The 42,624-nt window shown below is 37.8% G+C and carries 40 protein-coding genes and 1 tRNA gene (1 of these 41 cut by a window edge); 24 read left to right on the top strand and 17 right to left on the bottom strand.

Annotation, left to right across the window (positions count from 1 at the left end; all coding sequences use genetic code 11):
• Together BLP52_RS10320 and BLP52_RS10315 are read left to right on the top strand one after the other, a co-directional pair.
• Positions 1–331 (top strand): transposase (locus BLP52_RS10320; RefSeq protein WP_091710411.1); only part of this gene is annotated, 331 nt, incomplete at its 5' end.
• A 94-nt stretch (positions 332–425) separates the two neighbouring features.
• Positions 426–785 (top strand): SpoIIAA family protein, encoded by a 360-nt coding sequence (locus BLP52_RS10315; RefSeq protein WP_091710382.1) that lies wholly within the window; start codon positions 426–428, stop codon positions 783–785.
• 30 nt (positions 786–815) lie between these two features.
• Here the strand turns inward: BLP52_RS10315 and BLP52_RS10310 are convergent, their stop codons facing one another.
• Complete coding sequence (locus tag BLP52_RS10310) at positions 816–1,520, bottom strand: hypothetical protein (RefSeq protein WP_091710381.1); 705 nt, start codon at positions 1,518–1,520, stop codon at positions 816–818.
• 155 nt (positions 1,521–1,675) lie between these two features.
• Here BLP52_RS10310 and BLP52_RS10305 point away from each other — a divergent pair, with 155 nt between their 5' ends.
• The gene (locus BLP52_RS10305; protein ID WP_154717850.1) at positions 1,676–2,047 is read left to right on the top strand and encodes a hypothetical protein; all 372 of its coding nucleotides are present in this window, start codon (positions 1,676–1,678) and stop codon (positions 2,045–2,047) included.
• Here the strand turns inward: BLP52_RS10305 and BLP52_RS10300 are convergent.
• On the bottom strand, positions 2,040–2,777 hold the full coding sequence (locus BLP52_RS10300) for an SIMPL domain-containing protein (protein WP_091710379.1): 738 nt from the start codon (positions 2,775–2,777) through the stop codon (positions 2,040–2,042). The two genes, BLP52_RS10305 and BLP52_RS10300, sit on opposite strands and share 8 nt — an antisense overlap.
• Before the next feature lie 150 nt (positions 2,778–2,927).
• On the opposite strand from BLP52_RS10300, the gene BLP52_RS10295 reads away from it, so the two are divergent.
• Together BLP52_RS10295 and BLP52_RS10290 are read left to right on the top strand one after the other, a co-directional pair.
• The gene (locus tag BLP52_RS10295; RefSeq protein WP_091710378.1) at positions 2,928–4,367 is read left to right on the top strand and encodes a ribulose-bisphosphate carboxylase; all 1,440 of its coding nucleotides are present in this window, start codon (positions 2,928–2,930) and stop codon (positions 4,365–4,367) included.
• 28 nt (positions 4,368–4,395) lie between these two features.
• Positions 4,396–5,175, top strand: a complete 780-nt coding sequence (locus BLP52_RS10290) for a CPBP family glutamic-type intramembrane protease (protein ID WP_091710377.1) — start codon at positions 4,396–4,398, stop codon at positions 5,173–5,175.
• A gap of 511 nt (positions 5,176–5,686) precedes the next feature.
• Here BLP52_RS10290 and BLP52_RS10285 read toward each other — a convergent pair.
• A complete protein-coding gene (locus BLP52_RS10285) occupies positions 5,687–6,112 on the bottom strand; it encodes an FKBP-type peptidyl-prolyl cis-trans isomerase (protein ID WP_091710376.1) in 426 nt (141 codons plus the stop codon).
• 199 nt (positions 6,113–6,311) lie between these two features.
• On the opposite strand from BLP52_RS10285, the gene BLP52_RS10280 reads away from it, so the two are divergent.
• Positions 6,312–7,769 (top strand): MFS transporter, encoded by a 1,458-nt coding sequence (locus BLP52_RS10280; protein ID WP_091710410.1) that lies wholly within the window; start codon positions 6,312–6,314, stop codon positions 7,767–7,769.
• Between the two features lie 17 nt (positions 7,770–7,786).
• On the opposite strand, the gene BLP52_RS10275 is transcribed toward BLP52_RS10280, so the two are convergent.
• Positions 7,787–10,126: a nitric oxide reductase activation protein NorD gene (locus BLP52_RS10275; RefSeq protein WP_091710375.1), complete on the bottom strand. Its 2,340-nt coding sequence runs from the start codon at positions 10,124–10,126 to the stop codon at positions 7,787–7,789.
• Between the two features lie 225 nt (positions 10,127–10,351).
• Here BLP52_RS10275 and BLP52_RS10270 point away from each other — a divergent pair, with 225 nt between their 5' ends.
• Positions 10,352–11,071 carry a hypothetical protein gene (locus tag BLP52_RS10270; protein WP_091710374.1) on the top strand — a complete coding sequence of 240 codons (720 nt, stop codon included), beginning with the start codon at positions 10,352–10,354 and terminating at the stop codon, positions 11,069–11,071.
• A gap of 167 nt (positions 11,072–11,238) precedes the next feature.
• Positions 11,239–11,916 carry a DUF4145 domain-containing protein gene (locus tag BLP52_RS10265; protein ID WP_202905776.1) on the top strand — a complete coding sequence of 226 codons (678 nt, stop codon included), beginning with the start codon at positions 11,239–11,241 and terminating at the stop codon, positions 11,914–11,916.
• 47 nt (positions 11,917–11,963) lie between these two features.
• Here the strand turns inward: BLP52_RS10265 and BLP52_RS14435 are convergent, their stop codons facing one another.
• A complete protein-coding gene (locus BLP52_RS14435) occupies positions 11,964–12,110 on the bottom strand; it encodes a hypothetical protein (protein ID WP_154717849.1) in 147 nt (48 codons plus the stop codon).
• A 163-nt stretch (positions 12,111–12,273) separates the two neighbouring features.
• Here BLP52_RS14435 and BLP52_RS10260 point away from each other — a divergent pair, with 163 nt between their 5' ends.
• On the top strand, positions 12,274–15,003 hold the full coding sequence (locus tag BLP52_RS10260) for a UPF0182 family membrane protein (RefSeq protein ID WP_202905775.1): 2,730 nt from the start codon (positions 12,274–12,276) through the stop codon (positions 15,001–15,003).
• 158 nt (positions 15,004–15,161) lie between these two features.
• Here BLP52_RS10260 and BLP52_RS10255 read toward each other — a convergent pair.
• From BLP52_RS10255 to BLP52_RS10245, 3 genes are all read right to left on the bottom strand, one after another.
• Positions 15,162–15,234 (bottom strand) — tRNA-Gln (locus BLP52_RS10255).
• 57 nt (positions 15,235–15,291) lie between these two features.
• Positions 15,292–15,696, bottom strand: a complete 405-nt coding sequence (locus BLP52_RS10250; protein WP_091710372.1) for a hypothetical protein — start codon at positions 15,694–15,696, stop codon at positions 15,292–15,294.
• A gap of 33 nt (positions 15,697–15,729) precedes the next feature.
• On the bottom strand, positions 15,730–16,053 hold the full coding sequence (locus BLP52_RS10245) for a DUF2551 domain-containing protein (protein WP_091710371.1): 324 nt from the start codon (positions 16,051–16,053) through the stop codon (positions 15,730–15,732).
• Between the two features lie 157 nt (positions 16,054–16,210).
• On the opposite strand from BLP52_RS10245, the gene BLP52_RS10240 reads away from it, so the two are divergent.
• From BLP52_RS10240 to BLP52_RS10205, 8 genes are all read left to right on the top strand, one after another.
• Positions 16,211–16,660, top strand: a complete 450-nt coding sequence (locus BLP52_RS10240) for a hypothetical protein (protein WP_091710370.1) — start codon at positions 16,211–16,213, stop codon at positions 16,658–16,660.
• Positions 16,661–21,599: 4,939 nt separating this feature from the next.
• Complete coding sequence (locus BLP52_RS10235) at positions 21,600–22,760, top strand: MFS transporter (RefSeq protein WP_091710369.1); 1,161 nt, start codon at positions 21,600–21,602, stop codon at positions 22,758–22,760.
• Between the two features lie 64 nt (positions 22,761–22,824).
• Positions 22,825–24,306 (top strand): sulfatase-like hydrolase/transferase, encoded by a 1,482-nt coding sequence (locus BLP52_RS10230; RefSeq protein ID WP_091710368.1) that lies wholly within the window; start codon positions 22,825–22,827, stop codon positions 24,304–24,306.
• A 70-nt stretch (positions 24,307–24,376) separates the two neighbouring features.
• Positions 24,377–25,174, top strand: coding sequence for a metallophosphoesterase (locus BLP52_RS10225; protein WP_091710367.1), 798 nt, complete (start codon positions 24,377–24,379; stop codon positions 25,172–25,174).
• Positions 25,175–25,263: 89 nt separating this feature from the next.
• Positions 25,264–25,488, top strand: a complete 225-nt coding sequence (locus BLP52_RS10220; RefSeq protein ID WP_091710366.1) for a sulfurtransferase TusA family protein — start codon at positions 25,264–25,266, stop codon at positions 25,486–25,488.
• 26 nt (positions 25,489–25,514) lie between these two features.
• Entirely contained in the window at positions 25,515–25,934 is a 420-nt protein-coding gene (locus BLP52_RS10215; RefSeq protein WP_091710365.1) for a DsrE/DsrF/DrsH-like family protein, read from the top strand.
• Between the two features lie 39 nt (positions 25,935–25,973).
• Positions 25,974–27,146 carry a cysteine desulfurase family protein gene (locus BLP52_RS10210; protein ID WP_091710364.1) on the top strand — a complete coding sequence of 391 codons (1,173 nt, stop codon included), beginning with the start codon at positions 25,974–25,976 and terminating at the stop codon, positions 27,144–27,146.
• 9 nt (positions 27,147–27,155) lie between these two features.
• A complete protein-coding gene (locus BLP52_RS10205) occupies positions 27,156–27,791 on the top strand; it encodes an iron-sulfur cluster assembly scaffold protein (RefSeq protein ID WP_091710363.1) in 636 nt (211 codons plus the stop codon).
• Between the two features lie 30 nt (positions 27,792–27,821).
• On the opposite strand, the gene BLP52_RS10200 is transcribed toward BLP52_RS10205, so the two are convergent.
• Positions 27,822–28,295: a hydrolase gene (locus BLP52_RS10200; protein ID WP_091710362.1), complete on the bottom strand. Its 474-nt coding sequence runs from the start codon at positions 28,293–28,295 to the stop codon at positions 27,822–27,824.
• Positions 28,296–28,463: 168 nt separating this feature from the next.
• Between BLP52_RS10200 and BLP52_RS10195 the strand changes: the two genes are divergently transcribed.
• The 3 genes from BLP52_RS10195 (at position 28,464) to BLP52_RS10185 (ending at position 30,636) form a co-directional block, all read left to right on the top strand.
• Positions 28,464–29,000 carry a DUF2284 domain-containing protein gene (locus BLP52_RS10195; RefSeq protein ID WP_091710361.1) on the top strand — a complete coding sequence of 179 codons (537 nt, stop codon included), beginning with the start codon at positions 28,464–28,466 and terminating at the stop codon, positions 28,998–29,000.
• A gap of 72 nt (positions 29,001–29,072) precedes the next feature.
• Positions 29,073–29,891: a ribonuclease III family protein gene (locus BLP52_RS10190; protein WP_091710360.1), complete on the top strand. Its 819-nt coding sequence runs from the start codon at positions 29,073–29,075 to the stop codon at positions 29,889–29,891.
• A gap of 196 nt (positions 29,892–30,087) precedes the next feature.
• Complete coding sequence (locus BLP52_RS10185) at positions 30,088–30,636, top strand: LbetaH domain-containing protein (protein WP_091710359.1); 549 nt, start codon at positions 30,088–30,090, stop codon at positions 30,634–30,636.
• Positions 30,637–30,829: 193 nt separating this feature from the next.
• Here the strand turns inward: BLP52_RS10185 and BLP52_RS14430 are convergent, their stop codons facing one another.
• Together BLP52_RS14430 and BLP52_RS10175 are read right to left on the bottom strand one after the other, a co-directional pair.
• Entirely contained in the window at positions 30,830–31,054 is a 225-nt protein-coding gene (locus BLP52_RS14430) for a hypothetical protein (RefSeq protein ID WP_154717848.1), read from the bottom strand.
• Positions 31,055–31,663: 609 nt separating this feature from the next.
• Complete coding sequence (locus BLP52_RS10175) at positions 31,664–32,092, bottom strand: NTF2-like N-terminal transpeptidase domain-containing protein (protein WP_091710357.1); 429 nt, start codon at positions 32,090–32,092, stop codon at positions 31,664–31,666.
• A gap of 110 nt (positions 32,093–32,202) precedes the next feature.
• Between BLP52_RS10175 and BLP52_RS10170 the strand changes: the two genes are divergently transcribed.
• Positions 32,203–32,430 (top strand): MarR family transcriptional regulator, encoded by a 228-nt coding sequence (locus BLP52_RS10170; RefSeq protein ID WP_091710356.1) that lies wholly within the window; start codon positions 32,203–32,205, stop codon positions 32,428–32,430.
• Positions 32,431–32,544: 114 nt separating this feature from the next.
• Here BLP52_RS10170 and BLP52_RS10165 read toward each other — a convergent pair whose 3' ends face one another.
• Together BLP52_RS10165 and BLP52_RS10160 are read right to left on the bottom strand one after the other, a co-directional pair.
• A complete protein-coding gene (locus BLP52_RS10165) occupies positions 32,545–34,269 on the bottom strand; it encodes a thiamine pyrophosphate-binding protein (RefSeq protein ID WP_091710355.1) in 1,725 nt (574 codons plus the stop codon).
• 235 nt (positions 34,270–34,504) lie between these two features.
• Positions 34,505–35,023 (bottom strand): DUF4386 domain-containing protein, encoded by a 519-nt coding sequence (locus BLP52_RS10160; RefSeq protein ID WP_091710354.1) that lies wholly within the window; start codon positions 35,021–35,023, stop codon positions 34,505–34,507.
• 304 nt (positions 35,024–35,327) lie between these two features.
• Here BLP52_RS10160 and BLP52_RS10155 point away from each other — a divergent pair, with 304 nt between their 5' ends.
• Positions 35,328–36,605 (top strand): pentapeptide repeat-containing protein, encoded by a 1,278-nt coding sequence (locus BLP52_RS10155; RefSeq protein ID WP_154717847.1) that lies wholly within the window; start codon positions 35,328–35,330, stop codon positions 36,603–36,605.
• Between the two features lie 78 nt (positions 36,606–36,683).
• Positions 36,684–38,186 carry a Fic family protein gene (locus BLP52_RS10150; protein WP_091710352.1) on the top strand — a complete coding sequence of 501 codons (1,503 nt, stop codon included), beginning with the start codon at positions 36,684–36,686 and terminating at the stop codon, positions 38,184–38,186.
• 44 nt (positions 38,187–38,230) lie between these two features.
• Here the strand turns inward: BLP52_RS10150 and rsgA are convergent, their stop codons facing one another.
• The 4 genes from rsgA to BLP52_RS14810 form a co-directional block, all read right to left on the bottom strand.
• Positions 38,231–39,334 (bottom strand): ribosome small subunit-dependent GTPase A, encoded by a 1,104-nt coding sequence (gene rsgA, locus BLP52_RS10145; protein ID WP_091710351.1) that lies wholly within the window; start codon positions 39,332–39,334, stop codon positions 38,231–38,233.
• A gap of 540 nt (positions 39,335–39,874) precedes the next feature.
• Positions 39,875–41,122 carry a hypothetical protein gene (locus tag BLP52_RS10140; protein WP_202905774.1) on the bottom strand — a complete coding sequence of 416 codons (1,248 nt, stop codon included), beginning with the start codon at positions 41,120–41,122 and terminating at the stop codon, positions 39,875–39,877.
• Complete coding sequence (locus BLP52_RS14600; protein ID WP_202905773.1) at positions 41,103–41,279, bottom strand: hypothetical protein; 177 nt, start codon at positions 41,277–41,279, stop codon at positions 41,103–41,105. The genes BLP52_RS10140 and BLP52_RS14600 overlap by 20 nt, the downstream gene beginning before the upstream one ends.
• Before the next feature lie 323 nt (positions 41,280–41,602).
• Entirely contained in the window at positions 41,603–41,737 is a 135-nt protein-coding gene (locus BLP52_RS14810; RefSeq protein WP_274377648.1) for a hypothetical protein, read from the bottom strand.
• A 434-nt stretch (positions 41,738–42,171) separates the two neighbouring features.
• Between BLP52_RS14810 and BLP52_RS10135 the strand changes: the two genes are divergently transcribed.
• Positions 42,172–42,624, top strand: partial view of an AAA family ATPase gene (locus BLP52_RS10135; RefSeq protein WP_091710350.1) — the start only. It continues 534 nt past the right edge of the window; 453 of the gene's 987 nt are visible here — the first part of the coding sequence; the start codon lies at positions 42,172–42,174; its stop codon lies beyond the right edge, outside the window.

Here is a 42,624-nt window from a genome sequence, read left to right as displayed (position 1 = left end):
TGACAGAAGACCAAGAACCAGACCATTGGAAGTGCTTGCGGATTCTGCTTATGATGAGATACAAATCAGGAAATATCTGAGACGCAGAGCGATCAAAAGTAATATTCCTGTTAATATCAGGAATAGGAAATATCCTAAAAGAGGAAGACCTACAAGACTTGAATATGAGTCATATCGGAAAAGAGGGACAATTGAACGATTCTTTGCATGGTTGAAAATGGGATTCAGGAAAATAGCAAGTCGATATGAAAGGCTTAATGTTGTTTTCAAAGGACTACTGGATATTGCATGTTTTCTACTATGCTGGAAAAAGTTTCAAGAGGCGTTTTGAGATAGGTTCAATACAAAAATCCAATGTTCTTATATAATATAGCCTCTTCAATTTTATTGAAGGAAATTGTCTAGTTTGGAATGGGGTGATTTAAATGATAGAACTAATAAAAGACATGCCTGAAAATGTCATTGCTGTCCGAATGAGTGGAAAGGTAACAGGGGATGATTATTATGAAGTACTGGTTCCTGCAATAGAGGGCAAAGTAAAGAAACATGAGAAGGTTCGTTTACTTTACCAGGTGGATACGGATATAAAAATCACTCTCGATGCAATGTTTGATGACCTGAAACTTGGCGTGTATAACTACAACTCCTTTGAAAAGTTCGCACTTGTTTCGGATGTGGGCTGGATGGCAGATGCCGTTAGAATGTTTAAACATATAATTCCAGGTACAGTGAAAACCTATAGTAATTATGAATTTCCGGAAGCTAAGGCTTGGATAAGCGAATAATTTTCATCTTAAGGCAGGAATTTTATCAGCTTATGGAATTGATGCCAATTCAAATGTTTTATTCACAAGTACCTGTTGGCTGAAAGGCATTGTAAGTAAAACGCCTACCGTATAAATTAGAAAATTGAAGACAGCTGGCCATCCAATAAATAGACCTGCATAATATGGAAGGACACCAATAAGAGAAACGATACCTACTAAAAGACTTATCATCACACTTGAGATCATATTTTGCCGGACTATTTTAGTACTTTCTAAAATAGCTTCTGTTATATCATATTCTTTAATTACATAAAGGGGAAGCATATATAGCATAAAAAAGACCGGAATTAAAACAATAGAAATGACTATTAGAAAAATCACAGTTACAATTGCAATACTTACTGATTCTGAGAGAGTAATACCTGCTGCAGATGCTAAAGCAAAAGTGATGAAACCTACAATAATAAGCAGAATTAATGCACAGATAAAGAGCAAAACGATAATCATTACAAAAAGCATGTATTTCCAGCTACGCGCAAAATTACCGGATCTGAAGCCATCAAAAATATCATTTACATTGATTTTTTCCTGTCTTGTGCCTTTTACAAGCATGGATATGTATCCATAAAGAAGAGGAGGAGCTGTGACTACCAGCGTTGATCCTATAGAAAGAATGATCGTTGCTATTCCATAAGCAACAAAATTTCTCAGAACCGTTTTAAGTGAATTCCTTAAAAGATTGACATATTCCATTTGATCACTTTTCTTTTATCCCTCTAAAAAAGAATAATCAAAGAATGGATCATATTCTATTAAAAGTTGTATCATTAATTAATACACTCAAATCAAAATAAAATAAAAAAGCATTTTAATCATAAGTTTCCTGAATTTATAGGGGTTTCACTGTTTTGAATCTATTGATTGCAGCATCCGGTTTACTTTTGGTCGCATTGTGCATTCTTCATATTGTTTTTGGAGAAAAGAACTATTTCAACACAAAAGAAAAAAGAGGAATCGCCGGTTATGTGCCTTATCACCAGATATCAGTTGTAATGTTTCTTGAAGGTGTGGGAATGATATATTCTGCAATTAATTTCAATATGCAAATCCCGGTTTTCATATTGCTTTTGATCCTTGCAAGCCTGACAACTTTTGTAGTAATATGCATAAAAGAAAAAGAAGAAGAAACGATCAAGGATTCAATGCCTCAACTTATCCTTTTTGGAATTGTTCTTCTTCTTATTGTTCTTGGATTTTCTCAGGAACTCCCTGTTACTTAATGATATAAGTGACCTGTACAGACATTGAGACAGTTGATTCGCCTGGACTTATTGGTGTTGAAGCTCCCACAGCTACCGGCATTTCCTGTGCAGTATTATAAATTGCTGATACACCACTATTATCATTTACAGATGAGGTTTTCACTCCTGTGATCTTCACATTCAAAGTGCTTGCAAGCATATCTGCTTTTGAGCGTGAATCATTTACAGCTTCTGAAATAAGCTCATCACGAAGTTGCTTTTGCATCGCATCTGATACGGAGAATGAGAGACTGCCGATCTGATTAGCCCCGGCTGCAGCAGACCTGTCAATGATCTCATTTATCATGTCAAGTTTTGTAGTAGTTATTTGCACATTATTAGAAGCCGAGTAGCCGGTTATGGTTCTTCCTCCGGTATAATTATATTCCGGTGATACCGAAACATAAGAAGTCTGCATTTCCTTATCCTCCAAACCTATAGCTTTTAATTCATTAACTACAGCATTCATTATTGCAGCATTTTCACTACTTGATCCGTTTGCCGTTGTGGCCTGGGTCACAACTCCAATACTAATTGATGCAGTATCTGGAACGACTTTCTGTTCCGCATATCCACTCATAGAAATTGTATGCTCTGCATTTTGTTGTGAATTCCCCTGTGATCCTGCGTACAATGCCGCTGCCATCAGCGCCAGAGCTATCGCCAGAACCAAAAGTAAACTATATAGTTTATTGTTTTCCTGTGACAAATTACACACTCCCTTTTATTTAACATTTAAGAATCTTTGTTAACCCTAATATAACTTTGTTTCAAAATTCTCTTTTGACCTCATATTATAAAGATTCTGATAATTTCTCCTGCCAAAAACTAAAATAGATTGCATGCTCTTTTTATTTGTATGAGCTCAATTCGCGAAGATCTGGTCAAATCGCTAAACTCCAAACAGGAAGCATATGTAAATATGGAATTGCCTGATCCGACAAACGGTGAATATCTTCTTGGTGTTTTTCATCTGAAACCCGGAGGTAAATTCAACATTCTGCAGGCAGCCGCTGAAGTTGCAGCCGAATCATCAACAGGTACTAATTTTAAAGTAAATACAGAAACTTCTTTTTCCAGAGTTATGAATGCTCTGGTATACCAACTTGACTTAGACCGTGAACTCGTATGGATCGCATATCCATGGAGACTTTTTGACAGAGGAGGAAATGTACAGAACATACTCACCTATATTGTTGGTAATATCCTTGGAATGAAGGAAGTTGCAGCCCTGAAACTACTGGATGTGTGGTTCCCTCCATCAATGCTTGAACAGTATGACGGTCCAAGCTATACGGTCGATGACATGAGGAAGTACCTTGATGTTTATGACAGGCCGATCCTCGGAACCATCGTCAAGCCGAAAATGGGACTCACATCTGCTGAATATGCAGAAGTATGTTATGACTTCTGGGTAGGTGGCGGTGATTTTGTCAAGAACGATGAACCACAGGCCAATCAGGATTTCTGTCCATATGACAAGATGGTCAAACATGTCAAGGAAGCAATGGACAAAGCTGTTCGTGAAACAGGACACAAAAAGGTACATTCATTCAATGTTTCAGCTGCTGATTTTGACACCATGATCGAAAGGTGTGAAATGATAGTAAATGCGGGTTTTGAGCCTGGAAGCTATGCATTCCTCATCGATGGAATCACAGCAGGCTGGATGGCTGTTCAGACACTCAGAAGAAGATACCCGGGTGTTTTCATTCACTTCCACAGGGCAGCACACGGTGCATTCACAAGACCTGAAAACCCACTTGGATTCTCAGTACTTGTCCTGTCCAAATTTGCAAGACTTGCAGGTGCTTCAGGAATCCATACGGGAACCGCAGGTGTTGGAAAAATGCAGGGTACACCTGAAGAAGATGTAGTTGCTGCACATGAGATACAGTACATGAGTGCTGAAGGACACTTCTTTAAACAGAGCTGGTCAAAGATACCTGAAACAGATAAGGATGCCATCAATATCGTTAATGTAGATATGGCCCATCATGTAGTGCTTGAGGATGATAGCTGGAGAGGTATGAAGAAATGCTGTCCAATTGTCTCAGGAGGGCTTAATCCTGTAAGGCTGAAGCCTTTTATTGATGTTATGGGAAATGTTGATTTCATAACAACCATGGGATCCGGTGTGCATGCTCATCCCGGAGGAACCCAGGATGGAGCCAGGGCCCTTGTACAGGCATGTGATGCATATCTCCAGATGATCGATATTGAAGAATACGCCAAGAGTCACAAAGAACTGGCACAGGCAATAGAATACTTCACTAAAGCGTCAAAAGATGCCATGTGATTTTTAATATAATTTTAGGCTGGCAGGAATGAAATTCAGGGATATAAGAGACATTGTGGACTGGAATGTCTACTGGCTGCTGTTCATGCTGGCTGAGTTCTCATTGCTGGCAGCACTACCTTATGCCATTACAATGTCAGGTGATGCACTGTATGATATGGCCATGGCAATTCCTACCATTCTGGCTGCACAGTTTGCCAGGTCAACAGTGATCTTTCTGGTCGGTATTTTCACAGGTTTATACCTTGGAAAAAAGGTCGGTCTGAAAACACCGGTACTCAGTTCTCTTTTTGAAGACAGGAGCTTACCTTCTGATTTCAAATCTTCATTCAGTATTTCAGTTCTATATGGTGTAATCATATCATTTTTGATCGTAATCCTTGATACATTGGTTTTTACAAGATATTCAGAATCATTACTGTTATATCTGACAACTCCTCCTCTATGGCAACGATTTTTGTATTCATTCTATGTAGGTGTCACTGAAGAGGTTGTGTTGCGATTCTTTTTAATGACATTCCTGGTGTGGATCACATGGAAAGTAAAGAAGAATTCAGAAGGAAAAGCAACTGATGCAGGTATATGGCTATCAATTATAATGGTAAGCTCGATCTATAGTGTGGTTTACCTGCTTTTTTCCAGGGAAATGATGGACCCTACAATTATTATGCGCGTTGCTGCCTTTAATGGGATAGCAAGTATGGTTTTTGGATGGCTTTACTGGAAAAAAGGACTTGAATATTCTATTATATCCAATATCACTGCTACCATAATGATTTTCGTTGTGTTTGGGTCGCTGGTTCATTAGATGGACAAAATCTCTCTGCAAAAGGACCTGCTATTCATTATTGCTATGACTATTTTTATGCTTATTACCTCTCAGTTTTTACAAATGAAGAATTTAATTAAACTGATATAAAAAACAAATAAGAGAAGAAGAGAAGGCTGGTGGGAATTCTTAGTGACAATAACCCCGGTCTTAAAGACCTGAATCCCCTTTGCTCATACTCCATTATGAATGTGAATAACTAAAGATTACTAAAGCCCGAACGTAACAAACCTAGTGTGTGTGGTTGTGGGAGTAATGTGGCAGGTTTGTTATCGTTCATGTGCTTTTGTATGTTTCGCTTTAGCTTCTTTCAATCAAGGCCATATCGTACCACCGTATATGGTCATGCAATCTTCTGCATGTTCAGCTTGAATGACTGCAATTCCTAGTATTATTTTCTACTATTTAAATATATGTATACTATAATATATAATGAGTATTATTATAATCATATTTTAGATTTAGACAGTTATTTCATAATTTGAGATAATTATGCTTCAACAACTATGATTTTGAAAGTAAGAGCCTTGCCTGCAAGCGGATGGTTAAGATCGAAGGTCACTTCTTCTTCTGTCAGGTCAGCAATCTTTGCAGGAATAGTCTGGCCATGAGGAGACTGAACCCAGAATGTCTTACCGACTTCCATTTCCATGTCAGATCTAACAAGGTCTCTTGATACTGTATCCTTGAGTGCTGCATTGTACTCCCCATAAGCATCTTTAGCTTCGATCCTGAACTCTCTCTCATCTCCGACTTCAAGTCCTTTGACCGCTTCATCAAAGCCTTTGATCACATTACCCGAACCAACTGTAAATTCCAGTGGTTGTCCGTGTGTTTCGGATGCATCGAAAACAGATCCATCATCAAGCAACCCTACATACTCTATCTTTACCGTATCTCCGTCCTTTATTGCCATAAATATCAACTCAATTGAACTTAGTTTCGTAAACTTTAGTGCATCGGAGGTGACGACATTACTTAGATGTTTTGGTAACTGGATTATGGTTTAATCATAATGAGAAATTGAAATAGCTGCAATGGTAACTACAATAGTAACTGCAATGATATTTATAGCAGGAATCCTCTAATTCTCAATAAAACTCATGGAACCAAACATGGAAGCAACAACCAATAGCATTACTCCGCCATCAAAAGATACGGAGAATAATCAGACATCTCAAAAATCACTTTTAGCTGGCAATACACAAAAACAGATAGTGCTGCTCATAGCCATACTTGCAGGTTTTATAACTCCCTTTGACGGTTCGGCAGTGAACATCGCTTTACCCACTATGGGAGCAGAATTCAATATGAATGCTATCTCACTTTCCTGGGTAGCTACAGCCTATCTTCTTTCTTCCGCAGTGTTCCTCGTACCTTTCGGAAAGATTGCCGATATATACGGAAGAAAAAAGGTCTTTCTTTATGGTATAATGATCTTCAGTCTGGCGTCCCTGGCAATGACCATGGTTCCGACAGAAGGAATGCTCATCGGAGTCCGTATGATCCAGGGTCTTGGAAGTGCTATGATCTTTGGTACAGGAGCTGCTATCATTACATCTGTATTCTCTCCCGGAGAAAGAGGTACAGCTCTTGGCATCTATATAACCGCGGTCTATATCGGACTTTCCATGGGTCCGTTCCTTGGTGGAATTATGACGCAGCACCTTGGATGGAGAAGTATTTTCCTTGTCAATGTACCAATAGGTGCCATAGCGATCCTACTTATACTATGGAAACTCAAAGGCGAATGGGCTGAATGCCGTGGAGAAAAATTCGACCTTGCAGGATCGATGATCTATGGTTCTGCTGTTATTGCAGTTATGTATGGTTTCTCAACTCTTCCTGAGATCAAAGGTGCAGCACTTATAGCTTTAGGACTACTTGGTATTGGTCTTTTTGCTCTTTATGAAATGCGAATACCTACACCTGTGCTTGACATAAGTCTTCTCACAAGGAACCGTGTCTTTGCATTATCCAACATGTCTGCACTTATCAATTACAGTGCAACCTATGCTGTCACATTTCTTCTGAGCCTTGATTTGCAATACACCAAAGGATTCACTCCCGGACATGCAGGTATGATCCTTATCGCACAACCTGTCATCCAGGCAATTATTTCACCTGTTGCCGGAAGGCTTTCTGACCGCGTAGAACCCCGGCTAATTGCATCAACTGGAATGGGACTTACAGCAACAGGACTGTTCTTACTGACCTTTGTTACGGAAATTACACCACTCTGGTATATCGTTGGAACACTTGTGCTGCTTGGTGTGGGTTTTGGTCTGTTCTCATCCCCAAATACCAATGTTATCATGAGCTCGGTGGACAAAAGGTTCTATGGCGTAGCATCAGGAATGAATGGTACCATGAGACTACTTGGGCAGATGCTCTCAATGGGTATAGCCATGATGCTGTTTTCCGTTGTAATTGGGCCTGTGGTGATAACATCTGAGTATTATCCGCAGTTCGTTATCAGCATGCACTATGCTTTTATCCTGTTCACGGTTTTCTGCATAATAGGAATATTTGCTTCTCTTGCAAGAGGAAAGAGCTCTTCGAATGCTCGTTGAGCTTTTACCTAATAATTTCAGGTAGTTATCCTCTTATACAAAACCGGAAGAGTTTCAGGAAGCGAACTGGCATCATCAATTATTGTGTATTCAGAATCTGAAAAAATGTTATCAAGATACTTGCCCGGATCAGGATCAACTGTTATGCAGAAAAAGTCAATTCCTTTTGCATTGCTTTCCTGAATTGCAATTCTTGTGTCTTCTTCAGCAATACTTTCTTTATATGCAGTTTCTCCCCGGGAAATGTCAAAAGGTTCACCATCGGATAATAGTATTATTATCTTTGTTCTTGCATCTACCTTTTCCAGTTTCCTGATGGAATGACGAATTGCAGGTCCGAGTCTTGTATTGGATACCGGTTCAAGCAGACTTATCCTGCGTGCAACGGTATCTGATAATCCTTCATCGAAATCTTTTATGACAAAGTATTCAACATCATCCCTGTCCTTCCCGGAAAAAGCGTAAATTGCATAGTTATCTCCTATACTTTCAAGCGCCTGGGTCATGATTATGAGAGAATCTTTTTCAACGTCAAGTATGCTTTTTTCCTCATAATTTACCATTTTGTGGGTTGAATAACTTACATCTACAAGAAAAAGAGTTGCAACATCTCTCTCATGCTTGTCCCATCTCATATAGAGCCTGTCATCAGGATTTACTCCGCATTTCTTCTGAATAAGGGAATCTATGAAGGCATCAATATCGATTTCTGTTCCATCGGTCTGCTGTTTCATCCTGCGGAATGTTTCAGGCTTCATCCTGTTGAATATCTGCTTGATGAGAGCAATTTCATTCCTGTATTGTTCTGATGCTTCGTGATAGTAATCACTGGACATGCCAAAAGGCTCAACCTCATTGACCACAGACCAGTCTGTTTTATAGTCATTTATCACAGCATCCCATTCATCATATCTGTAAGTGCCAAGCATGTTCCAGTTCTTTTTCTCGGCATAGGTAGGACGGCGTTTAGCATGTTCTTCCTGTAATGGATCATTCTCTTCTGTCAGCTTCACTTTGCTTTCGGGAATAAAGTTTTTAATGATATTCTCATGTGAGCGGGTGGAGAGGGAATCCTTGCTGTTGTATGCTCCAATGCTCAAAGCACGGTAATCAAGGTTTTTTAGTAACTCATATTCTTTCTGGCTTAATGGTCCCTCATATTCATCAAGCAACTTATATATCCTAAAACTTGCTTCAAGAGAATCGAGTACAGATGAACCCTCCCTGAAAATACTCTCCAGAAGCATTGGTTTTATCTGGTCAAGAAGAATTCTTGTTTCATTATCAAGATCATAAACAGGTTCGTGGCTGATGGAGATCCACAAAAGTGATTCTATGAAGCGTTCAACTTTGTTTTCAGGAATGGACCTTGTAAGAAGCATTTGGTGCCTTATCCTCTCAAGGTCTGTCCTGACTCCACTGTATCTTTCCATTATCCTGTACTCGACCCTGGCATCTTCCAGAATGCCAAGTATGGTTCCTGCCAGTGCCTGATTGGGAAACAGAGCTATGACATCAGCAATTCCAATAATACCTTCAGCCTGCATTCCTGGAATAGGAAGTCTTTTTTTCATGGTTGAGTATCTTCTTCGAATATCGGCCATAAGTTCTGCCGCTCCATCACGTTCCAGTTCATTGGAACTGAAGCGAATGTGTCCTACTTCATGCATTATGCTGAGTTTGTAGATCTTGTAATTATCTTCAAACTCACCATATCTCCTGATTCTGGGAGCAAGGTAGATCGTATTGCCTGAAATCACAGGATTTATAGAATCCGGGTCATCTTCTGTTCCCAGTGTTCTGCGGGAACGAATGTTAAAATTGACACCAGATAATCCGAGGGCATAGTATCTTAGCACGTTGATTATTTCACTGAGTGCTACAGAACCTTTAAGACTTTCAGCAAATTCCTTTGAATCTTCTGATCTCAGAGAAAAATAAGGTCTTCCTTGTGATGGATTCTCTTCAAAGAGATAAATTCCTTTTAAGGCCCATTCTTCCAGTTCGCTGATATTCAAATCGTTTAAGAGAGGAGCTGAGAATGAAAAATAATCGATTGCCAGATATTTATCCAGATCAAATATCTTCAATCCTGTTCCTGCCCATTTTCTGATGCCTTCTGGACCCGTATTCTTAGCCGCTACAGGAAGGTTTTCAAAGAAAAGTCCTGCTATCATCCAGTCTTTATCAAGCAACATTTTAGCAGTTCTGAGAAGTTCTGAATTATGAGAGAAACTTCCTTTTTTCAAAACATTTAACAAATTATCATGGTAACTTCTTCCGGGAAATCTGGAATCTATTAACTGAAGCAGCTCTTCTTTAGTGATATCTTCATGCTCAGTTTTTTCGTGTGACAAAATGTATCCTCACTCAATGGATCATCAGTTGTGATCTCATTGCCAGTATGCAAATTGTTGCTAATTCTTTATATCTACTATGCAGACAACCTTGTGGACAGCCTATATTTGCTGTAAAGATAACAGTAAATATGGCATATTAGAATTATAACAAGAATGAGGATAGCTCACTTTTGGCTTCTCCTGGTGAAGATATATATAATTTAAGTGCCAAGAGGACGCCTGATGGCAGAAAACGATAACGATCACAGAACAAGGGTGTACACCTTACAGAACGAGACCATCGAAGTATTGTACAATGCCCAGAAAGAAACAAAAACGATTGTCAGGGAGATAAATTCTCATCTTGGAAATCTCATTCCTTCTGCAAGCAGGCAGTCCCTGTATCTGTTCCCTTTCACTGATTCTGTAAACCTCAATGTTCCCATAAAAGCCATCAAGGAAATTTTTTTAAACCAGATAATCCAGATCGAAAGTAACAATTACCTGAAGATCTCCATCGATTATGAAGAAGTTCTGGATTTTATTGATAATATGGAAACCTATGATGCTTTCAAAATAGCTGAACATATCAAAAATGAGTATTTCCACAACGATGAGCATATATTAAAGAGAATTAAAAGTGATTGCAGACGTCTGATTCCAATCGATATTAAATCTTCATCTGATGAGACGGACAAAAGAAACGGAACTGTTATCAAGTTAAGAGCATTAAAAAACCCGTATCAATCACTCAATTGCCTTGAAAGTCTCGGTAAACTTGTTGACATAACCCTGAACAACACTCCCCCTTCAGAAGCAAAAATAATTGAGATACAGCCCGGAGGAGCTCACATCGATGAAACCATGAAGCTTTACTATTTTAAGAACGGAAATGTCCGTCTTGTTTTCAATGATGTTGAATGCACTGAAAAGATGATCGATGCACTTGAATTGGGATGTTGATTTAGTTGTTTTTGCCCTTATATGCTTCTAAATAATTTATATAATGAGGGCATACTTTTATGCTAAACTATGATTTAGCCCATTTATTAAATTTAAGGTTTGGTTAGCGGAGCGAAAAGTAGGATTGAAACAAAATTATTAAATATGTACGCCAAGTTTTTATTATTATGTTTAAAGCAGGTTATGTAGATAAATGTCCACATTGCAGAAATTCTGTAAGATTTGAATCATCAAGAACAGATCGAAGCGGTGCTTTTCAACATATAACGCTTGAAAATGGTATATGTGAGGAAGATGAAGAACCATTTGTTACCTATTCAAAAGTGAATATTTCTATGTGTCCTGAATGCAACAAATTAGTAATTTCTTTAGATGATAATTTAGTTTATCCATTGATTTCTCCAAAAGATCCCTGTCCTTTAGAAGTTCCTCCTTTCATAAGAGAAGACTATGATGAAGCTTGTTTAGTTTCTATTTATAGTAAAAAAGCTTCTGCAGCATTGGCCCGTAGATGTTTGCAAAATATATTTTCAGATCAAGGAATTAATAAAAAAACATTATCATTACAAATTGATGAAGCAATAAATATGTTGCCAGTATATTTAGCAGATGATGTTGATGCAATAAGGCACATTGGTAATTTTGCAGCACATCCTACAATGTATGAGCATAGTTCTGAAATTGTTGAGGTTGAAGATGAAGAACTAGAATGGATACTACATGTGCTAGAACTCCTTTTTGACTTCTTTTATGTACAACCTGCTAAATCAAAAAAGAGGAGAGAACAATTTAATGGAAAGTTAGAAAAAATAGGTAAACCGTTATTGAAGAAGAAAAATCAATAGTTAGATTCCCTTCAAACTTACAAATCTATTTACAAATGATTAATACTCTAAGCCTTCGTAGCCTCCCAAAAAACAATGCTTATTATGTATGCAAGAGTGACAATTCCTAAATTATCCCAGTTACCTGTGTAATACAGGACAAGGACAATTATTGCATATGTTATAGCTTCTGATACTACTCTTTTTAATTTCATAACCACACCCAAATTTAATTTAGGCATTTTAGTAAGCTTTTAACTATATCTGTTTTTCTATTTCACCTTGAATCTCAAAATTTTCCATCTGTTGGATTCTTCAGGGGTGTAATAGATATAAGATAGGAATTAAAATTGATAGCGGGGTGTTTTAATTAAAGATATGAGAATTATTTTTTTCCTGATCGTTGCGTTCTTTTTAGGTATCGGTCCTTTAGTAGGCATATATACTGACTATCTATGGTTCGATATGATAGGATATACTTCCGTTTTCACAACGATATTACAATGGAAACTGATCGCAATAATACCTGGATTCCTGCTCGCGTTCATCTTCCTTTATGTTAATGCCAGATATACAGGAGACTCGGTAAAGAAGATACTGGAAGACAAGGATATTGCATATAATGATACGGATAGTACCTTGATATTGATAGTTATCACAGCTTTTTCATTGCTATTTGGCCTTACATTCAGCAGCAGCTGGAGAATAATTCTTCTATATCTGAATAGTTCATCCTTTGGAATAAACGATCCGATACTCATGAACGATATTGGATTTTATGTATTTCAACTACCGTTCATCCAGATGATCCGTGGGACATTACTGACACTTACTATCATTTCCATCATACTGGTTCTTGGTCTGTACATGTTCAGACTTCAACCCCTTTTCAAGTCAGAAGGAATAGAGATAGATGATGCAGAAGAATCTTATTTCCTTTACCAGACAGGCGGACTGAAGGATATAGTACCTTCCAGGGTTCTTGTTCATCTTTCATTGCTCCTTTCAGTCCTTTTCGCGCTGATAGCATTTGGTTACTTCCTTAACAGATATGACATATTGTTCTCACAGCAGGGTGTGGTCGCAGGTGCAGGCTATACGGATGTACATGTAAGGCTTCCCATATTCAACATACTCACTTTATTGTCCTTCCTGACAGCTATCTCTCTGATAGCAAACATAAAGCTGAAGAATGTGAATATACCGCTTGCAAGTATAATCCTATTGATATTGTTCATCGTTACAAGTTCATTTGTCCCTGATATCTATCAGCAGTTCAAGGTAGAACCTACAGAGATCCAGCTTGAAGAACAATATCTGGAGTACAATATCAATTATACAAGAATGGCATTTGGTCTGTCGAACATAGAAGAGAAGCCCTTTGAAGCAAATGCCGACCTTACTGCTGAAGAACTACAAAATAACACGAATATAACCGAGAATATACGCATATGGGACCGAAGAGCCCTGGAGCAGACCTACAAACAGCTTCAGCAGATAAGGACTTATTACACCTTCAATGATGTAGATACTGACCGATATATGATGTATGGTGGTTACCAGCAGTACATGATCTCTGCAAGAGAACTTGACACCATGCAACTGGCACCTGAAGCCAAGACATGGGTCAATGAACGTCTGGTCTATACACATGGTTTTGGTATTGTAATGAACCCCGTAAGTACAAAGACAGAGGATGGAAGACCGCAGTTCGTGCTTCAGGATATTCCTCCGACCGGAGAGTTCACCGTTGATAACCCACGTATATACTATGGTGAAATCACAACCGACTATAAGATAGCGGATACAGGGAAAGAGGAATTCGATTATCCAAGAGAAGGTCAGAACGTATTCACACAATACGAAGGTCAGAGTGGTATACTTCTGGATTCGTTAACCAAGAGACTGATATTCGCTTTCGTATTTGGCGAATATAATTTCATCCTGAGTGAATATATAGATGATAGTTCCAGACTGATGTATCACAGGCAGATCGTAGACAGGGCACAGACCATAGCCCCGTTCCTTGAATACGATAGTGACCCTTATCCTGTTATCTATGAAGGAAAGATCTACTGGATTATCGATGCATTCACAACTGCTGACAAATATCCATATTCTGAAAGCTACTACGGAGATAAGTTCTATAATATCAATTATATACGCAATTCTGTGAAGGTTGTTGTGGATGCCTATGACGGAACAGTGGATTTCTACGTTATGGAAGATGAGCCGGTGGTCAATACCTATTCAAAGATATTCCCGGAGCTTTTCAAACCTTTCAGCGAGATGCCGGAAGGCTTGCAGGAACATATCCGCTATCCAAAGGATTTCTTCAAGGTACAGATGGACCTGTATGAAAATTACCACATGAAGGATGCAGAGACTTTCTACAATAAAGAGGACGCCTGGGCAATACCAAGAGAAGTATACCGTGGAACCAGTATTGATATGGAACCTTATTACATGATCACCAAACTTCCAAATGACGGCGGACTTGAATATGTCCTGTTACAGCCGTTCACACCAAGGAACAGAGAGAACATGATCGCCTGGATAGCAGCCAGATGTGACAATCCGAACTATGGAGAACTCAAACATTACGAACTGCCAAAAGGAGAACTCATTTACGGCCCGACGCAGATAGAATCCAGGATAGATCAGGATCCTGACATCTCAGAGCAGCTGACACTTTGGGGCCAAACAGGTTCCAGGGTCATCAGAGGTAATCTGCTGGTTGTGCCGATAGGCAACTCCATATTGTACACAGAACCTATATTCATCAGTGCCGAAGAGTCGGAGATACCTGAGCTTAGAAGGGTCGTGGTTTCATCCGGACAGAAGGTTGTTATGGGAGAAGCCCTACAGGAATCACTGCAAATGCTTGTAGAGGGCAGAATAACTGAAGGAAATGGTGGGCAGAATACAGAGGTCCCAACAACTGCAAGAGAACTTGCACAACAGGCTCTGGATCATTATAACAAGGCACAGGAATATCTGGCAGATGGTGACTGGGCAGGTTATGGCGAGGAGATGGATAAAATGAAAAAGATTCTCAATCAGCTGACCCAGACACTTGATGGAGCAGATATTAACACCTCTGGCTGAGAAGAATTCACTTTTTTCAGAGAAGGGATATGGCTTGGCTATTTGGTTGGCCATTAACCCTCACTTTTTTAGTTGAGTAGAAAAGATTCTGGAGAACTGACTTTTGTAATTGTAAAGTTAAAAGGGTATAAGAAAGATTTGATGTGAAAAATGAGTTATAGCCCGGCACGGATTCGAACCGAGGTTGCGGGATCCAGAGTCCTGCATGATTGACCACTACACTACCGGGCTACGGTGAATGCATCTCCTTAATTGTAAAGCTTGTATATTAAGGTATCGGACGGATGGTTATTCCAGACCTTCCGGATTTTCATTTAGAACAGCAGTCCACCACCATCTGGCCATATCAACAAGGTCTTTGCTGAACTGACCTGACAGGCGATATTCGTGGTCTTTGTGAATAATTAGGCCGGCGCCTAACAGTTTATTGCGCATGGCATAGAATGAAGCACGTCCTATATCGAGTTCCTGAAGAAGAGCTTCCCACTCACTTGTCTTGATAGGATTACCTGCTTTTTGACGATCTTCGACCATTATGAGAAACTTCTGACCACGAATGGCAGTTGCCTCTTCCTGAAAGAGGCGTCTCATTAGGTTATAATACGGGTCTCTGGAGTGAGTGATACGGGAATTTGAGTCAGAACGTATAACGATCGTAGTAGATGTACGCGGTGCGTTTTTTACTATGGACATTGTGATTAGGGTATGCTAGCGTGGTTCACGAGTTTAACAGCCTGAAGATGACGACCCAGCTTCAAGAGCAGATTTTATCATATCCTCATATTCTTCCTTCAAAGAATAAACTATTGGAGTTTTGTAAGACTCTTTATGAGATCTGAGTACACCCAGCTTGGAGTAGATATAACCTACCATGGATGCTACTGCACTACGCGAAATATCATACTTTTCAGTGATATTTGCATGCAACTCATCTACTGTTGTCTCTTTTACTTTAAGGAAAATTGATAATATATGGCTACGCAGTCCATTTACATCCAGTTCTATGAACTTCTGTAACCTTCGTTTTATTTTTGCGCGAATTGAGTCCATTACTTCACCTCAGATATAGCACAAAATTTTATATGTATTTCAATCTATATATATGTTTTTAAAATTTTATAACATGAAGCTAATAATAAGCACTTAAAAGTAAAAAGACTAATATTATAACTGCATTATTCCAACTCTCAATTTTTCCGGTGACGATATGAATATAAAATACGATGTGGAAAGTAACGTCATGCAGATCGATGATATCGACCTTTATCCTGAAAACCTTGACCGCAACTTTATAGGAATCTGTAAATCCTGCAATTCAGATGTCACCAGTATTAGTTATCATGTTCATGACAGTGGTATGGTAGTTGCAGGTAAATGTACTTCCTGCGACATAATTTATGCAATATTCTACGATACAGAATGGAATTGGCAGGGTGAAGAAACCATTTTGGATTTCTTCAATATCAATAACAGTAGCAATATTAAATTTCTGGATAACATTGATCAAAAAAAACTGGAAACTGTTTTCACTCCTGCTGAAACCAAAGCAATGTATGCAAAAGCAAGAGGAGAAAAGTATGTCCGGCAATATCTGTATCGTGCCAGAAAAAAGTATAATGATTTTTATGAATTGTTTGGAATACAAATTAACATATGAGTAATTCTAAACATATGTATTCATGTCATACAGCGCAAAATACTTTTTAAATTTAATTATTATTTACAAGCAATAGTTTAATGAGTTTAGATTAAAATGTTACTATTATTATAATTATACATATCATTTGCAACTGATAGGAGTTGCAAACCATAAAGTAGAATAGTATTCTATCAAAATAAATTAATTATAATGTTATGTTTTTTTAAATAAAACTGATGATAATTGAAGAGTATGCATAAAATATCAAAGATAAAATATTAATAAATTTGTTATGAATAATAGTGCATACAATAATTATAAATAGCAACATTTGCATACATAAATTGGTGAGGGAATAAAGCATTCAATTTTCCTGATAGAGCTTTTATAACACCCACTAACCATCTATATTGTACCACCATCGTTTGTTCCCTCATCTATCAGGAACCTATACTTATCTTTTCTTTGAATCATAATTAGATGACATTCATTTATTTGAAATAAGAATACCTTACTCTTTAAAGAAATCATACAATTATACTATTAAACAAAACTAGTTTACCATAATTATATATAATATTACATAAAAAGTAACTGTTGCATAGTGTAGGAGTGAACTATAATAAGTCCTCCTAAGGCCTGTAAGGATAACCACTAACTGCCTAGCCTAACCCTAACATGTTCCTATCAGGCCTTTATTTATCGCACAGTTTATTACTGTCAATTTTTGAAAAAAGGATAATATTTGATTCTTAAGCATAATTGATGTTCTTTATTTTTCTTATTCTTGCAAGAATATTGTGTTATGTGATTCAACTAACTTAGTTGAATAAACATATATATAGGATCAGTTACAGAGTAACAAATGCACAAAAAGATATAAATTCTTGAAATTTTCATAAACTTGTGCCTCCTGTTGCCTGATAAGTATCAAGTACCGAGCAATAACCCTAACATGCCTCTTATCAGGCAATCATATTTTGATTTTCAACTATCAGAACTTTAGTTTCAGAAGTTTATTTCCTAATGTAATAAATATAAACATAGCATAAACATGTTCTGTAGATAGGCCATAATATCGCACCAACTGAAAGCATAAATCATTTTTCCAATGATCAAATGTTCTTGTCCTATCTACATTACTAAAATGAAACACTAGTAGCAATTGATTTCATATAAACAAAATAAGTTCCATCTTTATTATAAAAACTATTTGTTACAAATAATCTGGAAAAATCTATATTTCTAAACATAGCTTCATGCTATCATAAATAGAAGAAAAATATAATTTCTATTAACCATTAGGCATTAGTGGTTACCTTATGGGACAATTACCCAGTTACCCGAATTTCATTTTGTCCCATAAGGCTTTCTCGGCTATTCCAAACATTTTATACCAACTGATAATTATGTTCTGAAACATTGTTTGTGGTTTAATGCTTTTCTTACATTTAACAAGGAATCACTGCAGGAATATCTTCTAAATATACAATAACAAATCTTTGAGATTACTCTATAAATCAAGTTTAGTAATTTAGTTTCTTTTCCTTTTATCTATAAGGTGAAAGATAAAAGTAATTAGCGCTTCTGTTTAAATTCGATTCAACCGGAAGCGTATAGTGGTGTTGTTTGGGGCTCAAAAACACCACGATAAGAAACCTTGATTTATGGTAAATTGCTGTGAAACATAGATCAATATGGTAACTAAAGGGCAGAATTTACATAAATTGAGTGGGGAATAAAATTTAGCCCGGTTGCCTGATGAGGATATAACTCGTACCACCACCAATAAAATATCCTTATCAGACTCTTTTATTTTAATTTGTGTAATACCGTAACTAAGAATGATGCATAATATAGTACTAATATACGTTAGCTAAGATGTGAATATTATTTATTGCTTATAATAACTGGTTAATGTTCAGGAATTAATAAGTAACTACAAAATATTGTTTAGGATTAGTGACATCTTATTAGGTGAAGCATAATAACATTTATTGCAATTCCTCATACTGCACCATAACATAACACAAGAGTTACATTATGGTTTCTGAAATTAACAATAAATATTAGAAACAAGCCAGCAACTTTTTAATATTAACATCATTGAAAATAATAACCGTATTATTTATTCAAAAAGCATTATGAATAAAAATGAAGTTTTTTTAAATAGCATAGTAAACAAATGAATAGATTGGAGTACGGGACTAAGCGTGCTGGGGAGTGGCTTAGATATTGATCTTGTAACAGAAATCAAATTTGGTAGCTGAATTTGTTATAAGATTAATACTTCAACATCGTCTGATAGGGGATCAAAATACATCATACCAACCAATGATCTATACCTCCCCCTATCAGACATGAGATTAATAGTTGCCTTATGTTACAAACCTATCCGATAAATCTCTCATTTTCCTCATAAGGCAACTTTTATACCCGTCTATCAATTTTTGATACAAAAATTAATATAAGATTTTAATATAAGATTTTGCATAGTTACCAAATTACCTGATTTTTTTAGTTTGAATCCAACACATAATTATTTAACATGCTGCTTTTTGTGGATATTGAAAATATTATACTTATGATGCAGATAACGTTGTCATAAATAATAAGGGCATCAACATTTCAGAAGGTGTTGTAAATAAAAATGCAGTTAGTTGATATAACTTAGTGAACATATAAATAAAATGGAGTATGGGACTAAGCACGCTGGGGAGTGGGTTTAGGGAATATTAATCATATAACTAATCAGGTGGTATGGGGTTATATGATTAATATGCTTCAATTTAGCCTGATAGAGGAAAATCATAATATACCAACCAAACAACCAAAAGTCTGTGCAATCCTCTATCAGACATCTCATTCATTGTTGCCTTAAGTGGAAGAAACGTATTGTCCTCCGATACCTGTAACAACCAACCCTTCCACACAAGGCAACTTCTTTTAGCTTTCCAACGGATATTTTATGAGAGATACATCTCAATCTAATATAGATATTAAATTTATTTTTGCTTCATTCTCTTAGATGCTTTTAACCTTATTAAAAATAATAACAACATTATTATTTCAGAGACCTTTATGAATAAAAATACAATTTTTTTATATATCATGTTAAACAAACAAGTAAACGGGAGTAAGCGACTAAGATACTAAGCACTCGGGGGAGTGAGTTTAGTGAATATTAATCATATAACAAAATTTGGTGTTGCTAGGTTATATGATTAATATGCTTCAATTTAGTCTGATAGAGGATGATCATAAAAAAGTCTGTGCTATCCTCTATCAGACATAGCGCTTGTTGCCTTATGGTCTTATGCAAGGGAAAACATGTACCCGACAACATCTCCAAAATGTTCTGGCACTATAAGTGCAACTTCTTTTACTTATTAATGTATCTGTCTGGTATAAGTTAGGAAGTATTGAAAAACAGATGAATTCCTGCGAAAACTTCAAAGTGTCACCAAAAAAGTAAGATGTAACTACATTTAGTTACATCTAATTCTATACTTTGGCGTATATTGCAATGTAACAATATTCTGTTACACATATAATTTACAACTTGAAGAAATAAATTGATACATTAACATATATTTATAAAAACACACTTAATTAATTGTTGATTTCGTACTAATACGAACAAAAACGCTATTTTTGGCTATTTTTGGGGATTTTGTGAACAAAATCTGTGAATTATAATAATTTAAGCGCGGAGATATAATCACAGATTATAATTTAGTCAAGTTTAGAAATTAATATTAAAAGTTCATGAAAAAAAGCTGATGCTACAAATAATAATTATAGAAGTTTGTTCAACATTTTATTATAATTTTAATTGTTAGTCAACAGTGAAGTGTTTTTTATTATGTGTTTCTTGTACAAAACAAATTATATTCAGCTATTTTTATTTAATAGCTTTCGATACGTTTACTCTAGAGTCACAGCACCGAAAACACCAATCTAAAATCTGCGCGGATTTTCTGAACAAGCCGTAAAAAATGAGCTTACTTTTAAGTAAAAGTTGTAAAGTCTAAGTCCTATTTTCTGTGATCTCAAACAAAAACATCCATATTCCTATAGTCTATAGGAATGAAAATGGGATTTTCCAAAAATCGTCAAAAAGGGTATGTTTTTCTGAAATCGGCTATTCCAGAGTATATAGGAATATGGGTGTTCTGAACTCCAACCCTAACATGATCTACACAAAAGTATCAGGATAAATTATAGTAATTCCAACATAGACCTTATTCATATAGTCATTGTAATTAGGATGTTCTGCGACTATATAATTATCATCGGCAAAAAACGGTATCAAGCTAACAAACAATATTCTATTAATTAAATAAGATGTATGTTAGAACTGGTTGGGCATGACATTTTAGCCTACATAATTAAAATAAAAATTTGGAATAACCCAATTTACTAAAAATTAGTTGAAACAATGTTTTGTGAAATCCGCAAACATTAATAATAAATATAGCATGTATAGAAAATTGTAATAAAAATTATATATTTAGTAAATTTAGGTTAATACTTATTAATTTAATCATGCAAGTTTGATTAAATTAAGACTATATTTATAATTAAGAATTTGTATTGCTTTGTCTATACTCAGCTAGCAATAAATAAATAAATAAAAATATACATATAATAATAACACATACAAATTATTAATACTTATTATTAATTAAAATTCATACTATTTTTTTAAAAAATTAAACAGATAATATTATATGTATACTATATTATATACTAACAAATTATTTTAGACTGGCTTGTGCTCGTTTCCTCTTTTGCACATAACATATACACTCAAATATATAGATTTTGATTTACGGTAACACACTGTAAAAATGTAAAGGAACCTGTTATTGACACACGCTCTATAAAAACTTAAACAGGTCCAGAACTTAAAACTAAATAACATGTCAATAATAATCATCCGCGAAGGAATTGTATGACAAAAGAACGTTTTTTCATTTACTCCACTGTATTCCTCATTATGGGTTTATCCAATTCAGTTATTCCTGTATTACCAGAAATTGCCTCTGCTTCCTCAGTAGGACCTGGCACCATTAAATATACTTTACTCTTTTCCGGATACTTTATCGGAGCATTATTAACTTTGATACCGTTCGGATTTATAGCAGACAGGTACAGTCACCTGAAACTGATCATTCTTGCTATTTCCCTTACAGCAATTTCCGGCATAATGCTCACACTAACCAGTAATACCTATCTCATGATAATAGCAAGAATACTGGAAGGTTGCGCGTGTGGTGCTTTTTTCCCACCTGCATATGCAATTCTTGCAGAATATCAAAACAAGAATCGATACCTTGGAGAATTCAATTTTCTCCTCAACGCAGGGCTTGCATCAGGAGCAGTAGCTGCAGGCTTTCTGGCAGATGGATACGTCAAAGGAGCAATCATACTTTTCACAGCACTGGCATTGATAGTATTCTGTTTTGGAATGATCATACCCGGGACTTATCAACAAGGAAGTAAAAATAATGATCAAATATCAAAAACAGGAAAAGAACCACATTCATACGATATCTTCCTGAATGAAACAAAAAAGATCCTTGGCATAGCATTAAACCCAATGTACATCACAACATGGATAATTGCATTCTTCATTTTCGGAATAACAGGAGTAATGCTTGCGTACTATCCACAGTACAGCAGTGGAATGCTTAGCAAACCAGAACTTGGAATTGTGATAGCTATTGTATATATTAGTTCCATGGCCACTAATCTCATTGCAGGAAGATTGAATATCAATTACAGGAAAATGATAAATTCAGGAATCATACTTGCTGCTGCAGGAGTTATAGTCTCCATAAAATATCCACTTACAGGCTTTACACTCCTTGGAATAGGTTCAGGAATTGGTATGATAGGCTTGCCTATAGCTGTTTCTTACATGGACATTGATAAAAATGATAAAGGAACGAGTATGGGTATCTTTACTACATACACATACATGGGACTTGCATTTCTGCCCATGATCATGGGGTATTTTACAAAATTCGGATACCAGATTATGTTTACAGGAACTGCAGTGCTCATGATCCTCACACTTTTGCTGAAAAACAGTAACAAAAACAATAGTTAACTTAAATAAATTAACTAAAACTAAATAGAAACTTTATTATGGAGACATCTTGTTCCTTAGATGGATGGCACTAATAAAAAACGTAAAAATGATTTACCCTAAAAGAAAAACTGATGCCTTACATCTATTTTCAATTTGTTGTATCTTTTTACTGATAGTCTGCTTTTTCATAGCTCCTGCAGAAGCAAATTCAATTGCAGAAATTGGACCGGTAAATTCTCCCCACGGTGCTGTAATTCTCATCATTGACGGCTTAAGTTCATGTTACATCTATCCTGAATACACACCCTATGCAATAGATGGATCAGTGCTTGAAAAAGCAGATGTTCCAAAAATGCAGGAGATATTCGGAAATAATTGCAGGATACTGGATGTAACAGTGCCCCAGACATTTACAGAAGGAGGACATTCAGTGATTGCCACAGGTTACTCCAAAGCAGATTCTGAACTCACCGGCTCTTCAGGATCAACAATCTTTGACATTGCACACGATTATGATTATCTTACATTTGCGATCATGGAGAAAGGAGATTCATATGGATTTTGCAGTAAGCAAAATGTAGTGATGCATGATACGGAGAACTCCATAAATGAACCCGGAATAGTAATTGAAACAAATATGCTCACAGATAGTACGGCCAAAAGTATCTCACTTGACATTACCGAATTAATGCAGTCACATTCTTCCATGTTGCAGAAAAAACTTAATCAGTATCCAGAAGGCTCAATTGAGCGTTACAATGAATACAACATCTGGGCCATAGAGGCCGGAATTGATGTAATTGAATACATGAAAAAAGAGTATCCTGAACAGAATTACATATTAACAATAAATGCAGGTGCCGTTGACAGTGCAGGCCACTACAAAAAGAATAGTGGTTACGTTTCATGCATTGAGGGAATAGACAATGCAAGCTACTCGCTTTATGAAACATGTCTTAAAAATAACCTGGCTTTTGTACTTACAGGCGATCACGGGATGGCATTCCCTACAGATGATTCTAAAGGTGGACATCAGGCAGAAAAATATTCAGTGATGACCGAATCACAGAAAGTTCCACTGGTAATCGCAGCAAATGATATCGAAAATGTTGTTGTAGGCGGGATTCTTAAACAGGAAGATATCGCACCAACAATTCTGGAAGTATTAAACATTCCGGGAAAACTGAGACTTGCCGATGGAGAGGTAATTGAACTGAAAAATTACGCTAATATTGAAGCGATTATTCCAGAAGAAGGTGAATTAACTCTTAGTAGAAATGATGAAGTTCTCTTCAGAGATAATGTCATGGAAAACATTGCCTTGCAGGGCCTTGAACCAGACATTGAATATGTGCTAACATTCAAACCTTCATCAGATCCGGATAATACTGTACAGCAATCTTTTCGTGCAGGATCAGATAATTCTGTCAGCCTCTTAACATCAGAACAGCATTCCAAAAGTGATAAATCCTATCAAAACCCTCGTTATATAACAGGAGGAATCCTGATAGTTGCCGTGAATCTTATAGGATTGCTACTGATACAGAAAGTACTGAAACAATAGCTATATACGCCCACTCAATTACACATAGCCTCAATAAAGTTGCTAAAATGGGTAAAAAGGAATTGATGCCATGCAAGAAGTTTTACATAAACTTTTGCAGGATACATTTGATATCTTCAAATCAGAAGATGCACTGGTACGTGTAAACTCATCGAAAGCCTTGATAGTCGGGGACATTCATGGGAATCTGGAAGCGCTTGAATTTATCCTGTATATTCGCAAAGCACTGAAATGTGACCATATTGTTTTTCTTGGGGATTATGTTGACAAAGGACCGCATTCTTCTGAGGTTCTCGAAAGGATCCTTAAAATGAAATTAAGAGAACCTGAAACTTTTATTTTACTAAGAGGAAACCATGAAACCAGAGAAATGAATAGGATTCATGGTTTTTATGATGAAATATTGGACGAAGAGTTGTTCATGGAAGCAAACCGCACATTTGAGGAAATGCCAATTTCTGCAGTCATCAATGATTCAATATTCTGTGTTCATGGAGGAATTCCTGGTCCAGTAGACCTGAAAAGCATAAATAAAGAAGAAGCTTTTCACTTTTTATGGAATGATCCAAGCGGCTGTGATGGCATCAGTGCATCAATTCGCGGACCCCGCCCTCAATGTTTCGGTGAAGATGTTTTTACCGAATTTATGGATAAGAATGAACTTTCTCTGATGGTACGCGGGCACACTGCTCTCTTTACAGGTCATGCATGGTGTTTTGATAAAAAGATGCTATCGATATTCTCATGTCCGGAATATATTGGAAAATCCAATAATGCTTCTTTTGCACTGCTAAAAGATAAGGAATTATCAATAATTACATTTGGAAGAACTGGTAATTGTTATTCACTAATCAGGAATAGCTTCTGATTCACAATTGTTAAATAGACTTAGAGAACATATATTATTGTAATAATAGGAATAGGCATTTTTAGAAATTCTGAATATGGGGAGAACAGATGACAGAAACAAATATTGATGTGAGAGGGCAGACATGTCCTGTCCCTCTTGTAGAATGTCGCAAAGCAATACGAAAAGCTGCTCCTGGTGATGAAATAATAATACTGGGAACGCATCCTGCATCCAAAAAAGAAATACCCATGGCTTGTGAAGCAATGGGACTTGAAGTTGTGGAAGTAGACGAGAATACTGACAAAGAGTGGAAGATCCGTATCAAAAAGTGAAATTATGTTGGGGAATGGGTGAATGAATGACAGACAAAGCAGTGATAGTAGCGCATAGTGGCGATCTTGACAAAATATACAGTGCACTTATTGTTGCAAATGGTGCACTTTCCATGGGAATGGATGCTTCTATTTTTTTCACGTTCTGGGGTCTTCAATGCCTTAAAAAGAACGGACTTGATAAAGGACCACTTTCGAGGATGAATTTACTCGGACTTGGAAAATGGATGGTTAAAAGCAGGATGAAAAAAGCCAATGTTGTTTCACTTGATAAACTCATGGAAGATTACAAGGAGCTTGGTGGGAAAGTGATCGCCTGTGAGATGACCATGGAGATCATGGGCATCAAAGAAGAGGAACTGAATAGCCAGTGGATAGATGAATACGGCGCTGTTGGCACATATATTATGGAAGCGAAGGATGCTAAGATAACTCTATTTATCTAAGAATCCGTAAATTAAGAAGAAACAAACAGGGAGTGAAACATGTTAAACGAAATGATTTATCTTGATAACTCAGCCAGTACCCGTCTGGATGAAAGAGTTCTGGATGCAATGAAACCATATTTCTTTGATACTTATGCAGTAGCAACATCTGAATTTGGATATTCAATGGGAATTGATGCAAAAGAAGGTCTGCAAGAAGCCAGAGGAATAATTGCAAACTCATTGACTGCCACACCGGAAGAAATTGTTTTCACATCCGGTGACACTGAATCAAGTAACATGGCAATAAAAGGCGTATGTGCTGCTCTGAAGAAAAAGAAAGGACAACATATTATCGTCTCAAAAATAGAGGATTTTCCGGTACTTAACACTGCAAAGAATCTGCAAAAGCAAGGATGGGATGTGGATTTCATAAGTGTTGACTCAGAAGGGATACTTGACCTTGATGAACTTAAAAGCAAGATACGTGATGATACAATTCTTGTTTCAGTGCAACATGGAAATCAGGAAATTGGCACACTTCAGGACATCGCTGCAATTGCAAAGATATGCAAAGAAAAAGATGTGCTTTTCCATACAGATGCCACACATAGCTACATGCGGGTTCCCATTGATGTGAGCCAAATCCCTGTCGATATGATCACCATGTCAGCTCACACTATTCATGGACCAAGAGGAGTTGGTGCATTATATGTACGCAAGGGAACACCACTTGAAAAATGGATGGATGGGGGTTTCCAGGAATCAAACCGTCGTGGTGGTCTTGAAAATATTCCCGGAGCAGTGGGTTTTGCTAAAGCTGTGGAACTTGTAACAGATAAAGAAACAGAGTTTCTGGCTTCAATGAGAGATTACACTATAAAGAGAGTCTTCGAAGAGATCCCCCATGTCACACTGAACGGAAACAAGAAACAGAGAACCCCGCAGAATGCCAATATCACCTTCCATTACGTAGAAGGAGAATCCATGACCCTGCACCTTGATATGAGAGGGTTTGCAGTGAGCACGGGCTCTGCATGTTTCAGTCGTTCACTGGAAGCCAGTCATGTAATTCTGGGCATCGGTGGCGACCATGAAAGAGCACACGGTTCTATCAGATTCACATTCGGACGCTATAATAGTATGAATGATGTGGACGCTGTGGTAGACGCGATAAAAGAGATAGTTAAGCAGCTCAGGGAAATTAGTCCCCTGTACAATAAAGAGGCATGAGGTGAGAACATGAAATTTCCGTACACAGAAAAGGTACTTGAGCATTTTAAGAATCCACGTAATGTAGGTAAGCTGGAGAATCCGGATGGAAAAGGACTGGAAGGAAGCCCAGCCTGTGGTGACATGGTTGCTGTTTACTTGCAGGTAAATCCCGACACGCAGGTGATCGAGGATATAAAATTCGAATCATATGGATGTGCTTCTAATATTGCAACAGCTTCCATAATAACCGAACTTGCAAAAGGTAAGACTATTGAAGAAGCAAAGAAGATAAGCTGGCAGGAGGCTACCGAAGAACTGGGAGGACTTCCACCTGTAAAAGCTCACTGTTCCGTGCTTGCAGTAGAAGGCCTTCGTGCAGCCATAAGAGATTATGAGGAAAAGCATGGCCTTGTAAGCGAACAGGAACCAACAACTGTCGATGTTATCAGAAGCAGATTGAAGCATGTGATGAATCCAATGGCCGGCCTTGATATCATCAGAACCGAACTGGTCACTAAAATGGAGATCAATGACGGTATTGTCAGGATACTTATAGACCTTCCATCCAACCATCAGTTTGCAGCAAACATCAAAGAAGAGGTCATCGAGAAGATCGAATCCCTCTGGGATGTAAAAGAGGTAAATGTTGTCTTTACTGAATAAGACAACATTTTGTTCATTTTTCTTTTTCACTTAATCTCTGCTCTCAATCTCTGCTATAATTACAACGTAATTTTTTCCATGTTTTTTTGCACATTTCGGACAGGTAGTATACCACATGAACCAGTTGGTAATTTCATAACCCAGTTCCTTTGCGTAAATTTCAAAGTCATCGCACCATTTTTTAGTATCCTTGAATGGACCTTCATAAACTTTGCTTAAGAACTTTCCACTCAGCAGTACATTACTGGCATCAGAAATGTGTTTATTAACTGCAAGATACACATCCATATTCCATTTTGATGTATGGTCTGAAAGACAAAGATTTTCAGGTATTCCTGCACCTGCATCCCTGATCTTTCTATCAAGTTTCCTCATTACTCTGCCAAAATTAACTGGCATATAGAAAAGCGTTAACACTTTGTCTTTTATGAATTTCTTGTTATTCCACTCGATTACTTTTCCATCCCAAGGTGTTGGATCAAATCTTGGACAGCATTCCTCCATGACATCACCCCAATTCTATTAATTTAAGTTCTAGCATACAAATATAAAAAGCAGTGTGTTTTAATTCCGGAGATTTCTCGAAGATGTCCCGGATAAATGGACAGATCATTGTGACTGGCAGCATTGCGATTATTTTTTAAACAATTATGTTCAATTGAATATTATAAGATGAGAACAGAAGCACAATCACTATTGAATAAGGCAGAAGAACTGGGACTCTCAGCTTACATGCTGGATGCATCTGACATAGATGTTGAGAACCGTGCCAGACTGAAATGTGCTTACGGATGCAGAGGTTATGGAAAAAGACTGAGCTGTCCGCCACACATTATTTCCATCGATGAGTTCAGGAAGATACTCAGTGAATATAGTTCTGCGATTTTGCTTATAGAAGAGCATGATACATCAGCAGAAGATGATATATTCAAAGCATGGTCCAGATTACGTAAGGGTTCTTTTCACAAAATGCTGGAACTTGAACATATGGCTTTCAGGCATGGTTTTGTTTATGCTCAACTGCTGCGTCCGGGTGCATGCAATGAATGTGATATCTGTGGCGATTTATGTAATAAACCGGAAATCAGGCGATTTCCACCTGAAGCAGTGGGAATAAATCTATCAGAGCTTATGGAAAAGACCAGCGTAGAAATGAAGTACTGTAACTTTGATAGGGTTAAATGTGTTGGAATACTTCTTCTGGAATAAGCCGGTTTTAGGCAGATTTCAAGCAGGCTTCCAGAAAATAAGAACTATTATGATGAAAAATGAGGGGAAAAAGTGAGAGTTTATTCTGACCTGAGTGTCAATGACGATGACCTTGAAGAGTTCCAGGAAATCATTGGTTTCAAATTCAAAGACAAAAGCTACCTTATACAAGCACTCTTGCATGGTTCACTTTTTAGCGGAGATAAGGAAAAACTGAGTGCTTTCAGGAAAGTTAACGGGCTGGAGAATAAAGACTACGAGAAACTTGAATACCTTGGAGATTCAGTTCTCGGACTTATAATTGCAGAACATGCATTCCATGACAATAGCATAAATGAGTATGCCAGGTCAAAAGGGCTCACTATCGAAGGAGTTGCTACTAAAATAAGGACAGTGCTGGCTTCTAATGAGAGTCTCAAACCTGTAGCCAGAAAAATAAAACTTTCCCGCTTCGTCCTTTCTGAAGAACATGTTAACATCGACGGGAAACTATCCGACATCATGGAAGCACTTATTGGTGCCATATATGTTGACGAAGGAGGGGACAATATAAGCGGGAATAGTGAAACAAAAGGAAACTATTCTGCTGCAAAAGATTTTGTTTATCGGTTCTTTGATATTGACAGTGCTCTGGAAAGAATAGCGGGCTCTAATCCAAAGGGCATGATACAGGAACTATTCCACCAGAATGGACTTGGAAATCCATGCTACAGAGTTCTTGAAGAAAACGGACCAGATCATGAAAAGCAATTTACAGTTGGGCTCTTTTTAAAAGATAAGTTACTTGCAATTGGTTCAGGGAAAAGTAAAAGTAATGCTGAGAAAGCTGCTGCTGAACTGCATTTAAAGCATTTGAAAGATAAAACATCTGAAACTTCCGATGTGGAATAAAATCCATTTGATATTGTTTTTTTAATGCACGATAAGAATTCATATAGTCCACCAGCCTTAGCAATAAGTATAAATAAATTGTCATTATTTATCATGATAATGTTTCGACTAGTAGTCACTATAAATGTGCAGAAAAAGGAGTAGATTTTATCTGCATATTTGAAACATGCATTAAATTGAAGGTGGTAATAAAAAGATGCTTTATCCAAACCCCAAAAACCAACATCCAAAGATCAGTGAAACAGCATGGATCTCTGAAAATGCAGTCATCGTAGGTGATGTTACTATAGGAGAAAATGTTTACGTGGCTCATAATGTTATAATCAGAGCTGATGAACCCGGGTCATCCATTGTTATTGGAGATAATTGCAATGTTCAGGATGCTGTGATCATACATGGACTTGGAGGGTCAAAAGTCGATGTTAAAAATAATACGTCTCTTGCGCATGGTTGTATCGTACACGGACCATGCACGATAGGAGAAAGATGTTTTGTGGGATTTGGAGCAGTTGTTTTTGACTGCAACATAGGTGATGATGTGGTCATACTTCATAACTCGACAGTCCGTGCAGTGGACATACCTTCATGTAAGGTTGTAACTGATGGACAGGTTATTACTGAACAGGCCATGGTTGAAGGACTTGAAGATATATGCCATGACCTTAAAAAATTCAAGACATCTGTTATAAATGCAAATCTTAAACTTGTAGAAGGATACACCAATCTGGCACAGGACACAGCTTGAGAGCTGATATTACACCTGAAAAGACTATCTGTAAAAGGTATATGTTAACAGATACCGGAAAAGAAATTTGGCAAAGACTACAACAGTACCCACTGAACTCTTTCTGTAAGACTGACACTGTTAACGTTTGAAATGGGCTTTGTCCATTTGTTTTTCTTTTTTAATGAAACTGAAGAAGAGCTTTAAACAGCATTTATACACAAACTTCCCCTATCGATAGAGGAGATTCTCTATACTTACTATATAAATCAATATCAAAAGTATTCCACAGTTGTAAATCTGTTCTGTGAGTTTCTGTGATATTGCCATCCAATGTTGCTTTTATTATGCATTCTTCACTGTGCCCTGAGGGAATGGAAAGTTTTAGTATCATCCATTCAGGTTTTGGCTGTGATATCCTTGTACCGGGTTCCATCATATATATATATTTCTTTGAATATGGAAGTATTATCTGAATCGAAAATCTCAATCATGACTTTGTGGTCATTTGCATCCTGATTAGCAATAGTACATAGGTTGGTAGGTTTCCCTATAAACAAAAATGGCATGACAATAGAAAGGAGAAGGAGAAACGCTACAATTGAAACTATGATCAATAATACAGATTTTCTTTTCATTAGACTCTCACACATAATAAATAAAATACATAGATGAATGATTTTATTACCTATGTATGATGAAAAGGATATAAATATTTGCACATAACTTGAAAATCAGGTTATAAATATTTTCAAGATATGCCATATTCCGGATTTATTAACAACGAATCTTCTTGCACAAATTCATGTAAACCTCATTTTTGTCCTTTTGCACAAGTTCTTCAATCCAGGCCATACCGCCACCTTGATCTATACGAAAAATCAGTTGATTGAAGAATTCAATTTCGTCGTCACTAAAGTAAATCATTTTTCCCATATTATATCCCTCTGTTATGAGAGAGAGATACTTTGGTTCTAATCGCATATATACTTCACATTGTAACTCTTAAGTATTACCCAAATAAGAAATGAAAAAAGAAACTGACACATTATGTCAGTACATATGGGAATTCTGTGAGCTTCCATTCATCTTCCTGTTTTACAAGGTCAATCTCTTTTGTAACCTCATTGTATTCAGGTTCAACTTCAATGAATTTCTCAAGTGAGAACTTGATAGCAACAGACGATTCATTAACAAGTACATCAACAACTGCTGTATTATCACTGATATACTCATTGCTTACTTCTATGAACTCATATTTATCTGGATTCACATCCTTGCAGATATCGACAAAATCTGAAAGAGATGTATCTTCTTTATAGGCTGCTGACATCATCTCATAGCATGTGTCATATTTTTCCTGACTGAATTCTGCTGCAAAGTTCTCCACAGTCTTTGTTGGAGTGCTACCGATACCTGCACAGCCTGCAGTCATAAGAGCGAGTGTTACAATTAAGATCAGCATTTGTTTTTTCATAACTACACCTTGTTTTTAGTTGTATTGTAAGAAATGTTGTTTCTTTTAGTATAAATGTGCAGTTGTACACAAAAAGAAATAGAGAAATGCCTGGGCAAGTTCAGGGTGCTATGTCTGATGAAGAAGTGATTGCATGGATGTTCGGTATTGACAGACGTCTTATTGTCCCCAGGTCCATGAAAAACCACCCAATCCTTAAAGTATCTGATATTGTTCAGGAAACAAACAGGTCTATACAGAACATAAGCCGGGCACTCAAAGAGTTCAACGAAAAAGGATTCATAATGTGTCTTAATCCTGAAAAAACCACCTGGAAAAGCTCGAAGACATTTATTTAGATCCAAATTAAGTGAGAGGATGCTAACGTTTGGGTCAGCTTTCCTCTTTTACCTCTCAGTTTCATTTCAAGACTTATGCTTTTTTTAGTTTCAGTTCCAAATATCCACATCTTATTAGGAACCATCTGAAACCTGCTTAATATACGGACCAAGTATCATGTCTTTGTAAGCGCCACCAGCCGGAACCTTCGGATAAAGAACTTCTTCCCTGTCCGTGCAGATCTCAAGGAAACATGGTCCTTCTGAATTCAGGAAAGCTTCCATTCCATCTTTCAGGTCTTTCCTGTCAGATATCCTTTCTGCAAAAGCAAAACCGAAAGACCCTGCGATCTCAGCGAAGTGAACATCCTTTGGTCGCTGTGTTCCGGTCCTTTTACCATCATAAGCTGCGTCCTGCAGGTTCAGGACCATTCCGTCACTCCTGTTGTTCAGCATGAGTATCTTAATCGGAAGGTTCAGTGATGCAATTGTGTGCAGTTCTCCAAGATTCATCCTCAGGCTGCCGTCACCATCAATTGCTATAACCCTTGCATCAGGATTGGCATAATGGACACCGATTGATGTTGGCATGGAGAAGCCCATTGTTCCAAAGGAACCTGAACTCATGAAGGACTTTGCTTTCTGCATTGGAAGATGCTGTGCTGCAAGCATCTGGTGGTTGCCGACACCTGTGGTTATCTTTGTGTTACCATCGATATAGTTAGACAACAGCGACATGACCTCAGCAGACTGGATATGATCGGACTGCCGGTTGTAATCCAGTGGCCAGGACCTCTTCAGGAATCTGGCACGCTCCTGCCACTTCAAAATGTTCAAAGCGATGTTGTGCTTTTTAGCATAATTCAACAGGTCCATAATGACTGTGGCAGCATCTCCGATAAATGAGAATTTAGGTCCTCTTTCAATCTTTATCTGGTGCATCTTCTCGGGATTGATATCGATGTAGGCTATGTCTGTGCCTATTGCAAAACCGACCTTTTCCGCAACCCTGTCATCCCAGCGAACACCGATGGCGAAGAAGAAATCATTCTCCTGTATGAGCATGTTCGCATAGGGTGTTCCGAACATCCCGAGCATTCCGAGGTTGAGGTCATCCCGGCCATCGAGGACTCCTTTTGCCATGAGAGTGTTGACTGAGGGTATCCTGAAGTAATTATTGAACTCACGGATTGCATGACTTCCGGCTTCAGAATTGAGACCTCCTCCCAGATATAGAAGCGGTCTTTTTGAGTTCAGGAACAACTGGAAGAATTCCTCGCATTGTTCTTCGCAGAGATGGCGGTCATCATGGTAGCTTTCTTCGAACCTCATGATGTTCATGTCCTGGTATTCGTGCATTTTCTGCTGTTTGTCCAGTGGTATATCTATGACAACAGGCCCTGGTTTTCCGGATTTTGCAAAAAAGTAGGCGTCCTTAATTATTGACTCGAGGTCATCGTCGTTTGAGACCAGCATGACCTTCTTGGCGGCTTCACCGAAGATGCCCTGGACATTGATATGCTGGAATGAGTCGGTGCCTATCTTATGCTCAGGGACCTGCCCTGCAAAGACCAGCAGGGGAATGCTGTCACCATAGGCATCGGCAACACTTGTGAGTGTGTTGGTTATTGCAGGTCCGGATGTGACTATGGCAACACCGACCTCGTTGCTTGACCGGGAATAACCGGCTGCACTGAAGGCTGCTGACTGCTCGTTGGAGTTGATGACTATATCGATGTCACTCTTTTCAAGGGCATGGAATACCGGAAGTATTGCCGCTCCGGTGTAACCGAATATTTGTTTGACCCCGAGGTCCTCCAGACTTTTAACTAATATTTCTGCTCCATTCATTTCTTCCATTGTAATTCTCCGTGAAAGAAACGATCCCGGCACAGGATACACTAATCAGTAAAGTAACCAAAAAACAGTGCACTTGAGCCAGAAAAGTTTCGATTATCGTGCTCAAGCGTTTAACACTACCACTACTAAGGACACAGACACTAAAGTCACAGTGTGAGTTGTGGTAGGGTTTGACATTAACTTAGGATTAGAGGAAGTGATATTTAAGGCTATTGAATAAAATCCCCATTCGCAATCAATTCCGGATTTCTCTTGCACCCACAAAGGTTATCCATAACACCCAGATAATTTCCCCCATAGTGAAGATATCAACAAAGGAGGGCACATATCCTATCAGGAAATATGAGACCGTTGCTCCCAGGTATCCTAAGGATCCGACATATAACAGGTATCCTATCCATTTTGGGAACATTCCCGATCTGATAACTAACGTGCCGATAGGTATAAGCCACAGTCCCCAGAAGACCTCTGCTAAGTGTATTGCATCGGGAATGAATAGTGCCATCAATGAGAAAGGAACTCCTAAAAGACCGAATATAACTATCAGCGATGCCTGTTCCTTGTCGGTATCCATGAATAATTTATACAGCAATAAAGCAATCACTATCTGAAACACCTGTACAACGATCTGACCCAACTGACCAACTTTGAAGAGTGTAGAGTCGCTGGCGAGTGTCGGTGCATATAGCAATGAAAACATGCTTATGACAGTCCACACCGGATAAAGAATTCTAAGTTTGTTTATGGTCTTCATAATAATGTTTTTGCTGGGTTGGCATATATGTTTTTGGTTATGGGTAAAATTGGTGTTGTGAGGTGAGTAGAAATTCCGGCACAAGATACATTATTTATAAAGTAATCACAAACAGCGTACTTGAACCAGAATTGGTTTGATTGTCTTGCTCAAGTGTTTAACACTACCACTAGTACAGGTACTTCAGGTAAGGTAGGAGTTATGGTAGAGTTTGATATTAGTAAGGATTGAAAGAGATATCATTAAAGGATTATTATTGTTTTTGAGTAGTTAATTTGAAATATATTGATACATTTGTTTAATTGTGACTTCCGACAATAATAGAAAATTAGCAAAAACAATCCTATTTAGTCTATTATTTACCTTCACCGTCTTTATACTAAGTTTCAACCTTGTTGGAAATGAATACTTAATTTTATTTTCTTATATGCATAATCACATTACAAAAATATCTATAATACTGCTAATAGCCGAATTTGTTATTGGGTTTATCTACATAAAATACATCAACAGAGCTCTACTCCCTGAATTAAAATTAAAAGCTATTGAGTCTAAATTGTCTGCTTTCTTGTCAAATTACAAAACAACCATTATGATTACCTTGTTTGTAATTTCAATTATTTTACTATGGAAAGGTCCAGCTATTCAATTGGAGAAATATAGCTATAATCTTAACAGTAAAGAACTAGCTGAGCTTGAAAATGCATTTAGAGTAACATTGGTTCAAATACTTGGTGGTATTGTTTTATTTGCTGGAGTTTATTTTACTTGGAGAAGAGTATCTGCTACTGAAAAAAATGTGTTGATTCTTGAAGAAGGCCAAATTACTGAACGTTTCACCAGAGCAGTTGAACACTTAGGTAGTGATAAAACTGAAATTAGACTTGGTGGAATATATGCATTAGAAAGAATTGCCAAAGATTCTGAGAAAGATCACTGGTCAATTATGGAAATATTAACTGCGTATATCAGAGAAAATTCACCTCGTAAATTGGCAGATGACTCTGGAATCGATGACATTCTTCCAATAGAAATTAGATCGATTATTGAGGTTATCAATTGGAGAAATAATGAATCTGAAAATGAACATAATGTCCTTGATTTTAGTTATTCTTATTTGCAATATGCTAATTTCAATTCTTCAAAACTAAAATATGCATCTTTTGTTGATAGCTATATCTGGGGAGGTAAATTTGTAGAGGCTGATTTGGAAAGATCTACATTTCTATTTGCGGAATTAAACAATTCTGATTTGTCAAATGCAAATTTAACAGAATCAATATTTGTTGAGGCTGATTTGACAAACACAATAATTAAAAATGCAAGTGTAAAAAATGCACAATTTGCAGGAGCAACTTTTAAAAATGCAGACTGCCAAAAGACTAGCTTTGAAGGGACATATTTTTCGAACGCAAATTTTGAAGAAGCTGATTTAAGAGAAACTGACTTTAGAAAAGCAAGAGGCTTATCTGTCAAGCAGTTGATAAAAGCCAAAACTCTTTATGAAGCAAAATTTGACGAAGACTTGCTTAGACAATTGAAAGAAAAAGCCCCATATCTTTTTGTAAAACAAAATGACTAATTCGTTTTACTATAAAATAGTTCAAATATTCATAATCAATAAATCTTTAATCAATTCCCATCATGGAAGTAACTTCAAATGAATAGGCTCACCATCTTCATCAGCAGTGTCCAGAAAGAGTTTGCAGACGAACGCAAATCTCTATTTGAGTTTATTAGTGGTGACGCTTTGCTCAGGCGTTTCTTTGATGTTTTCATGTTTGAGAATCTGCCTGCAATTGACAGGAAGGCAGATGAAGTATATCTGGATGAAGTGAAACACTGCGACATCTACATTTCTCTGTTTGGTGAACAGTATGGCTCAGAAGATGACGAAGGACTTTCACCTACTCAGAGGGAATTTGACAAAGCTACTAAATTATCCAAACCAAGATTTGTTTTTGTGAAAGGTAGCAGTTCTGTTGTAAGGCATCCTAAAATGGAGAAACTTATATCCATAGCCGAAAAACAGCTAGTACGCCGCCGTTTCTCAAGCCAGCCGGAACTGAATGCTTCTGCCTATGCAGCATTAGTACAATATCTTGAAGACAAAGGATCAATAATTACCGGACCTTTCGATGCATCTGCGTGTCCTGATGCAACACTTGAAGACATTTCTCCGGAAAAGATTAACTGGTTCATTGCAAGAGCACGGAGTGCCAGAGAATATGCACTCCATGAAAATATCTCCGTTTCAGATGCCCTGAAACATCTCAACCTAATGGATAGGGAAATGCCATCAAACGCTGCAATACTTCTGTTTGGCAAATCACCTCAGAGATTCTTAATAACATCTGAAGTAAAATGTCTGCATTTTCACGGTACGGAAATTCAGAAACCTATCCCATCCTATCAAATTTATAGAGGAACAGTCTTTGATCTTGTAGACCAATCCGTAGATTTTGTGATGTCAAAACTTACACGTTCCGTAGGCACAAGAGATCAGGGACCGGAAGCTCCAGTGGAATATGATATTCCACAGGCGGTTGTAGCTGAAGGAATTGTCAATGCTATTGCACATAAGGATTATACCAGCAACGCAAGTGTACAGGTTATGCTATTTGCCGACCGCCTTGAAATATGGAACCCCGGAGGGTTGCCACCATCCTTATCTCTGGAAAGTCTGCGCAAACCTCATGCATCTCACCCTGCCAATCCTCTTATTGCTGAACCCCTGTTTCTGGCAAAATATATTGAAAAAGCAGGAACAGGTACACTGGACATGATTCAGCTTTGCAAAAAACACGACCTTAACGAACCGGAATTCATATTGGATGATGGTTCTTTCGTGCTTGTCCTTCGCAGAAAAAGTAAAGCTAACGAAGTCACCACGGAAGTCACCACGGAAGTCACCACGGAAGTCACCACGGAAGTCACCACGGAAGATATTCTGGTTAATACCATCGTTGGTGAAATGACTAGAAAAGAACTTCAGGATGCTCTAAGCTTGAAAAATAGTGAACACTTTAGAAAACACTATCTTTTGCCTGCACTGGAATCTGGAATTATCGAAATGACCATTCCGGATAAACCCACAAGCCGTATGCAAAAATACAGGTTAACTAAAAAAGGTCAGATTCTGAAAGCAAAAAATAAGAGATAGAAATCACAGATTACCCCGGAAGTTATTTTATATTCTATCAAACATCACTGTTCCTTAGACTTAACATACTTCCTAGCAATAGCTACCCCTTTCCACTTTTTCTTCTCAACTCCCTTCAGACCGATCTCAGCCTTGTCTGCCTGGAAGGCTAGCTCATCGCTGAGCTTATGATAGCTTTCGAACCTTTCCTGAGTTATGATGCCATCATCGACTGCTTTTCTGACGGCACAGTGTGGCTCGTTCCGGTGAGTGCAATCCTTGAAACGGCAATTTAGGGCAAGTTCGGCAATATCGGAAAAGGTCCTGTCGATGCCATCGGACGAATCTCCAAGCTGGATCTCGCGAATGCCGGGGTTGTCGATGAATATTGTGCCATTCGGGAGAGTGAAAAGCTGTCTTACAGTAGTGGTGTGTCGTCCTTTATCGTCATCTTCACGTACACTTAATGTCTTCTGGATATCATGACCTAAAAGAGCATTGATGAGGGTGGATTTGCCAACACCTGAGGAACCGATGAGTGCTATCGTTTCGCCTGGATTCATGAAAGGGTCCAGCTTTTCCAGATCAGTACTTGTAAGAGCACTGAGAGTTATCACCGGAACATCATCTGCGATATCTCTTATTTCCTGTATCGTTTCCAGCTCATCATCCGGCAGGTCTTTAGCAAGATCGATCTTGTTAATGACAATAACTGGCCTTGCACCGGATGAGTGAACGATAGTTAGATATCTTTCAAGTCTTCGCACGTTAAGATCATGCCCTACTGCTGTGACGATGAAGATCGTATCAATATTTGCAGCTATCAATTGCTCTTCACCGGAATCACCTGCAGAACCTCTGGAAAGACAGGATGTTCGCGGGAGAATATCCACGATGGTGTATGAACCTATGTCACTCTGGTCGAGAAGCACCACAAAGTCCCCGACAACAGGATGCTTGCCAACCTTACGCATTGCTCCTGATATTGCTGCCTGTATCTCTCCTTTTTCAGTAAGGATATTGAAGACCGTTTTATGCTGGGTTGCAATCCTGCCTGGAATATAAGGGCCTTTATAGACTGAAAAAGCAGATGCCAGTGAGTTGTTCCAGCCAGGAATGACATCAATGTCTGAAGTATCACTTCTTTTGTTACCGTATTCATCATTCATGCCTTTTACTCAGGATACTATGATGAATAAAGTTTTTGACAGAAATTACTGAGTTTTAAGATAAAAGTGTACAGTTTTTTGTCTCTTATTTATGCAGAGAAAGAGTTGAAGGAAATATATTTCATATTCATCTTTTTTCCGATTAGTCAAACTTATTGTTCCCTGCTCCTCTGTGTTTCTAATAATACCTGCAGAAAATTATTGATACAAAAGAACGATGCGACCATCCGCCGTAGGCGGCACGTTCCTATAATGCCGTACAGAAGATTGTTGCATTTATGCTGATAATTATACAGAAGGGCTGTAAAGAAAGTTTTCCGAGTATTATGGCAGATTATTTTGTTTCTTCCTGTGGGAAAACGCCGGCTTCGCCGGACCCTTCGGGATAATTCCAGTTATTCATTACCTGAATCTATCTATTTGCAAACAGATAACAACGCAACTACCCGCTGTTTTGCATATATCAGAATAGAAACGCCTAGGATAATAGCAAAAATAAAAATAATAGAGGAGAAACTTCCTCCTCCATTCTCAATAGACTTACTCAAAAGCAACTCCGTTTACATACAATGTGTAACCGTTCAAGTCAATGTTGTCTGTGGTTCCACTGAGTTCTGTAACATAGCTGTCACCGGTAAGAGTCCATGTGCTTGTATCATCGATGGTTACAGAAAGCACTGAAGCTGCTGTTCCGTCTGGATTTATTGTACCAGTGTATGAAGATCCATCTGATATTGACAGGGTCATTTCAGAAATTGAATCAACCGTTATGTTACCTGTTGCAGTTTGCTTATTAAAGTCGACTTCACAGGTACCGCCATTGGAACCTTCGGTTCCCCAACCTCTTGAACCATCATTACCGGCGATCACAATAAGATTTGTTCCGTCAGCAAGGGTCAGGTCAACGTTGTTCAGCGTGATAATACTGTGAGTATTTGTGACATAGAACATATCTCCATTATTAGACACAAGAGACCCGCCAGTCATTGTAAATGAACTGGTTCCGACTTCTGCATCACCGGACATACTCTGGTATAACATCACATTATGAATGTTCTCTGAACTTTCATCGCCATATACACCTTCCATATCTCCTGTCACATCACAATTGTTAATCGTAACTGAATTCAATCCTTCAACAACAACTGCTTCAGAAGTTTCTGCTGTAAGGGTTGCGTTGCTTACTGTAATATCTGCTGTGCTGTAAATTGCAGGTGCACCTGAGCTTCCACTGGTTGTGTATGTTCCGCCATCAACAATCATTGTTCCGCCGCCACGGTCACTGCGTATTGCAGCTTTCACTGTTGATTGTACATTCAGGTTGGTTGCATACATCGTTCCGCCACCGGCAACTTCGATACCGCCGGCATTCCCACCAGTTACAGTAACGTCAGTATCTTCAATGTAAATTGTTGCACCATCATATGCAAAAACACCATTTGAACCTTCAGTTGTAGCTGTAACCGAACCGCCATTGATGTTAAGGACTGCATTATCCAGTGCAAGAATTGCAGCATTTAAACCATAGAAACTGGAAGCATCATTGCTTGATGCAGAACCATCTGTTTTCTCTACGGTTACATCGTTGAGTGTTGCAGTAGTTTCACCTTCTGCTCTGATTGCATTCTCATCATTATTTGAAGATGTACATGTTCCTCCAGTTAGCTCTTCTCCATCAGCTAAGACGTATGCTCCGGTACCGGTATCTACGCTGGAAGAACCACTTTGCCCACCAGGAGGCATACCCATGTCACCGCCTTGAGTTCCATCAGGTGGGGTCATCGCCATCAGGTGGGGTCATATTACCAGTCGGTACATCTCCCATTTGCACATCAGATGAATTAGAATCACTGGATGTTTGGTCTTCCTGAGTACTGATACAACCGGAAGCAAAAACCAGCAATACAAGAAAAACCATTACCATGTAAAATTTTAAATTTTTCATAAAAATTCCCTGGCATTATTATTTATATCAAATTAGTTGCATAAATATGATTATTTGTAATTGTTCAGCCTGGCTAATTTACAACAAGCTGATTTCTTTAACCGAAAATAATGTAAAACATCTTCTCAAAATCAATAAGAAGGTGGTTGTGAGATAGGATAAATATGCTATCTCAGGGTGGTGGTATTGTGGATAATTTACAACAAATCGCTTTTGCCTATTTTGAAATCATTCTTCAGCTTTAATGTGCTTTTTAGGTAACACAGCCTTTAGTAAAACGGCTGTTGCCGCCATACAGGCCACACCTTTCAGGATCTTGTGTTTCATTCATATCCTCCTTTTAGAGCTTCTTTGTTATTATTGATGGGTAGCTCAGGCAGTAAAACCTGTAGCAAAGCCCTGAACATTGCAAACAATAGCAATATCGGACCCACGATTGTCATCCATGTATCTCTCATTACATTTCCTCCATCGTTATTTTTGTCAGGTCACATCGAACTCTGATATTGCTCTGATATGAGCCGGAGTCAATGTTTTTCAGACAAATCCCTCATTAGCTGGCTTTAATATAAGTATACTTAACAAAAAAGAATCCATAATAACTCTAAATGAAAGAATGAAGCTTTTGTAAAGCTTTATTTTCTTTAATATTCTTTTTTGATCATCGGGACACTAAAATAGACAGAAAAAGTCTTTATTTACCTCTAATATTTCATCTAGCAGTTCCGACCAGATATAAGTATAAACATAAAACATATAAGATAAAAACACATTATTATTTTTCATTCGTTTGGTACAATATAAGTGGCTCTAAAAAATTCATGCGATTGGGGCTTGCATGGAATGAATAATCTGGAATTTAAGAATCACATGCATTAAAGCAGGTGAGCAAATGGACGAGAATATTCAAAAACTGAACGAAACAGCAACCCATTATTCAGAACAGATACAGAAACTACGGAAAGAGATAAAGAACACAATAATCGGACAAGACGAGATAATTGACAACCTTCTTATAGCGCTTATGTCGCAGGGACATGTGCTGCTTGAAGGAGTGCCAGGTCTTGCAAAGACCCTCATGGTCAGGACAATCTCAGAATGTCTTGAATGCGATTTTGTGCGACTGCAATTCACACCGGACCTCCTGCCTGCGGATATCACAGGCACCAAGATCTATAATCACAACGAAGGCTCATTTTCAACACTTAAAGGCCCGATCTTTTCTAACTTCATTCTTGCTGATGAAATAAACCGTGCTCCTCCGAAAGTACAATCTGCACTCCTTGAAGCAATGCAGGAAAGACAGGTAAGTATCCAGGGTGACACTTTCCATCTTGAGCGACCT

Origin of the sequence: Methanolobus vulcani, assembly GCF_900100715.1 — an archaeon.
Classification (GTDB): domain Archaea; phylum Halobacteriota; class Methanosarcinia; order Methanosarcinales; family Methanosarcinaceae; genus Methanolobus; species Methanolobus vulcani.
Note: the sequence above shows the minus strand (reverse complement) of the source record. Positions and strands in the feature narration are given on the sequence as shown.

Coding starts and splice junctions, on each gene's coding strand:
- BLP52_RS10315 (WP_091710382.1), top strand. CDS start 426: ATGATAGAACTAATAAAAGACATGCCTGAAAATGTCATTGCTGTCCGA.
- BLP52_RS10310 (WP_091710381.1), bottom strand. CDS start 1,520: ATGGAATATGTCAATCTTTTAAGGAATTCACTTAAAACGGTTCTGAGA.
- BLP52_RS10295 (WP_091710378.1), top strand. CDS start 2,928: ATGAGCTCAATTCGCGAAGATCTGGTCAAATCGCTAAACTCCAAACAG.
- BLP52_RS10290 (WP_091710377.1), top strand. CDS start 4,396: ATGAAATTCAGGGATATAAGAGACATTGTGGACTGGAATGTCTACTGG.
- BLP52_RS10285 (WP_091710376.1), bottom strand. CDS start 6,112: ATGGCAATAAAGGACGGAGATACGGTAAAGATAGAGTATGTAGGGTTG.
- BLP52_RS10280 (WP_091710410.1), top strand. CDS start 6,312: ATGGAAGCAACAACCAATAGCATTACTCCGCCATCAAAAGATACGGAG.
- BLP52_RS10270 (WP_091710374.1), top strand. CDS start 10,352: ATGGCAGAAAACGATAACGATCACAGAACAAGGGTGTACACCTTACAG.
- BLP52_RS10265 (WP_202905776.1), top strand. CDS start 11,239: ATGTTTAAAGCAGGTTATGTAGATAAATGTCCACATTGCAGAAATTCT.
- BLP52_RS14435 (WP_154717849.1), bottom strand. CDS start 12,110: ATGAAATTAAAAAGAGTAGTATCAGAAGCTATAACATATGCAATAATT.
- BLP52_RS10260 (WP_202905775.1), top strand. CDS start 12,274: ATGAGAATTATTTTTTTCCTGATCGTTGCGTTCTTTTTAGGTATCGGT.
- BLP52_RS10250 (WP_091710372.1), bottom strand. CDS start 15,696: ATGTCCATAGTAAAAAACGCACCGCGTACATCTACTACGATCGTTATA.
- BLP52_RS10245 (WP_091710371.1), bottom strand. CDS start 16,053: ATGGACTCAATTCGCGCAAAAATAAAACGAAGGTTACAGAAGTTCATA.
- BLP52_RS10240 (WP_091710370.1), top strand. CDS start 16,211: ATGAATATAAAATACGATGTGGAAAGTAACGTCATGCAGATCGATGAT.
- BLP52_RS10235 (WP_091710369.1), top strand. CDS start 21,600: ATGACAAAAGAACGTTTTTTCATTTACTCCACTGTATTCCTCATTATG.
- BLP52_RS10230 (WP_091710368.1), top strand. CDS start 22,825: ATGGCACTAATAAAAAACGTAAAAATGATTTACCCTAAAAGAAAAACT.
- BLP52_RS10225 (WP_091710367.1), top strand. CDS start 24,377: ATGCAAGAAGTTTTACATAAACTTTTGCAGGATACATTTGATATCTTC.
- BLP52_RS10220 (WP_091710366.1), top strand. CDS start 25,264: ATGACAGAAACAAATATTGATGTGAGAGGGCAGACATGTCCTGTCCCT.
- BLP52_RS10215 (WP_091710365.1), top strand. CDS start 25,515: ATGACAGACAAAGCAGTGATAGTAGCGCATAGTGGCGATCTTGACAAA.
- BLP52_RS10210 (WP_091710364.1), top strand. CDS start 25,974: ATGTTAAACGAAATGATTTATCTTGATAACTCAGCCAGTACCCGTCTG.
- BLP52_RS10205 (WP_091710363.1), top strand. CDS start 27,156: ATGAAATTTCCGTACACAGAAAAGGTACTTGAGCATTTTAAGAATCCA.
- BLP52_RS10200 (WP_091710362.1), bottom strand. CDS start 28,295: ATGGAGGAATGCTGTCCAAGATTTGATCCAACACCTTGGGATGGAAAA.
- BLP52_RS10195 (WP_091710361.1), top strand. CDS start 28,464: ATGAGAACAGAAGCACAATCACTATTGAATAAGGCAGAAGAACTGGGA.
- BLP52_RS10185 (WP_091710359.1), top strand. CDS start 30,088: ATGCTTTATCCAAACCCCAAAAACCAACATCCAAAGATCAGTGAAACA.
- BLP52_RS14430 (WP_154717848.1), bottom strand. CDS start 31,054: ATGATGGAACCCGGTACAAGGATATCACAGCCAAAACCTGAATGGATG.
- BLP52_RS10175 (WP_091710357.1), bottom strand. CDS start 32,092: ATGAAAAAACAAATGCTGATCTTAATTGTAACACTCGCTCTTATGACT.
- BLP52_RS10170 (WP_091710356.1), top strand. CDS start 32,203: ATGTCTGATGAAGAAGTGATTGCATGGATGTTCGGTATTGACAGACGT.
- BLP52_RS10165 (WP_091710355.1), bottom strand. CDS start 34,269: ATGGAAGAAATGAATGGAGCAGAAATATTAGTTAAAAGTCTGGAGGAC.
- BLP52_RS10160 (WP_091710354.1), bottom strand. CDS start 35,023: ATGAAGACCATAAACAAACTTAGAATTCTTTATCCGGTGTGGACTGTC.
- BLP52_RS10150 (WP_091710352.1), top strand. CDS start 36,684: ATGAATAGGCTCACCATCTTCATCAGCAGTGTCCAGAAAGAGTTTGCA.
- rsgA (WP_091710351.1), bottom strand. CDS start 39,334: ATGAATGATGAATACGGTAACAAAAGAAGTGATACTTCAGACATTGAT.
- BLP52_RS10140 (WP_202905774.1), bottom strand. CDS start 41,122: ATGGCGATGACCCCACCTGATGGAACTCAAGGCGGTGACATGGGTATG.
- BLP52_RS14600 (WP_202905773.1), bottom strand. CDS start 41,279: ATGAAAAATTTAAAATTTTACATGGTAATGGTTTTTCTTGTATTGCTG.
- BLP52_RS14810 (WP_274377648.1), bottom strand. CDS start 41,737: ATGAGAGATACATGGATGACAATCGTGGGTCCGATATTGCTATTGTTT.